The organism is Streptomyces sp. N35 (assembly GCF_016464295.1).
In the GTDB taxonomy this organism is placed as follows: domain Bacteria; phylum Actinomycetota; class Actinomycetes; order Streptomycetales; family Streptomycetaceae; genus Streptomyces.
This window is the reverse complement of sequence record NZ_JAEIMH010000030.1, coordinates 18272-69764: the sequence shown is the minus strand read 5'-3', so window position 1 is coordinate 69764 and position 51493 is coordinate 18272. Positions and strand designations below refer to the sequence as shown.

Genomic DNA, 51493 nt, shown 5'->3' with positions numbered 1-51493 from the left:
GGAGCGTCTGTCCTCCCCGCCGGAGGCGCCCCCGCGCGGGCCGGCCTGCCCCGCCCCGCCCGGCGCCGGCTTCGCGTTCAATGTCTTCCTGCGCGACGGCGACAAGGTCTACCGCACCTGGCACACGGACGGCCGCGGCTGCGAACAGCTCAGCCACACCTTCCCGTTGATCGACCTGCTGCCGTACGGCCGCCAGGAGGAGTGGCAGGACGTCCCGGACGGCTGGCCGCAGTCCCCCACGTACAGCAAGTGGATGGAGTCGCAGAAGTACGCGGAGCTGTACGGCTCCGAGGAGGCCTAGACCTCGGTACGCGCAAACGCCACGAACGCCGTCCAACTGGCCGGGGTCACGGTGAGGTGGGCGGCTTCGGGGTGGTGGTGCTTGGAGTCGCGGATGTGGATGGCTTGGGGGCACGGGGCGATCTCGACGCAGGCGCCCCCTTCGCCGTCGCTGTACGACGACTTGCGCCAGGCGTAGGCGACTTCGAGGCACGCGCCGCCTTCACCGCTACTGTGGCTCGACTTGAACCAGGCGAGTTCCTCGGTGGTGTTCATCTCTCTCCCAGCATCTTCTCGATCAGGGCCAAGGACTCCGAGGGGCGGAGAGCCCGGGAGCGGATGATCCCATAGCGGTCGGCGAAGACACCGACTTCTGCGGGATCGGTGACCAGTCGTGCGTGGCCGTAGATCTCTGTGTAGGCCACCTGGTGGCGCCCCTTGGGCGTCAGGAGGATGAACGAACCGTCCAGGCTGGGATGTTCCTCGCGATCAGTGGGCATCACCTGAAGCTCCACGGTCCTTAGCCGCCCGGCCTCCAACAGGTGCCGCAACTGGGCCTCATGGACCGCCTTCCCACCGATCGGCCGCTGAAGCACCACCTCCTCCAGTACGAAGGTGAACGTCGGAGCGGGCCAGCGCTCGAAGACCTGCCTGCGGGACAGCCGGTCGGCCACACGCGTCTCGATGGTCTCCTCGTCGAGCAGCGGCCTGCGCTGGGTGAAGATCGCCCGCGCGTAATCCGGTGTCTGCAGCAGGCCCGGCACTGCCTGATTGCTGTAGTCGTGGAGTTGAGTGGCCTCCGCCTCGGCCTTCGCATAGTCCCGGAACCAGTCCGGATGCCGCGTCCGTGACCGCGCGAGCGCCTCCCGCGCCTCGGGGATCGCCGCCTTCAACACGCCCCGTGCATCGAGGACTTCATCCGCCGCGTGCAAGAACTCCGGCTGGGGAGTCCGTACGCCGCGCTCGATCGACGACACCAGCGACTCGCCCACGTGGGTCGCCGCCGCAAGCTCCCGCTGATGGAGCCCGGCCACCTCCCGGAGCACTTTGATCTGCTTGCCGAGCGCCCGGAACAGATGGGCCGTGCCATCCGCTTCGACAGGCCGCTCCGGCCGCTCTTCACGTTCCGCCATACTCCGCACCGCCCTCGCGCCAGCCGTGGTCACGGTGGACGGCCCGTACAGCTTCCCGTACGCACTCATACAGCTACCCACCGTCGCGCCGTCACTCCTGGTCAGCGTAGACGCGACCGACCACGCTCAGTGACATGAACCTCGAAATCACCGACTCCTCCACCGAGTTGACCTTCACGCAGCGCTTCAGCGCCACCCGCCGCGGCGCCCGCCTAGCCCGCAGACTCACCGTGCAGCAGCTGGCCGACTGGGGTGTCCCGCACGGGTCGGCCGCCTCCGACGCCGCCGCCCTCGTCGTCGCCGAGCTCGCCGCGAACGCCGTCACGCACGGTCGCGTACCGGGCCGGGACTTCGAGCTGCGGCTGGCGCTGACCCTCGGACGCCTCGCGATCGAGGTGGCGGACGCCCGCGCCGACCGCCCGCCCTGCCCCCTGCCCGAGCGCCCGCTCGCCGAGGAGGGCCGGGGCCTGCTGCTTGTCGACGCGCTCAGCGAGGACTGGGGCGTCCGGGAACGTACGGGCCGCATGACCAAGACGGTCTGGGCGGTGATCAAGGTGCAGGACCGGTGAGGGGCCTGTGCGGAGGAGGGGGCGACCACGTGACCGGGGGCGGTGGCGGGCTCGGCCGCGCTTAGCATCAGCAAGCTTTGCTCACCAACACGGGGATGTTTCACCTATGAAGCTCAACCTGCCCAAGAGGGCTCTGTCGCTCGCCGTCATCGGTGCGAGCGTGCTCGGCGTTTCCGTCATAGGCACCGGCTCCGCTTCCGCCGCGAGCTGGGACTGCGAGTCGGAAAAGCACAACATGGACGACGAGGCGTACGACGGCCCCGCGCCCGACAACTTCAACATCACGGTCAAGAACTGCATCAAGGCCGCCGGCTCGTACGTCTACGCGAAGTCCAAGGTGACCTTCGACTTCCTGCCGAACTACGGTCCCCCGATGTCGAACACCTTCGACTCGGCTCAGTTCCGGCTCAACGTCAACCGCCCCCGCTCCGGCACGGACTCGGTCTACCTCAAGAAGGACTACAACCTCCTTGACGACTTCGACCGGATGAACGCCTCCGGCAACGGCAGCACCTGGACCCGCACCTTCAAGGTGTACGTGGGCAGCAAGAAGGCGTACACCGACGGCACGCTGCGGTTCAACTGGCAGAACGACGGCAAGGGCGTCAAGAGCTACGGCTACCCGAAGAGCCCGACGGTCTGATCCACTGGATCCTTGTGACACGACACCCCGCCCCCGCCCCGTTCACCCCGCTGGACTTCCAGCTGGTCCTGCTGCGCCGGATGGCCGACCACAACCCCGTACGCGTGGAGGAAGCACGCCGCGAACTCGGCGTATCCCAAGGGGAGATGAGGGAGGCGAACCGTCGCTGGCAGGCGATGGTGCGCTCGCCGCGGGGGCGGGGGGCCGTGGCGCGCTACCGGTCCGTGCTCGGGGCGCCCGCGGCGACGCTGCGGCGCCAGGTCGGTGACCTGGCCTGCGAGGCGCTGCTCTGGCCGGTGCCGCTCTGGCCTGACCTGCGCTTCGAGGTGCTGCTCGCGCCGGGCGGCGCCGCGGTGGTCAACGAGTGGCTGATCCGCGCGCCGGGCGAGCCGGGGCCGCGACTGCGGACGGTGGAGGACCTCACCGCCTGGTCGGCCACGGTCGACGAGGTGGGGGGTGCGTTCCCGCCCGCAACGCTGCGCGAAGGCGCGGCGCCCACGCGCTGGCGCCTCGCCTTCGAGGCCCCGGACGCGCAGGGCGCGCGGCGTGCGTATATCGGGGACTTCACGTGGGGGCTGCTGCAAGGGGTCGTCGCGGCCGAGTAGCACGGCTGTGTAGCGCGACCGCGTAACACGGCCGCGTAGCGCGACCGCGCAGGGACTGCCACGTAGGGACTGCCGTGTGGGGACTGCCGTGTGGGGACTGCCGCGTAAAGGGTTTCCCGGTCGGCCCGCCGATGGGAGATAGTCCTGCCCATGGTGAGACCGGAGGTCGGGGACGCGCCACGGCGGTGTGCGGAATGCGGGGGCTACGCGTACGGCGGGGCGCCGGAGTGCACCGCCTGCCGTGCGCTCGTGGACGCGCTCGTCGAGGAGGAGTGGACCGCGTTCGTACGGCACTGGGGCGCCGGACCCGCCGAGGAGCACGCCCTGGCCGAGCTGGTCGTGAGCGAACCGGACCGGCACGACTGGCGCGTGGTCGACGCCGCGCTCGACCGCCTCACGTGCGGTGACTGCGGCGGGCGCCTGGGGCGCGGGCCCGCGGGATGCGCGGGCTGCGAACTCGCCCACGGTTTCCGGTACGCCGCGATCGAGACGGACCGCCCGGGCGTACCGCAGGGCAACGAGCACGCCGTCCGCGTCAACGTGTCGGTGGTGCGCCGCCCGCAGCTGACATCCGCGGCGGAACTCCTCGTACGACGCAAGTCCCTGCCCCTGCTCCTGGCGGGCTTTCTGCCGACCACGCAGGAGGCGCAGCGGATGAGCGCGACGGTGAAGCGGGCGGCGGCGGAGGCGCGGGAGGAGCTGGTCGACCAGGCCGTCGAGGAGACGGTGAGCCGACTGCGACAGGAGCAGGCAACCCGCCTGCGACAGGAAGCGGCGGCCAGGCTGCGGGAGGACACGGCGTGAGTACGCAGACGTGGGTGCGGGCCGGACGGGCCGCGCGCGCCCTGGACCACGTGACGGGCCTCGCGCGCGGCGGCCCGCTCGATGCGACCCTGCGCGTCACCCTGAACTTCCACCCCGACCGGCTGACCGGCGACGGCACCCCGATCCTCGACGCGATGGCCGAACAGGGCCTCTACAGCTCACAGTTCGTGACCGGCACGAGCAACGGCGGTCTCACCGCGTACGAGGGCGGCGACCGCTGGCGCTGGGAGAGCCGGATCTTCGGCGGGGCGTACGACGGTGCGCCGGGCGCGGAGCGTCCGGTGTACGGCGGGCTCAACTTCCGCCGCCGGACCACCGGTGCGGCGCCCCGTTTCGGCTCGGCGCACCTGCGCCTGACGGCGGGCGCGCTGACTCGCACGACCTTCTGCTACCCGGACAGCTTCCTGGAGCCGGCCGACTTCGGCGTCGCCGCCGCCTGCGACCTGATCCCCCTCGCGCTCGCCGACGACCAGGACGCCCTCGACGACTACATCGAGACCCAGGTCCACGGCCCGGTGCGCTTCGCCGCCGATGCCGAGGCGCTGGTCCTCGACCCCTGCTTCAGGGGTACGGAGGTCGAGGCGTCGGCACGCAAGCTGGGCTGCCCCGTGGAGTTCCACGGCGGATTCCGTATCTCCGTGGGCGAGTTGGCCCGGCACGGCGACTACCGGGGGCAGGAGTTCGTGACCCTCGGCCTGTCACTGGCACGCGACGGGTTCCTGGACCCGGCGCTGCTGGGCGAGGCGTCCCGGTCGGGCGACTATGACCAGCAGGCGCTGAAGCGGGTGTGGCATCTGCTTGCGCGGTTCGGGGCGCCGGCTTCGTAGACCTCTGGTGCATGCCTGATGCGCGCCCCAGTGCGCGCCTAGTGCGCGTCGTCCTGGCCGGGATGCGGCGGCCGGTGATGATCGGTCAGGACCGTGAGCAGGCTGGCGAGCTGGGCCTGCTGCTCGGGGGTGAGCGGCGCGAGCAGCTCCCGCTGCGCGTCGGCGATGAGGGTGTCGAGGCGTTCCAGGCGACGGCGGCCGGCGGCGGTGAGCGTGATGACGTTGCGGCGGCGGTCGACAGGGTCGGGTTCGCGGCGGATGCAGGAGGCCTCGGCCAGTTCATTGAGCACGGCGACCATGTCGCTGCGGTAGATGCCGGTACGGCCGCTGAGTTCGGCCTGGCTCGCGGCTCCCGCCTCCGCCAGCGCGACCAGGACCGCGAAGTGCCACTTGCGCGCACCCTCGGCCGCGAGCCGCTCACCGACGAGCCGGTCGGCCACGAGCGCGGCCCCCGCGAGCAGCCGGCTGGGGATGGTGCGCAGCCGGGCCGGGGTGGGCTCCGGGGTCGGGCTCATGGGGGTCCTCCGTATCTCCGTCTATTGCGTTAGTTACACTAACAGTCTACCTTCGTTAGTGCGACGAACGTTTCGGAGCGCAGCGTATCGCGCTGCCCGCCACAGATCACCGACCGGGGTGCAGACCATGATCGAACCGTTCCGTATCGACATCCCTCAGGCCGACCTCGACGACCTCGACGACCGTCTCGCCCGCACCCGTTGGCCCAACGAGGTCACCGACGCCGGGTCCGACTACGGCTTCCCGCTGGCCCGCCTCAAGGAGCTCGCCGAGTACTGGCGTACGGGATACGACTGGCGCGCCCACGAGGCCGACCTCAACAAGCTCGAACACTTCACCACCGAGATCGACGGCCAGCGCATCCACTTCGTCCACGTCCGCTCCCCGAAGCCGGACGCGCTCGCGCTGATCCTCACGCACGGCTGGCCCGGCTCGTTCCTGGAGTTCCTCGACGTGATCGAGCCGCTGTCGCGCGACTTCCACCTGGTGATCCCGTCCATCCCGGGATACGGCTTCTCGGGTCCGACCCACGCACGCGGCTGGGACGCCGCCCACGTGGCGCGGGCCTGGGCCGAGCTGATGCGCCGTCTCGGATACGAGCGCTACGGCGCGCAGGGCGGCGACTTCGGCGCGGGCATCTCCCTGGCGCTGGGAGCGCACGCACCCGAGCAGGTCGTCGGGGTCCACGTCAACTATCTGCCGACCAGGCCGGATCCGGACGCCGGCCTGGTGCTGTCCGCCTCGGACGAGGCCCGCCTGGACAAGGTCCGCCACCTGATGGCGAACCGCCCGCCGTACCAGGCCCTGCAGGCCACCACCCCGCAGACCATCGGGTACGCGCTGACCGACTCACCCGTCGGCCAACTCGCCTGGATCGCCGAGCGGTTCGCGCAGTGGACCGACCCGCGCACACCCGTGAGCGACGACCGGATGCTCACCGACATCTCGCTGTACTGGCTCACCGCCACCGCCGCCTCCTCGGCCCGGCTGCACCGCGAGACAGCGCGCGGGCACGCGGCCTGTGAGGTGCCGGTGGGCGTGGCGGTGCTCCCGTACGACATCACGCAGTCGGTTCGGCCGCTGGCCGAGCGGATCTACGACATCAGGCACTGGTCCGAGTTCGAACGCGGCGGGCACTTCGCGGCGATGGAGGTGCCTGAGCTCCTTGCCGGGGATGTGCGGGAGTTCTTCCTGAGCAGCGGGCTTCCCTCCAGGTAACCACCCACTTCGATGTGCGTACTTGATGGTGCCGCAGGCCCGGGTGAGGCTGAGGACCGGGCAGCCGGACCTCCGGGGCCGAAGGGGAATCGCAGCGTAAAGGGGACATCGTGGGGCGCACGGACGTGACCGTCATCGGTCTCGGCGAGATGGGCAGGGCACTGGCGTCGGCGCTGATCGCCGCCGGCCATCGGACGACCGTATGGAACCGCAGCGCTGACAAGGCCGACGAGCTCGTGGCACAGGGCGCGGTACGGGCCGCGAGTGTCGAAGAGGCCCTGTCGGCCAGCCCGTTGACCCTCGTCTGCCTGATCGACTACGAGGTCACGCGCACCCTGCTCGGCCCCGCGGCCCAGGCCCTGCGCGGCCGCACCCTGGTCCAGCTCAGCAACGGCACACCGGACCAGGCCCGGTCCCTCGGCACCTGGGCTACCGCACAGGGTGCCGACTACCTGGACGGCGGCATCATGGCGGTCCCCACCACCGTCGCCACCCCCGAGGCCTTCCTCCTCTACAGCGGCCCGCAGGACCACTTCACCGCACACCGCGAGGTGTTCGAGGTCCTGGGCGCGGCGAAGTACGTGGGCGCGGACACGGGCCTGGCCTCGCTGTACGACCTGGCGCTGCTGAGCGGCATGGACCACATGTTCGCGGGCTTCTTCCACTCCGTCGCCATGGCCACCTCGCACAAGGACGTGACCGCCGCCGGTTTCACCGAGCTCCTGGTGCCCTGGCTGACGAACATGGCCCGGCTGCTCCCCGTACTCGCCACCGATGTCGACTCCGACGGCGAGCACGGGAAACAGCCGGTCTACGCACAGGGCCTGGACGTGGTCCTGGCCGCCGCCCGCAACCTGGCACAGGCCTCACGGGACGCCGGCGTGCACCCCGACCACTTCGAGCGCTCCGCGGCGGACCTCGAACGCCAACTGGCCGAAGGCCGGACGGAGTTCACAGCATCCGCCGCGGTGCGCGCGCTGAGTGTCGGCTCGTAGGGAACTCTCAGCTCACGAAGTTCCGTACACCTTGGGACACCGCGTCATCGCCGAGGAAGTCGTTGTGCTTCAGACAGCCCGCGGCGATGTTGGCCGCGCCGGTGAGCGGGACGCTGCTGTCCGGGTTGATGACCTCGTCGCAGTTGGACCAGAACGTGGCGTACGACACCGCGCCCGGAGTCTCGTCCCCCTCGGCCAGACCGTCCTGGACGTACGACCCGGGCGTCATGTCGCGGCAGGCCTGGGACCAGAGCGCGCACGCCCAGGCCGTACTGGTGCCGTGGTTGGGGCCGGCGAGCGAGACCCAGTCGTCGACCTCGCCGAGGCCTCCGCCGTGCTTGATGTACCAGCGCGTGACGAGGCTCCCGAAGGAGTGGGCGACGATGTCGACCCGGTCGGCGCCGGTCTGCGTACGGACGTCGTCCACGTACTCGGCGAACCGGCCGGACAGCGTCTCGTTCACGGACTGGTCCGTGTCGTAGCCCCAGGAGAAGAGCTCGGCGTCCGTGTAACCGGACGACTTGAAGTCCTCGCGCAGAGAGCCCCAGACGCCGGGGTCGGCGTTGTAGCCGTGGACGAAGATCACGGGGGTGCGGGCGGCATGGACGGAGGGGCCGGTCTGTCCGGTGCCGGCCTGGGCGACACCCGACAGACCGAGCAGAGCCGCGACGGTCAGGAACAGTGAGGCCTTGCGGATACGAGAGCGCAGCACGAAGTCCCCCTTGGTCAAGGGTTGTTACGCGTGAGTAGCGGTCCCGAGCATGGTGAGGCCTGCGGGGCGGGAAGAACAGACCCGTGCAGGTGGGGTTCCGGTCGGCGAAGGGGTTCCGGCCGGTCAGCGGGGGGCTTGCGACCGGCCAGAGGGCTTGCGACCGGTCAGCGGGGCTTGCGGCTGGTCAGCGGGGCTTGCGGCCGAAGATGTACACGGAGGTGCCGTAGCCGACATGCGACCAGAGCGCCTTCGCGTCGGCCGGCCGCATGTTGACGCAGCCGTGCGAGCCCGGCGGGTCGTAGATCGAGCCGTAGTGACCGTGGAACGCCTGGCCGCCGGAGAAGAACTGGGCATGCGGCATGGGGGCGTTGGCGTACAGCGTGGAGCGGTGCCTCTTGTTCCGGGCGTAGATACGGAACCACCCGGTCCGGGTGCGATAGCGCGGCGCCCCGGTCCGCACGGGCACGGCCTTGAACGTCACCTTCCCCTTCTTCTGCACCCACAGCAGCTGCCGGGTGAGATCGACGCACACGCCCCGACGGGGGGTGGCGGGGCAGCGGCGCCTTGGGTTGGGGCGCGCCCGCGCTTCGAGCACACTGGCGGTGCCCCAGGTGACCCGGCCCGCATAGCCGAGTGCGTGGCGGATGCCGTGCCGCTTCTGGAAGGCCTGGATCGCGCGGCAGTCGGCGGGCGACTGCTTGCCGTCGACCGGCTTCAGCCTGAGGTGACGTTCCATCGCCTTCTGATATTGGCCCGCCTGCCCCGTACAGAACGGCGGCCTCTTGGCCCGCTCGAACGGAGGGAACTGCTCGATCTCGGGCACCTTCAGGGCCGGCGCCGAGCGGGTCGCCCTGCCCGACGCGAGCGCACCCCACGTCATCGTGCCGACGAGCAGTTCACCGACAACCAGGCCGAGGACCAAGAGGGCTCGCAAGCTTCTCGCGCCTCTTCGTCGACCGTCCATCGAACTCCTTTCACGGCGAGAGCCGTTCCCGAGGGGTCTCGGGAACGGCTCTCTGCAGCAGGTCTGCTCAGGCTTGCTCAGGTTGGCTGGTGTTCGCTCAGGCGACGTCGGCGCAGATGACGAAGACGGCCCACTGGTCGCCCACGGCAGCTCCGCCGGCCTGCACGTAGCCGCGCCAGGCGGTGTCGCCGTACGGCATGGACGCCCTGATGCCGAAGTCCGAGTAATCGGTGCTGGCGACGTCGATGCCGCCGCCGAGCACCTTCTTGCCGGCCGGGCAGGCCACGTTCTTGTCGTTACCGCCGGCCGTCAGGGCGGTGTAGGTGCCGCTGACCTTCTCCCAGCCGCTCACGCCGTCCTTGCCCGCGGCGCCGTCCTTACCCGCAGGACCTTCGGGGCCTTCGGCGCCTTCGGCACCTTCGGGGCCCTCAGGACCGGCAGGGCCCGCCGGGCCGGCCGGACCGCCCGGCGTACCCGGGTCGCCCTTCTCGCCCTTGAAGAGCTTCGAGTACTTGGCCTTCTCCTTCTTCAGGAGCGCGTCGAGGTACTTCTCGAGGTTCTTGTCGAGGCACTCCTCGCAGTCCATGCCCGGGCCGGGGCCCTGCGGCAGGGACTCGACAGCCGGGACGTCGCGCGGCGCGGTGTCCTGCGGAGCGGCGGCGTGGGCGGGAGCCGTGAGGGAAGCGAGGGCTCCGGCGACGCCGATGACGAGGGCAGTAGTTCGAATCTGCATGCCATGAAGATGCTGGTATACCACTGGCCGACAACGGCACCACGACACACAAGAGCCCAACTTCACCTTGTCGGATCAACGGGCGGCGGTCAGCCCTTGAGCGCGCCCTCCGCGACGCCGTCGCCCTCCGGGTCCCAGTCCAGGAGCCGCACCTTCGCCACCGTCCGTACATGGCGCCGCATCGCCGCTGCCGCCGCCCTGCCGTTGCGGGCGTCGATCATCTCGAAAATGGCCATGTGCTGCGCGAACGACTTCGAGGGGCGGCCCCGTTGCCGCAGCGACTCGTGGCGGGACTCCGTGATCTGCTCGGCGATCGAGTGCATGAACTCCGCGAGGATCGCGCTGTGGGCCGCCGCCGTCACCGCGGCGTGGAAGCGTCGGTCGCCCTCCACGCCGTGCTCGCCCCGCTCGATCTCCGCCGCCATGAACCCGAGGGCTTCGCGCAGCGCGGCGAGGTCCTCGTCCGTACGGCGCTCCGCGGCAAGCTCGGCGAGCTTGGTCTCCAGGGCCTCACGCGCTTCGAGTACGTCGGGAAGCCGGCGCCTGCGCTCGACGAGCCGCTCGACGGGCTCGGCGACGTCCAGGCTGTCGCCGACCAAATAGGTGCCGCCGCCGTGGCGCACCTCGACCAGGCCTTGGACTTCGAGGACGACGATGCCCTGCTTGATCGAGGCGCGGGAGACGCCGAGTCTCTGCGCGAGTTCACGCTCGGGTGGGAGGCGGTCGCCGGACTTGAGGCCGGACTCGGCCGCGTAGGTGCGCAGGCGGTCGATGACCTGCTCGTAAAGGCGCGTACGCCCCATGGGCCGCAGTGCTTCGGACATGGCCCACCCCCTCCCTGGATGTCCGCAGCGTAGCAGCGGAGTTGGCTGAGTGGCTGAGCCAATTTGAGTGAAACCTCTTGACGACGGGGCGCGCTCCCTTGACGCTGTGGGGCACCGAACTGGCCGAGTGGCTCAGCCACTTGGCCACCTTGCCACTGGGCCACTGGGCCACTGAGCCACTGAGCCACTGGGTCACTTGGCCGGCTGACCGATGTGGTGCCGGCCGTCGCCGGGTAGCCGGGTAGCTGGGTAGCTGGGCGGTCAAGTGGCTGAGCCACTCGGCCAGTCAGCCACTCGTCCACAGCCCCACCCGACCCCAGCCCGGTCCAGTGGCTGAGCCACCCGCCCACCCCCTAGGTCAAGTGGCTCAGCCACTCGACCACTTCGCTCCCGGGGAGCCCCCGATGTCCGCGGAACTGATCTCGATCCTTGTACTGGTGGTGGTCTTCGTGATCGCCACCACCCGCTCGATCAACATGGGCGCGCTCGCCTTCGCCGCCGCATTCGGCGTAGGCGAACTCGTCGCCGACCTCGACGCGGACGGCATCTTCGCCGGCTTCCCGGGCGACCTCTTCGTCGTCCTGGTCGGCGTCACCTACCTCTTCGCCATCGCCCGCGCCAACGGCACCACCGACTGGCTGGTGCACGCCTCCATCCGGCTGGTCGGCGGCCGGATCGCGCTCATACCCTGGGTGATGTTCGTGATCACCGGCGCGCTCACCGCCATCGGCGCCGTCAGCCCGGCCGCGGTCGCGATCGTCGCGCCGATCGCCCTGAGCTTCGCCGCGCGCTACAGCATCAGCCCGCTCCTCATGGGCGCGATGGTCGTCCACGGCGCGCAGGGCGGCGGCTTCTCGCCGATCAGCATCTACGGCTCGATCGTCAACGGAATCGTCGAGCGCGAGAACCTGCCGGGCAATGAACTCGCCCTGTTCCTGGCGTCCTTGGTCGCCAACCTCATCATCGCGGGCGTGGTCTTCGTCCTGTTCGGCGGCCTGAAGCTGGCCCGCCGCCGCGCCGACACCGTCGCCCTCGCCGGCGCCGGCACCAGCAGCACCGGCGACAGCAGCACCGACGACAGCAGCCACAAGAGCCCGACCCCAGAGTCCGAGCCTCAGTCCGAGCCCAAGCCCAAGTCCGCACCCAAGCCCAAGTCCGCGCCCGCGTCCGCGCCCGCCGACGACACCCGCCTCACCCCACCCCGTATCGCCACCCTCATCGCCCTGGTCGCCCTGGTCGTGGCCGTCCTCGTCTTCGACCTCGACGCCGGACTCACCGCCGTGTCCCTGGCCGTGGTGCTCAGCGCCGTCTGGCCGGACACCAGCCGCAAGGCCGTCGGCGAGATCGCCTGGCCGACCGTGCTCCTGATCTGCGGTGTCCTCACCTACGTCGGAGTCCTCGAGGAGATGGGCACCATCAAGTGGGCGGGCGAGGGCGTCGGCGACATCGGCGTACCGCTGCTGGCCGCCGTACTGCTCTGCTACATCGGCGCCGTCATCTCCGCCTTCGCCTCCTCCGTCGGCATCATGGGCGCCCTCATCCCGCTGGCCGTCCCGTTCCTCGCACAGGGCGAGATCGGCGCGGTCGGCATGATCGCCGCTCTCGCCGTGTCCGCGACCGTCGTGGACGTCAGCCCGTTCTCGACGAACGGAGCGCTGGTACTCGCCGCGGCCCCCGATGTCGATCGCGAGCGGTTCTTCCGGCAGTTGATGATCTACGGCGGCATCGTGGTCGCCGTGGTTCCCGCCGTCGTCTGGCTGGTCCTGGTGGTGCCCGGCTTCGGGTGAGGCAGGCTGACCTCGAGACGAGCGGCCCCTCGACGATTGGAGTACGTCACGTGAGTTCCCACCCGATGCTGTTCCCGGCCCTCGCCGAGGGCGGGTCGCGGCCGGCCCTGCGGTTCGGCGAGCGCTCGCTGTCGTACGGCGAACTGGCCGCGGTCGCCGGGCGCCTGGCCGCCTCCCTGAAGGGGGCGCGCCTGGTCCCCGTGTGGGCGACGCCCAGCATGGAGACCGCGGTGGGGGTGGTGGCGGCGCTGCTCGCGGGGGTGCCCGCGGTACCGCTCAACCCGAAGATCGGCGAGCGGGAGCTGGCCCACATCGTGCGTGACTGCGAGCCGACGGTGGTGCTGGCGGCACAAGACGACGAACTGCCGTCACCTCTACGGCTGTTGCCGCGTTTCGATGCGACCGTGGCGCTCCCCGGAGCCTGGGAGCTCCCGACCGAACCCGCCCCCGACCACCCGGCCCTGATCGTCTACACCTCCGGCACCACCGGCCCGCCCAAGGGCGCCGTCCTGCCGCGCCGCGCGCTCGCCGCCACGCTCGATGCCCTGGAGGACGCCTGGCAGTGGACCTCCGAGGACGTGCTGGTGCACGGGCTTCCCCTGTTCCATGTCCACGGATTGATCCTCGGCGTCCTCGGCCCGCTGCGGCGCGGCGGTTCGGTGCGCCATCTGGGCCGTTTCAGTACGGACGGGGTCACCAAGGAGCTGAGTGCCGGGGCCACGATGCTCTTCGGCGTACCGACGATGTATCACCGGATCGCCGAGCAGCTGCCCCGGGATCCCGCGCTGGCGAAGGCGTTGGCGGGTGCGCGGCTGCTCGTGTCGGGGTCGGCGGCGCTGCAGGCCCGTGACCACGAGCGGATCCGTACAGCGACGGGGCGGGCGGTGATCGAGCGGTACGGAATGACGGAAACCCTGATGAACACCAGCGTCCGCGCGGACGGCGAACCCCGTGCGGCGACCGTCGGCGTCCCGCTGCGGGGTGTCGAGCTGCGCCTGGTCGACGAGAGCGGACAGGAGCTCCCGGGCGGTCCCGACCAGGTGGGCGAGATCCAGGTGCGCGGCCCGAACCTGTTCCTGGAGTACCTCAACAGGCCGGATGCCACCGCGGAGGCGTTCACCGAGGACGGCTATTTCCGTACGGGTGACATGGCGGTGCGTGACCCGGACGGTTACGTACGCATCGTGGGCCGCAAGGCCACCGACCTGATCAAGAGCGGCGGCTACAAGATCGGTGCGGGCGAGATCGAGAACGTCCTGATGGAGCACCCGGCGGTCGGGGACGCGGCGGTGACCGGTGAGCCGGACGCGGACCTCGGCGAGCGGATCGTGGCGTGGATCGTCCCCGTCGATCCCGAACAGCCGCCGAGCATCGAGGAGTTGGCCGACCACGTGGCCTCGCAGCTCGCCCCGCACAAGCGCCCGCGCATCGTCCACTACCTCACCGAGCTGCCGCGCAACGACATGGGCAAGATCATGAAGAAGGCCCTCCATGCCTGAATCCGCGACGCCTGAGCCCGCCATGCCCGAACCCGCCATGCCTGAGCCCGCCATGCCCGAACCCGCGACGCCCAAGCCCGCCACGCCCTCCATGCCCGCCAAGCCCTCCATGTCCGACACCTCAACCCCCCGCCTCACCGCCCGCCAAGCCATCGCCCTGCTGACCGAAGACTTCACCGAAGACTTCACCGAGGACTTCACCGCAGACCCAGCCGAAGACCTCACCACCCAAGACCCCACCACCCAAGGCCCCACCTACGACCCCGCCGAATCCCCCTCCCCCAGCCCGCATCCCAAACCCGACGGCCCCCTCGACTGGCAGGGTTACGGCGCTTCGCTGGCCCGGGCCGTCGAGCGCACCGGCGAGCAGGAGTCGGTGGTGTGCGGGCGGGCGGTGATCGGCGGGACGCGGGCGGTGGTGGTCTCGTTCGAGTTCGGCTTCCTCGGCGGCTCGCTCGGCACGCGTACCGGCGATCTGATCGAAGCGGCCCATGTGTACGCCCGCGCCCGCCGCCTCCCCGTGGTCTCGCTGATCGCGACGGGCGGCAGCCGGATGCAGGAGGGGATGCTCGCGCTCACCCAACTCCAGCGCGTGGCACGGCAGTCGGCGCTGACGTCGGATGCGGGCGTGCCGCAGCTGGCCGTGCTGCGCGACCCGACCACGGGCGGCGGCTGGGCGACCCTGGGGGCCGGCGCCGACATGATCGTGGCGCTGCCCGGCGCCCAGGTGGGGTTCGCCGGGTCGCGGGTACGGCCGGCCGACGCGGATCCGGCGGCGTACACGGCCGAGGCGCAGTTCGCGTCCGGGCATGTGGACGCGGTGGTACGGGGTGAGGACCTGCGCGCGGAGGTGTCGCTGCGGCTGCGGCTGCTGACCTCGCCCGGATCGGGACTGCCCGCGCCCGTGCCGCCGGCGCAGGGTGACATAAGGCTCCCGGAGTCCGGCTGGGACGCGGTCGAGGCGGCCCGCGCCCCCGGACGCCCGCGCGCGGAGGCCTACTTGGACGCGTACTTCACCGAGCGTACGGCCGTCTCGGGTGACCGCTGCGGCGGCCGCGACCCGGGCATGCTGTGCGGTTTCGGGCTGCACGAGGGGCGCACGATCGCGTACGCGGCGCAGTGCGGCACCGCGACCCGGCCGTCCGGTTACCGCACCGCGGCCCGTCTCATCCGGCTCGCCGGCCGGCTCGGTCTGCCGGTGCTGACTCTGGTCGACACCCCGGGGGCCGCGAACGACGCGGCGGCGGAGGCGGCCGGCGCGGGCCCTGCCATCGCCGAGCTGTTCACCGCGGTCGCCACGGCCCGCGTCCCGGTCACGACGCTGCTGATCGGCGAGGGCGGCTCGGGCGGTGCGCTGGCGCTCGCGGCGCCCGGCAACACCTGGGCCACACCGTCCAGTTACTTCTCCGTGATCGCGCCCGAGCCGGCCGCCGCGATCCTGAAGCGTCCGGCCGGCCTCGTGCGGCAGACGGCGGACGAACTGCGGCTCAGGCCACAGGACTTGGTGGATCTGGGTGTCGTACGAGGAGTGGTGGGCGGATGACGTCGGCGGCATCCCAGGATCAACTCGCCCGAACAAGGGAACAGTTGCTCCCCAGAACAGGTGATCGTCACGTATGCGTTTGCTTTTGTCCTATGTGACCAACGATGCTGACGGTACGCAAGCAACGGGCTGCAGACCGTAATTGCGCACTCCCCGGCTCGTGTCCCACGCAGCCGTGGATTCGTCCCGACTCAGCACAGTCACAAGGAGAACGTCCCACCATGAACGTCATCACCGACATCCTCGCCGGCCTCGCCCACTTCGTCGGCTGGCTCGTCTGACCCCGGGGTCCGACCCGAGGAGTCACGCACGGCGCCGTCTCCCCCGTCCCAGGGGAGGCGGCGCCTTCGTGTGCAACGGACAACAAGTGACGTCCAGTTGAGCCACAATGGGACCGGCCGATCACGAGTGCGGGGGCGCGGCATGGGCGAGTACCTGGAGTTCAGCACCGAGGACGGGACGATCGTCCCCGTGGATTTCGCCGCCGACGACGACGGTCAGCGTCTCGTCAGCGGCTCGGACGGCGCCGTACGGGCCACCCGTACCTTCGAAAGCTCGCTCGCCGGTGTCCGGTCGGCGGCCGAGGCGGCGCTCAGGACGTTCCAGGGCGGGTCGCTCAAGCCGGACTCGGTGGAGATCGAGTTCGGTGTGAAGCTCACGGCCGAGGCGGGTGCGCTGATCGCCAAGAGCGCGGTCGAGGGCCACCTCGTGGTCAAGCTGGCCTGGGCGCCCGGGCAGCAGGGCCAGGTGAGGGTCGGCGGGCCCCGGGTGGCGGAGGAGCCGGGGGCGGGCGGGGGGCCCCGGGGGGGCGCCCGCCGACGCCGTCGAGGGTGCGGCCACCGTCACCCCACCGCAACCGCCGGCGCCGCCCGCTCCCCCGACGCCCCCCACACCTCCCGCACCACAGCCATGAACGCGTCCTGGCAGGCCCGGATCCGCTGCGGCCGCGAGTTCGGTGCCGGGTTCCTGGTGACCGACCGGCATGTGCTGACCTGTGCGCACGTGGTGAGCGCCCACGCCACGGACGACGTCACCGTCACGTTCCCGCACCTGTCCCCCGACCTCTCGCCAAGCTCCTCGAGCACAAGCTCTTCGAGCACAAGCTCCTCGAGCAGCGGATACCCCATGCCCGCCGAGGTGGTCGCCCACGGCGGCTGGACCGGCGGAGTCAGCCCGGGTGATCTCGCCGTACTCGAACTGGCCGAGCCGGTAGGGCTGCGGCCCGCCGAGTTCGCCTCGCCCGCCGAGGCCTACGGTGATCCGCCGCCGCGGCTGCTCGCGTACGGCTTCCTCAAGCCGGACTCGGACGGCGTGCTCGCCGAGTACCGGGCCACCGGCGATCAGCGGATCACCCAGGAGTGGAACCAGCTGGAGGCTTGGGGCCCGGCCGGACAGACCCTCGACCACGGCTTCAGCGGCGCCGCACTGACCCTCGCGCACAGCGGCAAGGTGGTCGGCATGGTCTCCACCACGGGCGGCAAGGAGGTCCGCAACGGCCGGATGCTCCCCGCGCAGGTCATGGCCCACTACTGGCCGCGGCTCGGAGACCTCATTCCGACCGGGGAGTTCGCGGCGCGGGACAAGGAGCGGCTGCGCACCCTGATCGACGCGGTGGGCACGCAGAAGACCTGGCACACCGCGGGCTGCGCTCCGGACCGGCTGTACCGCGACGCGGTGGGTCCGCTTGCGTCGCCTCCGCTGCGGCGTCTGAAGTCCCTGTGGGACGTGGCCTGGTACCTGCTGAGCGAGTGCCAGGACACGGCGGCGATCGGCCGGTTCGCGACCCGGCTCGCCGACTACTGCGAGGACGCGGGCACGCGTACGGCGTTACGGGAACTGGGGCGCGCGGGCCGTCCCGCCGCCGCTCCCGCCGCGGGCGCCGGGCGGCCGGCCTGGTCGCCGGTCCTGGTGGAGATCGCGCCGAGCGGCTCGGGCGAGGACCGGTTCCTCGTGGAGGTCTCCGCGTACAACGGAGCCCATCGGCACATCATCGGCCAGCGCACCCTCACCACCCAGGAGGTGCGGCCCTACGTACTGGAGCGGATCGACGACGCGTACCGCGAAGTGGATCTGGACGGCAGGGAGTTGATCGCCTTCGTACTGCCGCGCAAGTGGCTGAACACGGATGTGGTGCACTGGCAGCGCAGCAAGGACGACCACAGTCCGCTGGGCTCGTTCGCGCCGGTCGTGGTGGTGGAACTGGAGCGGCGGCGCAGCGGAATGCTGCAGCACAAGCTGCGCCGCAAGTGGCAGGAGCTGGATCTGCGCGCCGACGCCCGGCTGCACCGCATCGGCTGCGGCGCACCGCCGGGCGACCCGGTGAGCCTGACCATCGGGCTGCGCCGCGGCGCGGATCTGCTGGGGCTCGGGGCGCCGCCCGGGCGGGTGCGCGAGGCGTTCAAGGCGGGGCTCAACGCGCCCGTGCCCGCCGTGATCTGGCCGCGCGGCGGCTGCGCGGGCGGGCCGCACGACGTGTGCGCGGGCAAGGAGTTCCTCGACCGGCTCGCGGAGCGGCTCGCCGGGCTGCCACCGGGCGAACTTCCCGATGTGGTCTACGAGTTGCGGCTCGAAGCCCTGGGCTCCGGCGCCGGTGCGCACTGGGCCCACGACCTCTCGCTCCTGTGGGAGGACCCGCGCGCGCTGCCCGAGACCGCACCCTTCCTGGACTCACCCGTCGGCTGAGCGGCCGCACCGCGAAAGGAACGGAGAACCATGTCCCTGTGGCCCGTCTTCACCGGCTCGAGCAAGCCGCACGACGGCATCGACCAGTTGCCCGCGCCACCGCCGTGGCGCGCGTTCGACGGCGGGCCCGCGCTCGCGACCCCCGCGGAGCACGAGGACGAGTCGGCGACGTCTCCCGACCGCCGGCACCGCGCACGTACGTATATCGCCACCGACGAGGCGGTCCAACTGGTCAACGCGGCCCTGTACTTGAGGCGACCGCTCCTCGTGACCGGTCCGCCCGGCAGCGGCAAGTCCTCGCTCGCGTACGCGGTGGCGCACGAACTCAGGCTGGGGCCGGTGCTGCGCTGGAACATCACCAGCCGGACGGTGCTGCACGACGGTCTTTACGCGTACGACCCGCTGTCACGGCTGTCCGGGGGGGGGCGGGGGGCGCCCGCGACGGCTCGGGGCGAGGGGGCGGGGGGTGGGCCGGCCGAGGTCGGAGCGGGTGGCGGGCCTGCCAGGGGCGGAGCGGGCGGCGAGGCGACCAAGGCCGGAGCGGGCGGCGGGCCGGCCAAGGCCGGAGCCGGCGATCTTGAGGACCATCTGCGCCTGGGCCCGCTCGGCACGGCGCTGCTGCCCTACCAGCGTCCGCGCGTGCTGCTCATCGACGAGATCGACAAGAGCGACCTGGATCTGCCCAACGACCTCCTGAACATCCTCGAGGAGGGCCAGTACGAGATCCCCGAACTGGTCCGTGCCACCCGCCACACCCCCTCGGCCTCCGTCCTCGTCGACGGCACGGACGAGCGGGTCACGGTGCGGCGCGGGAGGGTGCGCTGCCGGGCCTTCCCGTTCACGGTCCTGACGAGCAACGGTGAGCGCGAGTTCCCGCCGGCGTTCCTGCGCCGCTGCGTCCGTCTCGAACTGCACCAGCCGCGCGAGGCCCACCTGGAGAAGATCGTCCGCGCCCACCTGGGCGAACCGACCCCGTATGCCCAGGAGTTGATCGCCGGGTTCCTCGACCGCGGCTCGGCGGGTGAACTCGCCACGGACCAGCTGCTCAACGCGATCTACCTGACGGGGGCGGCCGGACTCGACGGTGCGTCGCGCGATGCGCTGGCCCAGCAGCTGATGCCGTATCTGAGCCGGGGGCATCAGGACGATGCGGGGTTCTGAGGGAGAGTTCGGCGGGGCGAGGGTGCCGGAAGGTCAGGGCGGCGTCCCGGAGCAGGGCGAGTCGGCGGGCCGGGAGGACGAATCCCCGGCCCAGGAAGGCGAGTCCGGCCCGGCCCGAGAAGGCGAGTCCGGCCCGGCCCGGGAAGGTGAGTCCGGCCCGGCCCGTAAGCCCGCCTCGGACGACGAGTCCGCCCTCCCACCCGCACCCGTACCCGAAGACGCCTCCGTCGCCCGCCTCGCCCGCGTGCTGGCCGAAGCGGGTGGCCACGAGGATGCCGATGCCGGACCGACCTCGGTCGAACTGGCCGAACTACTGTGGCTGGCACGGCAGATGAGTGCGCCGGAGCCGGCCCCGTCCACCCCGCCCCGCCCGCGGCCACGCACCCCGGACAAGGCAGCCCCCGGCCACGTGCTCCCGCCACCCGCGGACCACTCCCCGAAGCCCGAGCCACCGCCGCCCGCACCCCGCGTCCCCGTCCACCTCCCGGACCCCGCCCCCAGCCCCGAGCATCCACGCGAGACCCCGGCGGCCGACGACGGCACGTACACCACCCTGCTCGCCCCTGCGCCCCCGATGCTGCCCCGCCCGCTCACCCTCCAGCGCGCCCTGCGCCCCTTGAAGCGCCGCGTCCCCGCGCCCGCCGGTGTCGAGCTGGACGAGACGGCGACCGCCGAGCGCATCGCGCGCCTGGCCGCACCACCTCAGTGGTGGCTGCCGGTTCTGCGGCCCGCACAGGAGCGCTGGCTGCGGCTGCGGATCGTGTACGACGACGGCCCGACGATGCCGATCTGGCGGCCCTTGCTGCGCGAACTGTGCACGGTGTTCGGCCAGTCCGGCATCTTCCGCACCCTCGACGTCCACCGCCTGTCGGCTTCCGGAGCCGTGCGCGGCGCCGAAGGCACCCCGGCGGACGGCCGCACGGTCACCCTCGTCGTCAGCGACTGCATGGGCCCCCAGTGGCGTGACGGATCCGCGGGCCGACGCTGGTACGCCACCTTGAACCGCTGGGCATCGCGCCATCCGGTCGCGATCGTCCAGCCCCTGCCGGAACGCCTGTGGCGCACCACGGCGCTCCCCGCCACGCCCACCACCCTCTCCGCACCGTGGCCCGCCGCCCCCAACTCGGCGTACTCCACGGCCGATCCGGACGAAGAGTGCCTGATCGTCCCGGTCCTGGAGCCGTCCGCGTCTTGGCTCGCCAACTGGGCCGCGCTGGTGGCGGGCAGCGGCCCGGTCCCGGGAGCGGCGGCCGCCCTCGCGCCCGCCCCGCCACCCGCACCGCTCGACGAGGCGGGCCGCACCGACGTCCAGCGGCTCGGCCCCGAGGAGCTCCTCCTCCGCTTCCGCTCGATCGCCTCCCCCGAGGCGTTCCGTCTCGCCGGCCACCTGGCGGTGGGCCGCCCCCACCTCCCGTATATGCGCCTGGTCCAGGCCGCATTGGAGCCCCGCCCGCAGCCGGGACACCTGGCCGAGGTGATCCTGAGCGGGCTGCTGCGCGCGGTCCCGGGCGAGGCGGGCTCGTATGTCTTCCGCGAGGGCGTACGTGATCTGCTCCTCGGCACGCTGCCGCGCACCTCGCGGCTGCGGACCCGGGATCTGCTGGCGCGGCTCGGAGCGCCGATCGACGACCGGGCGGGGATCGTGGCCGGGGAGTTCCGGGTGGCGGTGCCGGGTGGGACGGAGCGCGGACCAGGCGGTGCGGAGGTCGCCACGGTGCGGGCGGAGAGCGTGGACCGGATGGGTGGGCCCGCCCAGGAGGCCGCACAGCCCGCGGGGCCTGCCCAGGAGGCCGCACAGCCCGCGGGGCCTGCCCAGGCGCCCGCACAGCCCGTGCACGAGGGCTTGTTCGGAGAGCGCTACGAGCTGGTGCGGCCGCTCGGCCACGGGGCGCGGCGCGTGTGGCTGGCGCGGGACGTCGAGACGCGTCAGCCGGTGGCGCTCCAGCGTTTCCGCGGCATACGCCAGGACAGCGTGCGGGGCCGCGCGTTCGAGCAGCGGGCGCGCAGCCTTGCCACGGTGCGCCACCCTCATGTGGTCACGGTCCTCGACCACGGATTCGACGGGGACTCGGCGTACATCGCCATGGAGTACCTGGAGGGGATCAGCCTGGATGACCTGCTGCGCGGAGCAGGGACACAGGTGAGCATTCCGTTCTGGCTGACCGCCTTGGTCGCGCGGCAGACCGCGCACGGGCTGGCCGCCGCCCACCGGCAGTCCCTGTCCCATGGCCCGCTCAAGGTCCAGGACATCCTGATCGGCCACGACGGAGCCGTGCGGATCGCCGGCTTCATGGACAGCGACACCTCGCACTCCCCGGCGGCGGACGGGGCCGAACTGGACGCCATGCTGCGCCACTTCTTCGCCCCTGACCTGTCCGAACCAGGACGCCTTCGGGACTGGCGGCGTCTGGCCGGGCTCCCCCTCACCGGCGCGCGGGACACCTCGCGCACCGGCGGGACCCTGGATCTGCTCACCTCCCGTGACTTCGATCCGATCGAAGCCGCCGCCGTCGACCAGCTCCCCCGCTTCCACCTGCTCGGTCCTCAGCTCTGCGCGGGCGGTGAGCGACTGTCGGCGCAGGCCAGGGCGATGCTCGCCATGCTGCTGCTGCTCCAGGGCCGGAGCATCCCCTTGTCCGAGATCGCCGCGGGTATCGGCGAACCGGCTGTCGCCGGGCCTGTCGAACGAGCCGCCGCGGAACTGCGCCAGGTGCTCGGCCCGGGCCTGCTCGCCCGGACCCCTGACGGCTTCGCCGTGCACGCCACCGCTCTGCAGATCGATGCGGCGCGGGTCGACATCCACGTACGCAACGCCGGTATGTACCGGCAGACCGGCGCCATCGACGAGGCGCGTCAGCACCTTCGGGAAGCACTCGGCCTCTGGCGGGGCGAGCCCCTCGACGGCATCCCCGGACCGGCGGCCAAGCGCGCCCGCTCCCGCCTCAACGCCCTCCGCCTGTCGCTCCATCGGGGCGTCGCCGACTACGAACTGGAGCTCGGCGAGTACGACCAGGCCGCAGCCCACCTGACGGACCTCGTGAACCGCTACCCCGACGACGAGGAGTTCCGCCGCCTCCACATGGTCGCGCTGCGGCATCTCGGCCGCATCAGGGAGGCGATCGAGTCGTACGAGCGCTACCGCGAGCGCTTCGACGAGACGAACCCCGCCCCGGAGCTCGCCGCGCTCCACGACGAGCTGTACCGCGACCTGCTCGGCGCCCAAAAGCGCGGCCGGTCCGCCGTCGTCTTCGAGTTCCTCGCCGACTCCCCCGATGCCAACGACCGGGCCCAGGACCTCATCGGCCGCTTCGTCAGCGAGCTGCTCGCCCGCGACCTGCTCGACCCCGACGGCCACGAACTGCTCGCCCGTACGAACGGCTATCTGGTCCTCACCGATCCGGGCGTCTCCGTCCTGCCGCTGCTCCCGGCCGTACTGAGCGAACTCCACACGGTCCGCGGCCACTTGCCGCCCCGGGTGAGCCTGCGCGTGATGTTCTGGCACAACGCGGAACCGATCGGCCACAAGGCCCCCGCCTCCCTGCGCCACGAGATCGGCCCCGACCCGGGGGACGCCCTGGTGATCCTCTCGCCGCCCCTGTACGAGGAGGCGATGAGCGGCACCATCCCGCTCCTGCCGCGCAGCTTCAGCCCGCTCGCGCCACAGGGCGAGGTGGTCGCGTACGTCCACCGGCTGTCGGCCGGTCCTGCCCCGGCCGGCACGGAGGAGAGGCTGACCGTCGAGCGGCACCTCACGAGCGCGGAGGCCCGTTACCGCGATCTGGTCCGCGGCCCGGAGGCCGGTCGACGCGATCTGGTCCGCGGCCCGTTCCCGATCCTCGACCACGACGTGGCACCGCAGGTGAACGCCGCGACCACTGCCGTGGTGTACGAAGTACCGGAGGAGGACGAGTTCGGCGTCGAGGACGACCGGTACACGGACGTCACGACGCGCTACTACGAGGTCGACCTCACCCTGGCGCGCGAGTGGCGCGAACTGCCGCTCCCCAGCGCGGAGTCCATGCCGTTCACGGCCTCGGTGGAGCTCTCCTGGCACGTGACGGACCCACGGGCTTTCGTCGAGGCCGACGTGACCTCCGTGGCGACCCCTTCGTTCGACCACCTGTCCCGCCTGCTGGCCCGCATCACCCGGCGCTACACCCTTGGCCGCCTGGGCGCAGCCCAACAGGCCGTACAGGATGCGCACTTCGACCCGTGGCCGGTCCCCGGGCTGACAGTCGCCGCTTCCGTCCGCCTGTCGGCCACTTTGCCCGGGGCGCCACCACCGCAGAGCGTCCAGCCCATCCCGCAGTCGGGCCCGGCCGCCCAGCCCATCCCACCGTCGGGCCCGGCCGCCCAGCCTCCGGTCGACCCGTCCGCCTACGAAGCGGCAGCCCGGCCCGCACCGTCCCAGGCGCCGGTGCCTCCGACCGAGGTGCCCGCCGATCCGCCGGAGGAGGAACGGCAGGGACTCCTCAGGCGATTGCTGCGCCGAATGTCCGCACTGCCCGGGGAGCCCCCGGAAGCCACCCAGGCCGCGGAGGCGGAGGCGGCGGAGCCCACTGAGACAGCGCAGGCGCAGGCGCCGACGGAACCCACGGAGGCCGGCTCGGCGAACGTCGCACAGCAAGCAGCACAACAGGCCATGTGGTCGGCAGAGGAAGCCGCACGGGCGCACCGGCTGTTCGCCGACCAGAAGCGTCGGGAAGATGCCGCCCGCGAAGAGGGCCGACGATCCCCCACCCGGCCGCCCTCAAGGTCCCCCGTCACGGAAGCCCTGTCCACCGCCCGCACCGTTCTCCTCGGATTCGACGGGCCCGTCGTCCGGTTGTACGCCCAGCACACCGCCACCTCCGTCAGCCGTGAACTCGCCCGCAATATCGCCGATTTGCGCCATCCCGACGAAGCCCTGCGCGGCGACCGCCTTCTCAAGGGCACCCCCATCAACCCGTCCGAGGGCTACGCCCACCCGTACGACCTGCTCCGGGCCATCGCCCACCACCGCCTGGCCGCTCCGACGGCCGAACGGCTCACCCAGATCGAGCTGCGGATGGTGACGTCCAGCTTCCCGACCGCGTACGCCGATCCGCTGATCCGCACCCTGCACGCCCAGGGCCGGACGGTCGGCATCGTGACGGATGCGGACCCGGTCGTCGTCTCCACCTATCTGGACTCCCGCGGCCTGGGCGGCCGGCTGCGCGGGGGGATCCACGGCCGCGCCACCGATCTCACCCGCCTGATGCCCCACCCCGACTGCCTGCGCCGCGCCCTCGCCGCCGCCGACTGCGCACCGAACGACGCCCTCCTGATCACGTCGACGGTCGCGGAACTCGAAGCGGCCGAAACCCTGGGCATCACCACCATCGGCTATGCCGATGGCGCCCGCGCCCGGGTCCACCTGGAAGCAGCCGGCTGCTACACCACCATCACCGACCTGCACCCCCTCCTCGACGCCGCGCGGGAGACACCCCCACCCCGGAGGTGATCCGGCCGCGGAAGCAGCACTCCTGCGCCACCGGCGCCCTCGCGTCGTACCGCACGAAATGCCGCCACCGCACCGCGAGCAAGTCGCCGAGGCGTGGGCCGCCCGCGACCACCACGATGAAGACACCCTGAAGGCGGCCGACACGATCGCCTGGCACTTGCAGTGCGGTCATCGCCCGGCCGGTCCAGGAGACGGTGTTGCCGATCCACAGGCGCCGGTAGTCGGCGGAGGTGCGCAGCGGGATGATGTCGGCGAGGATACGCACCCGGCGACGCGCGGCCCGAGCGGGTGTTCCTCCGCTGCGCTGTCGACGGGACGGCTCTTGCCGTCGGAGGGGGCCCTGGTCACAGGGGATGGCAACCCCCGCCGCCTCGAGCACCCCCTACACCAGGTCCACCCGTCCGGCCTCTCCCCGCCCGGCCCACCACAACGCGCGGCCCGTCCCCGCCCCCCGCACGATGCGAAAGGGACCGCCGGCCGGCGGCCCTTCACGGTCTGTGCCTCGGGAGGAATTCGCCATGACCGTCAGCCTGGAGCAGCTGCGTCGCTGCCATATCGCCGTCGACCTCGGCGCCGCGCGGACGCGGGTCTTCGTCAAGGGGGCGGGGCTCGTCGTGGACGAGCCGAGCGTGTGCGCCGTCAACACCCGTACGGGAGCGCTGATCGCGGTCGGCGAGTTCGCCGAGCGGATGACGGGCCGCACCCCCGCGTACATCCGTGTGGTCCGTCCGGTCTCCGGCGGCACCGTCGTGGACATCGAGATGTGCCGGCGGATGCTGGGCCACCTCCTGGACGACAAGCTCCGCCGCACCCTGCGCCGCAAGCCCCGGCTGCGCGCCGCGGCCTGTGTCCCGCACGACGCCGATCCGCTCGCGCAGCGCGCGGCCACCGAGACGCTGATCGGGCTCGGTGCGCGCCGGGTCGAGCTGGTGGACACGCTGATCGCCGCGGCGGTCGGCTGCGGGCTTCCGGTGGAGCGCCCCGAAGCCACGATGATCATCGTCTGCGGTGCGGCGACCACCCAGGTCGCGGTCCTCTCGATGGGTGCGATCGTGACGGCCGACCGGATCGCGGTGGGCGGTGACGCGATCGACCACGCGGTGGTCCAGCATCTGCGCCAGCAGCACGAGTTGATGCTGCCGAGCCAGTCCGTACGCCCGCTGCAGCTGGCCCTCAGCGGCAACGGCCTGACCCCGCACGGCCCCGAGTCCACCGAGATCCACGGCCGTGACGTGGCCACGGGCCTGGCCCGCTCGGTGCAGGTGCAGACGGCTGCCGTACGCGACGCCATCCACACCCCGCTGACCGCCGTGCTCGACGGCATCGGCCGGGTCCTTCGCGACTGCCCGCCGGATCTGGTGGCCGACCTCGCGGACCGCGGGATCATGATGGTCGGCGGCAGCGCCCGCCTGCCGGGCCTGGACCAGATGCTGCGCGATGCGACCGGGATGCCGGTGCACATCGCCGAACGCCCCGACGTCTGCGCGATCCTCGGCCTCGGCGCGATGCTCGAGGGCCGTATCGAGCCGATGCAGCTCAACCCGCTCGCGGACTGACTCCCCGCAGCCCGGACAGTCCCCGCCCACCCGGGGGCCGAAGCCCTTTTCAGGCTATCGGCCCCCACTGACAACACCCCCACTTACAACGACCCCCTCTGCCAACAACCCCCTCTGCCAACGACCCCCGAGTCACCCTGGAGGCGCCCACCGTGTCGCAGTCCGTGCAGCTCATCGGCGCCCTGCTCGTGCTGGCGTCCTGCCTGCCCGCACGCATGGCCCGAATCGAGCCGGGAGCGACCGTGCGGCTCTGGCTGCGGTTCGTGGGGGCTTCGCTGGCCCGGGGGGCCGCGTGCCCCGAGCAGCGGGGGGGTTTTCTGCTGCCCGCCGGTGCCTGTGCGCTCTACGCGCTCGTCGGTCTGGTGGACTGGGCCCGCGGCCGCCCTTCGGCCGGCCGCGAACCCGCCTGACCTGCGGCGGGCGAGCGACCAGGAGGGTACGGGGATGAGCGACGACAGTGTCGGTACGGGGAGCGGCGAGGACACCGCCGAAGGGCCGGCCGATAACGAGCCGGCCGACGACGGGACCGGCACGGCCGTCCACGAAGGCGAAGGCCAGGGCGAAGGCGAGGGCGAGGGCGAAGGCGAGCGCTCCCTGAGCGCCCCGGTCGAACCCCTTCTGGAAGCGGTCCTGAGCGTAGGCGCCGACCTCGAACTGCGCTCCACGCTGCAGCACATCGTGGACGCGGCCACCCGTATCACCGACGCCGGGTACGGCGCCCTGGGCGTGGTCGACCCCGAACAGGCCCGCCTGACCGAGCTGTTCACCACCGGGATGGACGACGGGACCCGCGAGCGGATCGGCCGGCTCCCCTGCGGTGAACGCGGTGTGCTCGGCGCCTTGATCAAGGAGCCGCGGCCGCTGCGTCTCGACGATCTCACCCAGGATCCGCAGTCCTGCGGCATGCCGCCCGGCCATCCGCCGATGCACAGCTTCCTGGGCGTCCCGATCCTGGTCCAGGGCGAGGTGTTCGGGAATCTCTATCTCGCCGAGAAGCGCGGCGGCCCCTTCACGCTCGGCGACGAGCAGGCGCTGCGGATCCTCGCCGCGCAGGCCGGTATCGCGATCGGCAACGCCCGCCTGTACGAGAACGCCCGGCAGCGTGAGCGCTGGATCGCGGGCTCGGCCACCGTGACGACCGCGCTGCTCGGCGGTGATGCTCCGGACGACGCCCTGATGGTGGTGGCCGAGGAGGCACGCAAGCTCGCGGACGCCGTGGCCGGAGTGATCCTGCAGCCCACGCCGGACGGCGGCATGGAGATCGTCACGGCGTCCACGCACGAGGACCCGGGCGACCTGGTCGGCACGGTGATCCACCCGGGCAGCACGGTGCTCGCCCAACTCCTCGGCGGCGAGCCGGTGTTCGTCGAGGATTCGGCCACCGACCCGCGGATGACCACCGAGGTCCGCAGGCTGTTCGGCCCGAGCATGCTGCTCCCGCTGCAGAGCGACGGCCTCCTCATCGGCACGCTCGCCCTCCCCCGCGCCCGCGGGGCCCGCCGCTACTCGGCCCTGGAGCGGCTGCTCGCGGCCCAGTTCGCCCACCAGGCCGCGCTCGCCCTGGTGCTCGCCGAGGCGCGCGTCAGCCGTGAACGTCTTGCCGTCTTCGAGGACCGCGACCGTATCGCCCGCGATCTGCACGATCTGGTCATCCAGCGGCTCTTCGCGACCGGGATGATGCTGGAATCCGCCCAGCGCAGGTCCCGCGTCGACGATGTGCAGGGCACCATCGGCAAGGCGGTGGACGAGCTGGAGTCCACCATCCAGGAAGTACGCACCGCGATCTTCGCCCTCCAGCAGCCGCCCGCGGACGCCCCGACCACGTTCCGCGGCAAGGTGCTCCGCGAGGCGGCCGGCGCCGCGGCCGCGACGGGCGTCACGCCCTCGACGCACTTCAACGGCCCGGTCGACGCCGCTCTCGGCGAGCCCACGGGCACGCAGCTCCTGACGGCGCTGCGCCGCGCCCTGGCCGCGGCGTCCCGGCGCACCGCGATCTCCCGTATCGAGATCACGGTCGACTGCGCGACCGAACTCCCGGACGGACGCGCGGCCGTACGCCTGACGGTGTCCGACGACGGTCGCGCCGAGGACGGCACGTCCCCCACGACGGTGACCTGGCAGGCACCGCTGTAGCCGCGGGCTTCGGCGCCCGGGCCCACCCGCTTCCTGGCCCTATGCCGTCGGCTGGCCCGACTTGCCCTGCACCACCAGGCCCAACTGGTGCGCGATCAGGGCGGCTTGGGTCCGGTTCTCCACCTTCAGTTCGGTCAGCAGCCGGGAGACATAGGCCTTTACGGTGCCCTCCGCCATGAACAGCTCGCTGCTGATCCGGGCGTTGCTCGCGCCGCTGCCCAGGAGCGCGAGCACGTCCCGTTCCCTGCCGTTCAGGGTGCTGACGCGCTGTCGGGCCTGCCAGATCTCCGGATCGGCCTTGTCGACGGTCCGCCGGATCAGCATGCGCATGATCTCGGGGGCCACCACCGGGTCGCCCTCGGCGACCGCGAGCACCGAGCGGATCAGGTCGCCGGTGCGGGCGCTCTTGAGGATGAACCCGTCGGCGCCGGCCTGGAACGCGGCGACACAGCTCTCCTCGTCACCGATCGCGGTGAGCATCAGGATCCTGGGCCGGGGCGAGAGGTCCTGCAGCCGCCGGACCGCGGTGATGCCGGACACCTTGGGCATGTTGACGTCCATGAGGACGACGTCGGGGCGCACCCGGGCGCAGACCGAGACCGCCTCCGCGCCGTCCGCGGCCTGGCCGACGACCACGATGTCGTCGGTCGCCTCGAGCAGGGCCTTGACTCCCTCTCTGACCTGCGGTTCGTCATCCACCAGCACTACGTCGACCGGCATTGCGCACTCCCTGTGCCTCATCGGTATCTCCATGCTCACCGGGTGCCTGATCGGCCGCACCTCGGCTCCGGTCCGTGACCGCCGTCAGCGGCAGCTCGGCCCGTAGTTCGTACTCGCCCTCGGCGGTGAGCCCGCAGGTCAGCTCGCCGCCCTGATGCGAGGCCAGCTCCATGAGTCCGGCCAGACCGTGCCCGCCCCGCGGCAGGGGCGGGGTCCCCGCGAGCCCGGTACGGGCGCAGGCGTTGCGGACGCTGACGCGCATCCGCGCCTCGTCCCGCTCCAGCGTCACGGTCACCGGGGCGCCCGGCGCGTGTTTGACGGCGTTGGTCAGGCCCTCGAGGACGACCCGGTAGCAGAGCTCGTCCACCGCGCACGGCACGGCCGGGGCCGGCACGCATCCGTGTTCCACCAGCCGCACGTCGACGCCGTGTCTGCGCGTCCGCTCGACGAGCTGCGCGACATGGTGACCGGGCTGCGTCTGGTCGACGGGCTCGCCCGGCTCCTTGAGCGCCTGCACGATCTCGTGCAGCCGGCCGATGGCCTCCCGGGCCAGTTCGGCGAGGCCTTCGGCCGCGGTCCGGGTGGCCTGGTCGGGTGCTTTGGCCGCGAGCAGATTCGCCTGCAGCGCCATCAGCGTCACTTCGTGCCCGATGTGGTCATGGGCGTCGCGGGCCACTCTGCGGCGTTCCTTCGCCGCCTTCCGCTCGGCCTCACGCAGCGTCTCGCGCCGTACGTCCTCGTACCGCATCTGGGCGCGCAGGGAGGCAAGGAGTTCGCTGACCCGGTAGTTGCGTACGACGATGCCCGCCGCCGCCGGAGCGACCACCTCGAGGGTGGAGGCCCGGATCGTCAGGAGCACCATCTCCCAGTCGTCGAACGGTGCGTAGCGGATGTCGACGTAGGCGAAGAAGGCCTCACGTACCAGGAAGGCCACGGCCACCCAGCAGAGCGTGGTGCGCAGGGTGCGGTAGCGCCCCACCGCGTAGAGGGCGAAGGCCACGAGGATGTCGGCGTGCGCCAGGAACAGGACCGCGAAGCCCGCGAGCAGCGGAACCTCGGGCCGGCGGCGGCGCACCAACAGGAACAGCGAGCCGGCCGCCGACACCAGGAGGGGCCAGCTCCACAGCGGAGTCCAGTCCACCCAGGGCCGGATCAGCGTGTTGGGCAGGCTGATGAGGAAGGCGAGCGCCACGGCCGCCCAGTCCCCGCCACGGCCCCCGAATCGTCGCCTCTGCATGCCCCGACCATGCCCTGACCTGCGGTTTCCAGGACTGGGACACGCGGGTGCGGCGCCCTGGGACCCACTGGATGCGTCACGTACTTCCCGCAGCTCGCGGCATACGGGCGATACGGCGCTCAGCGCAGCCGCACCGCGAGAATGGCCACGTCATCGGGGCCGACTCCGTCGTCAAGACAGTCGCGCATCAGCCGGGCGCACAGCTCGCCCACTTCGGTGGGGGCCGCGAGCGCGGACTGCCGCAGCCGCTCGAGACCGACGCCGAGTTCCTCGCCGCGGCGCTCCACCAGGCCGTCCGTGTAGAGGATCAGCAGGCTGCCCGGGGCCAGATCGACCGCCTCCTGCTCCGCCGACCAGTCGTCCACGACCCCGAGCGGCACCCCTTGTCCGGCGCGCAGGAAGCGTGCCCCTTCGCCGTCCACGAGCAGCGGCGGGCAGTGGCCGGCCGAGGCGAGGACCGCGCGGCGCGCGGCCGGATCGATATGGGCGTAGAGGACGGTCGCCATGTCGGTGAGGCTCATGTCGACGGTCAGGGCGTTGAGGTCCGTCAGGACCGCGGCCGGGTCCTGCCCCTCGACCAGCGCGTAGCTGCGCAACGCGGTCCGCATCTGCCCCATGGCGGCGGCGGCGCCGAGCCCCTTGCCCATCACGTCGCCGAGTGCGAGCCCCGCGGTGCCGTCGTCGAACGCCACCACGTCGTACCAGTCGCCGCCGGCCTGCATGCCCTGGGCGCCGGGCAGACTGCAGGCCGCGATCTGCAGCCCGGGCACGTCCGGGAGGCGGGGGGCCAGCATGCTCTGCTGGAGCGTGCTCGCGATGGTGTGTTCGCGCTCGTAGAGATGGTTGTTCTCGGCGATCTGACCGGCGAATCTGCAGTACGTCTCGGTGAGTTGGCGCTGGCGCGAGGTCGGCCTGCCCGCCTGCGCGAACGCCCAGGCGACCGCGGCCACGGGTTTGCCGCCGGCGCCGGGCAGCGCCAGCGCGTACAGCGCGCGGAACCCGGTGCTGAGGGCGAGGTCACGCAGTTCCTGGCCGATCGAGGGGTGGCTCAGGACGTCCTCGATGATGGTGCTGCCGCCCTCGGACAGGATGTCCGCGACCAGGAGGTGCTGGGGTCCGATCTCCTGCAGCGCCTGATGCATTTCGGGCTTGCCTGGCGGTACCCCGTGGACCGCACGGGTCCGCATCTGCCCCTGCTCGTCAAGGACGCGGGCCACTCCGAATTCGGCGTGCAGAAGCTGGGCGCCTTCCGCGAGTACACGCGCCAGGGTGTCCTCGAGGGAGGCGCCCTCGGTCAGTTCCTCGGTCAGCCGGTGCACCCAGGTCAGATCGTCCAGCTGCTGGCCGAGCCGGCGGTTGGCCTCGTCCAGTTCCAGGGCGGCGTGCCGGCGGCTGGAGATGTCATGGACGTACGCGACCGCGACCGGGCCCCGGCGAGGACAGTCCAGCGGAGTGGTGGTGATGTCCATCCAGCGCACCGGCTCGCCAGGCACCCGGTACTGCAGCTCGGCGCTGGCCGGGCGGCGGGTGCGCAGCGTGATCCCGAGCGGCGAATCCTCGAACGCGAGGGGCTCGCCGTTGCGGTCGAAGATCGCCGTCGAGGCGGCGTAGAGCTCGCCGGGCCCGGTCGCCACCCGGGCGCCGAATATGTCGCCGAGCCTGGCGTTCGCGTACAGGGCGGTCCCGCCCCGCAGGGCGGAGGCGATGAGGATGCCGTGCGGGGCGCCCTCCATGATCTGAAGGATGGGGGTGTCGTCCAGCTCCCGCTCGTGCGGCCGCTCCGGCAGCTCGTGCAGTTCGTGCAGTTCGTGCTCGTGCAGCTCGTGAGCAATGCGCGTGGTGGCAGCCGGCACAACATCTCCTTCATACCTAAAAGGTCACTTTCCGGACATTTAGACCATAAAGCATGAGGCACCGACGAAATCTGGACGAAAGTCTCGGCCCCCCCCAGCGGCAGCCACCCCCCACCGCCGGGGCGGCCCCCCGGCACGAAAAAGGCCCCCACGGGAGGTGGGGGCCTGACGTCGCTCCTGCTTAAAACTGGTCCAGCGCGGCGATGTGCGGCGCAGTTCGTTCGCGTTCTACACGTTCGAGGACGACTGGGCGATAAGCGACGACGGGTTCTCGCTGCGCACCCTGCTGTCCGGGCGCCTGGTCGACGTCGCCCCGGTGAACACCCCCGCCAGGCCATCGCTATCGACGTGACGGCGCTGACGACCTGCTCGCCGACGCTGTGCGCGCGATGGTCAGCACAACACACCAGGCACAGGGCGGGCAGGGCGACACCCACCCGCTCGTGTCGGTACGGCAGCGGCGCGCCGAGCTCATGCAGCACCGCACCTTCTGAGGCAGGGCGCACCCCACCCCCGCCACCCCGTTTCCCTGGCCCCCCGGCCTGTCGCCGAGGGTGTCTTCGCCATGCCCAGGAGGGCACATGTCCGAGATCATCAAGCGGCTGCAGGAACGCCGCCTGAACGTGTGGGAGCGGGCCAAGGCGCTGCTCGACACCGCCGGGGCCGACAAGCGGGAGCTGTCCGCCGAGGAGGAACAGACCTACCAGCGGCTCAACTCCGACCTCGATCGCATCGACGCGCGTCAAGGAGTTCACCGAGGGCGAGGCCGCGAAGGTCCGCGCGTGGCTGACCGGACAGGCCGGGCGCTCCTACGACGTGCGGCCGGACAGTCCGATGCCGCTCAGTGCGCGCACCCTGTCCAAGCTGACCGCGGCCCCCGGCGCGAACACCGTGCCGATCTCGTTCTACCGGCAGCTCGTCCAGCACATGACCGAGAACTCGGGGGTGCTGGCGGCGGGCCCGGGCCCTGGCCGCAGCCTCGCGCGGTATCGACCGCGACACCGGGCGCCGCTTCTATCTGGACACGAGCCGGTGGCGCGGACGTTCCGCACGGCGGGACAGACCGAGTGCGGCACGGACGGGGAACGGCTGCTCGTCCCCGACATCGGCCACACCATCGGAATGGTCGTGGAGGTCGGCACGACCGGCTCCTTGACGGCCGTCACCGACAACGAGACCGGCCCGGACAACGCGCTGCTCGACGGGTGCCCGGTGACCTCGTTCCTGCGCCTGTCCGGTGGTTGGGGCGGCGGCACTACGCGGGTGCGCGTCACGGCGCGGTGGGGCTGGCCCACCGTGCCCGACGAGGTCGTGCGGGCCACGCTGATCCAGGCCGCGCGCCTGTCCCGGCGTAAGGACTTCCCGGAAGGTGTGACCGGCTCCGCCGAGTGGGGCGTGGTGCGCCTGTCACGCATCGACCCCAATGTGTACGCGCTCGTGAAGCACTTCGTACTGCCTGCCTCCGGCTGAACGCTCAGCACTCATCCTGAGCACGCTGCTCGAATGCGTCCCTGCTCATGGGGCCGTCGCCGGTCAGGACCTTGCCGGGACTCAACCGTGCGAGCTCTCTGGCGTCGAAGGTCACGGTGCCGTTGTACACATAGCTGTCACCTGGGTCACCGATGGTCAGCAGGTAGTCGTATCCCGGTCGCAGGATCTGGGGGCCTCGGGTCTCAGCCTTCCAGCCCTCAAGCGGGGAGAAGAGCGGGACATCTGCGGCCGTATGGACTCCGCGGGCACGCCACCCGACCCAGTTCTCTTCCTGCTCCCTGTCCCGCGTTTCACCGTCCGCCGTTGCCTGTTCGGGTGTCTCCGGGGGCAACCCTCTGAGCCATGGGCCGCGCACTCGCCCCTCGTCGTCGCAGGGGCGGATGAGTGCCTGCGCGCTACCGCGCTCGTCGACGTACACCGCGACGAGCGTGCGCTCTTCTGGTCCGCATCCTGACGCAGAGAGCACCACTCCAGCGCTGATCAGCAGGGCCACACAGGCACGTCGCAACTGCGGTCTCTTGGTCACGCGAACTACGACTCACGTAGCCACATGAAGGTTGCGGGACGGGGCGCCCATGCAGATTTCCCTCATCCGGGACGCCATCGCGGACGCGGCCCGGGCAGTCGTACTGCCGGCGGGCACTGCGAAGTTGACGAGCACCGGCTACACGCCGGACGCCATCACCCCGCCGTGCTTCTTCGTCGCCGAGGTCGAGGTCACTTACGACAAGGCGTTCGGCCGCGGCCTCTCGGCGGCGAACTGACGTTGAGGGTCATCGGGGACCGGAGCAGCTGATGGGCAAGTTCGTCCGCCCCGAAACCCAAGGCGATCGTGTCCGCGCTCGCCGCAGCCGCCGGCTCCCTGTCGGTCGCGGTCACCGACGACACCATCTCGGCCGCCGAGGGCTGGTCCGCGCCCGTCACCGTGCCGGCCGCGCTCGGCTTCACCTGGGCGGTGCCCAACAAGTCCAGCAAGGACGGCAAATGACAACCCCAGAGCCTGGCGTCTACATCAGCAACAGCCAGATGTACCAGGAGGTGAGAGACCTGGCTCAGACGGTCGGCCGGATCGAATCGAAGGTGGACAGCTTCCTCGACGAGGCCAAGGACATCCGGCAGGACGTACAGGACCACGAGAGCAGGATCCGCACCCTCGAACGCGCCCGCTGGCCCATGCCCACCATCGGTGTCCTCGCCGGAGTCGCCGGCACCGCCACCGGTGCCGTGGCGCTCTTCGCTCGGTGACTCATGACGGCCCTCACTGCCTTCGGGTGGTGAAGGCCGTTTCGTCATGCCGACTGCCTGCATGCCGCCCAAGAGCAAGTCCGTCAAGGGCGCCCGGAGCCGCCCGAACCGGATGCGCCGGATGGACGCCATGGTGGGGGCCAGGGAATGTCGTGCCTAATCTGCGCCCCCTGGACACCAAGGTCGCGCCTGGCTGCCAGCAGGAATTGGTGGTGTGCCTCTCTGAACTCGAGATACGCCTCGTCCCATGTGGCGATCCCGGTCGTTGGAACGCCGCATGCTAGCCACTCGATGTGCCAGAGCGCGTGGTTGAGTTTGACGGCTGCGGTGTTTGCGTCGACGTCGCCGAGTAGCCATAGGGACTCGGAGAGCGCTGAGCGGCGCGTCTCCGCCGCCGCGACTGCCTCCAGCACGGCCTCGGTCGGTTCCAGGGACTGCGACCCTGTGGCGATGCCTCGCGCGTTAGCCATCCGACGGTACTGGTTGCTGAGTTCTTTGACCGCGTGGGCGTACTCCGCGTAGGCGCTCAGACGCCGCTCATCCCACCGAACCGACTGCTGACGTCTCCAGCGATTACGCTCGGTCAAGGCCGATACGACCACTGAGACTGCCGCGCCGATCGCCACGCCCACAAGAGGCAGCACCTGACTCGTGATGCTCATCCCAACCCCCGCTGGAGTCCCAAGTCCATGCCACATCACTGCCCTTGAGCAGAGCGATGCTATGCGGTGTCAATGCAGAGCCTCGATCGCTTTCAGGACGAGTGCTCGCGCTCCAGCCCCATATTCAGCCATGCTGCGCAGCTGCTCGAACGCCTTCAAGTACTGGGCGAGCTCGGACGGTTGCGTGATGCGTACACGGGCGGACACCAACTCGACGGACACGAGGGTGTCGTCGTAGATGTGGAACGTCTCGCGAGGCCACTGGGCCCGTTCGCTCGTCGCGGTGGGGATGATCCCGAGCGACACCTGAGGCAGGGCGCCGGCGGTGAGGAGGTAGCCGAGCTGGGCGGCCATCGCGTCGGCGTCGCCGATCCGGTAGTTGAGCGCGGCCTCCTCGACGAGGAGCACGAACTTGTGGCCTGGCTCGTGGATGATCCGGGAGCGGTCGACGCGGGCGCGCGCGGCCTCCGCGCTGTCGTCGACGGGTAGGTCGGCGAACTGGGCGCTGATGCCGAGGACGGCGGCCGCGTAGCCCTCGGTCTGGAGCAGCCCGGGGATGAGGGTGGCGGAGTAGACGCGGAACAGCTGCGTGGACTGGTGGAGCTGCAGGTAGCTGGTCTGCAGGTGCTTGAGGCCGGCGCGGACCTTGCGGCGCCATTCGACGTACTGGGATTCGGCATCCCGGGACTGGGCGATGAGGTCCGCGGCCTGGTCCTCGGCTTCGCACGCGCGGCACCACGCCCTTATGTCGTCAGGTGTGGGCGGGGTTCGGGCGTTCTCGATACGCGAGGTCTTCGGGTGGCTCCAGCCGCAGCGTAGGGCCAGCTCAGTCCCAGTGAGGCCCGCGTCGGCGCGTAGTTCGTGGAGTCGTTGGGCGACTCGTTCGCGCGCGGCCTGGGCCGACGACGATGGAGAGACGGGCATGAGCTGACCTGTACGCCTTCCGCGCTAGCTGATCTTGTACTCGTTGTGCGGGATCGCTCGTTCCCACACCGTCTCGAAGGCGTCGGCGCACAGCTTCGCCGCGGCCGGATCCTCGCTGATCTCGCCGCCGCCTGATGCTCCGTCCCCGGTGAAGTGGTTCCAGCGGATGAGGCGTTGGTCGATAAGCCAGAAGTCGTTCCCGGGCAGGGCGATGTCCGAGGCGCTGCGACGCGGCAGCCACCGGACCTGTTCGCCGGCGACCACGTTCACGACGGTGCTCGCATGCTCGTACCGGATGTAGTCGCTGACCGGTTCGGACACGATGCGGGCGCGGCGCACGGCCACGCCGCGGGCGACAGTACGGCGGATCAGCTCCACCCACGGCGTCCAGTAGGCCGAGTTGGGGTCGGTGTCGGTTTCCCCGGTGCGCTTCCAGTGCGCGAAGTCCTCGGCTTCGTTGTCGACGCCATAGGCGTCCCGCATCTCCAGATGGACGGCCGAGTGCCGTGCTCCGTCGAGGAGTTCAGCGAAGCTCGGTACGTTCTGCGGCATCGCAGGCCCTCCTGAGGATCGGCACCATGCGGGCCGGGATACGGACTACGGCTTCGTGGTCTGGGATGCCCTTGGCGTGTCCCGGGGCTTCGAACGCGGAGCATTCCGCTTTGAGTTCCGGGCCGGGCTTCCATCCCTGGATGACCAGTTCGTTCTTCTGCTCGTCGACCCACACGGTGGGGCTTTCGCCTTGGCCGGTGTTGGGGTCGATCCCGATGAACCGTAGTGCCATGGTCGCCTCCGACGCTCCTAGTGTGCACGGATGTACACCACCGTCGATCGTTCGAGGTGGTGGGTCAAGGGAGCGAACTCGCCACGTCGCTGAAGCGGCGATTGTCGTGAACATCGGTGCACATCGCTGGAAGTGGCGCACACCACATTCCTAGCGTTGTGACCAGCGGCAGCCCCAGCACTCCGCCCATGCACATGCCGCGCACGGCCGGGCGGGCCACTCTTCGGAGGCGCGCGATGACGACCAGAACCCGACCACAGCCCCTGCCGAAACTCGGCGGCCTCAGTCAGCAGCAGGTCCGCGGCCAGGCGTGCGTGTGGTGTGGCGTGGCCCTGGACAACGGGACGGCCCTCGACCTCGGCCAGCGCCCGAGGCGGGTTCTCGACCTTGTCCTGTCCTGGTTTCCGCGGGCCTGCCCGTCGTGCGGCACCACCGGGAGGACACGGTGATCTGTTGCCGCTGCCAGAAGCACATCAAGCCCGGTCAGCCCTATGTCGTCCACGCCCACGACCGCGCATCCGGGGCGCCGTTGGTCAACTACAGCCACGCGCGTCCCTGCCCCCGTACCTGAGCCTGAGCACCACGAGCCCATCGAGAAGGGGAACCACATGACCATCATGGCCGAAGCGCAGACGCGGACCGCCACTCGGGATCCGCGCACCCTGCTCAACGCCGTGCGCCCGCACGTGAAGGAGTGCACGTACAACGTCCTGGACGCGCCGGGCAATGACGGCGACCTGTGGGACCGCGAGGTCGCGCTGCTCATGCGGGACAACATGCTGACCCGCTCGTGGGCAGAGGAGATCCTCGGCAACGCCGTGATGTACCTGATGACCGCGATGGAGCGGCCCGACCTGCACATCGGCGTAGGGAAGATCGTCGACCTGGGCGTCCACCAGATCATCCTCGACTCACCCGTGTACTTCGCGTTCTGCGAGGCCTACAACAGCAAGCGCGGCGGCGGCTACAAGCATCACGCACCGCTCGTACAGCGCCGCACAGACGGGCTCGTGCTGCGCACCGTGGACGTCATCCGCGGCCAGGGGTTCGAGCCCAGCGAAGACCTCTGGGCCGTCGACGGAGCCGACTGCTCCCCGTGCGACAACAAGGCCCCCGACAGCCACTGACCGCCACTACGCTGCTGCCCCCGCGCCGCTCGACGAGCGCGGGGGCAGCCCCCTGCCCCGCCGAAGGACTGCACTGTGCCCGTACCTCACGACATCGCCGCCGAGACCGAACTGTGGGACACCTACGCCGCGACCGCGTTCGACCCCGATGCCGAACCCGTCTTCCACTGGACGCAGTACGCCGGCCACGGCCCCGGCCCCGAGCTGCTCGGCAATCCAGGGAGTGTTCTGGAGCTCGGATGCGGTACGGGCCGCGCGCTCGCCTGCCTGGCCGGCTCCGGCGTGAAGGCCCGCGGTATCGACCTGTCCCCAGTGATGGTGGACAAGGTCACCGAGCGGTGGGGGCACACCGGGGCGGAATTCGTGTGCGGCGAGGTCCTCGACGTCCTGGCCGAGGACACCAGGACCTATGACTCCGCCTACTCGATCTTCGGGTGCGCCTGGTTCACCGACCCGTCCCGGCTCTTCCCGCTCGTCCGTGAGCGCCTCACTCCGGGCGGCCGGTTCGTCTTCTCGCAGCCGCCGGCCATCCCGGGCGCCTACGGGCCTCAGGGCATGTACAAGGGCGGCTTCGCCGGGAAGGCGATGTTTACCTACCGGTACAGCTACAAGCCCGCGGTGTGGGAGCGGCACCTGCTCAGGGCCGGCTTCACCACGGCCGAGGCCTGCGTGCTGGACGCCCCGAAGCCTGGCCACATCGGCACGCTGCTCGTCACAGCACGGGCCTGAGGCCGGTTCCACGGCCCCGAGCGTGATCGACTGCACTTCGGTTGAGCACCGGCTGAGCTAACGATCTTCAGGGCACGAGAAAAGCCCCCACAACGATGGGGGCTTCCGTGTGTGTCCTGCTTAAAACGTTCCTGCAAGGGCAACACATGGTGGGGCGGGTGGGACTCGAACCCACGGCCGACGGATTATGAGTCCGCTGCTCTAACCGGCTGAGCTACCGCCCCTTAGCGGCGTGTCGCGTACACATGTACGCGCCGTCTGCCGCAGCATAGCCGGTCATACGATCTCCCGCGCCGGATGGCCTGCTCTGCCCTGAGCTGCGGACGACGGTCCACATCTGCACAGGACTTGCATCCGGACCGGTCGGTTCCCGCGGGCATGAAAAAGGACCCTCAAGGGGTCCCTTTCCGGCTGCTCTCCCGACTGGACTCGAACCAGTAACCTGCCGGTTAACAGCCGGCTGCTCTGCCAATTGAGCTACAGGAGATCGAGCTCCCCCGACTGGACTCGAACCAGTAACCTGCCGGTTAACAGCCGGCTGCTCTGCCAATTGAGCTACAGGGGAATGCCTCGTCTGCAACAAGCTCACCTACCTGGGTGTTCCCGGGGCGGCGTGTGCTCGCTGCGACACATACATTAGCGCAAGCAGGGGGGTGCTCCGCCAATCGGTTCCGGGTAGGGGCGCTAAGACCGGACGCTACGAAAGGGTGGCAGCCATGCGTTACAAGCTCACGTTCGTCGCCGGACTGGCCCTCGGGTACGTGATCGGCACCCGTGCGGGCCGCGAGCGCTACGAGCAGTTGAAGAAGTCGGCCCGCCAGATCGCGCAGAACCCCGCCGTCCGCAACACCGTCGAGTCGGCCGCCCAGAGCGGCCGCGAGGTGGCCGGCAAGGCCTTCGCGTCGGTGAGCGAGAAGGTCGGCGACAAGATGCCGGACTCGGTCGCGGACCGGGTGCGCTCGCTGCGCGAGAAGTCCCGCGGCGGGGCCGAGGACGACTGGGGTACGAGCAACACCTGAGGTCCACGACGGAGCCCGGGGCGCCGGCCGGCACATCGGCGCCCCGGGCTCCGTCGCGCCGTGACCTCGACTGCCGCGAACATCACACTCCGGCCCGTCGCCACCCCCGCCGCGTAGGGCAAACTTCACCGCATGGGGATAGTCGCCGGGCTGGACAGCTCTTCCGAGTTCACACGCATCGTGGTCTGCGACACCGACACCGGTGCCGTGATCAGGCAGGGCTATGCCCCGCATCCGCTGGAGGGCAAGCCCTCCGATGTCGATCCGCAGGCCTGGCTGCTCAGCCTCGGTGAGGCCGCGGCCGGAGGGCTGCTCGAAGGGGTGCAGGCCATCGGGGTCTCCGCCCAGCAGAACGCGCTGGTGGCGCTGGACTCGCACGGCAACACCGTGCGTCCCGCACTGGTCGGCGGGGACAAGCGGGCGCAGGTCGCCGCGGCGGATCTGATCGACGGTCTCGGCGGGCGGGAGGCCTGGGCCGAAGCCGTGGGCTGTGTGCCGGCGGCTCAGCACCCCGTGACGAAGCTGCGCTGGCTCGCGCGCAGCGAGTCCGAGGCCGCGCAGCGTGTGGCGTCCGTGATGCAGGCGCACGACTGGCTGGTGTGGCAGCTGCTCGGGCGGCCCGCCCGCAGGACCGCCGACCGCGGTGGTGCTTCCGGTACGGGTTACTGGTCGGCCGCGACCTCCTCGTACCGCCCGGATCTCGTCGAGCTGGCGCTCGGCCACCAGACCGCGCTGCCCGAGGTGCTCGGCCCGGCCGAGGCCGCGGGGACGACGCCCGAGGGGCTGCTGATCTCGGCCGGGACCGGCGAGACCATGGCGGCCGCGTTCGGGCTCGGGATCGGGGTCGGTGACGCCGTCGTGTCGCTCGGGGCCTCCGGGTCCGTGATGGCCGTGCACCACGAGGCCCTTGTCGACCCGACCGGGATGATCACCTCGCTCGCCGATGCGACCGGCATGCACCTTCCGGTGGTGCACACGCTCAATGCCGTACGGGCGCTGCGCGGCACCGCCGATCTGCTCTCCACCGATCTGGAGGGCCTGTCCGAGCTGGCGCTGAAGTCGACGCCCGGCGCGCACGGTCTCGTACTGCTGCCGTACCTGGAGGGCGAGAAGACGCCGCAGCTGCCGCACACCGCGGGCACGCTGCACGGGCTGCGGCGTGAGTCGATGAAGCCGGAGCATCTGGCGCGGGCCGCGTTCGAGGGCATGCTGTGCTCGCTCGCGGACGCGCTCGGTGTGCTGCGGGCGCGCGGCGTCGAGGTCCGGCGGGTGTTCCTGCTCGGCGCTGCCGCCGAGCTGCCCGCCGTACAGGCCGCCGCCCCGATGCTGCTCGGTGCGCAGGTCGTCGTGCCGCAGCCCGCGGACTATGCGGCGATCGGCGCGGCCCGGCAGGCGGCCTGGGCGCTCGGGGTGCACGAGGGCAAGCTGCATCCGTCCGCTCCCCCGGCCTGGCAGGGTGCGGCGACGCAGGTCTTCGAGCCCGGTGAGGAGCTCGCCGTGGGGCAGGCCGTGCGCCAGCAGTACACGACGGTGCGGGAGCAGACCCATCCGGAGGCTTTCGGGTCCTTGAAGGTCTGAGCGGGTCCGAGGCCTGGGCTCGGGGGCGGGCGGGGTTTCTTGACCCACGCTTGAGTAATTGGGTTGAGCTCCGGCCGGTGGAGTGTCGCAGGATGGCGGTGACTGAAACGTTGCCTCCGGCTACTGCGATAGGTATCGCGTGCTCATACGACTCCTGCGGGAACATCTCGCTCCGTACAAAAAGCCCATAGCGCTCCTGGTGCTGCTGCAGTTCCTGCAGACCTGCGCCACGCTCTACCTGCCCACCCTCAACGCGGACATCATCGACAACGGTGTCGTGGCCGGGGACACGGGCTACATCCTGACCTTCGGTGCCGTGATGATCGGGATCACCGTGGTGCAGGTGGTGTGCAACATCGGCGCCGTGTTCTACGGCGCACGGACCGCCGCGGCCCTCGGCCGTGACGTACGGGCCGCGATCTTCGACCGGGTGCAGTCGTTCTCGGCCCGCGAAGTGGGGTACTTCGGGGCGCCGTCCCTGATCACCCGCACCACGAACGATGTCCAGCAGGTGCAGATGCTGGTCCTGATGGCGTTCACGCTGATGGCCTCGGCGCCGATCATGTGCGTCGGCGGCATCGTGATGGCGCTCTCCCTCGACGTACCGCTCTCCGCGATCCTGGTCGCGGTCGTGCCGGTGCTCGGGATCGCCGTCTCGCTGATCGTGCGCCGCCTGCGGCCGCTGTTCCGCACCATGCAGGTCAAGCTCGACACCGTGAACCGGGTGCTGCGCGAGCAGATCACCGGCAACCGGGTGATCAGGGCCTTCGTGAAGGACAGCTATGAGAAGGACCGGTTCAGGAAGTCCAACGAGGAGCTGACCGAGGTCTCGCTCGGGACCGGCCGGCTGCTCGCGCTGATGTTCCCGATCGTCATGACGACGGTGAACATCTCGTCGATCGCCGTGGTGTGGTTCGGTGCGCACCGGATCGACAGCGGCGGGATGCAGATCGGGGCGCTGACGGCGTTCCTCGCGTATCTGATGCAGATCGTGATGAGCGTGATGATGGCCACGTTCATGTTCATGATGGTGCCGCGCGCCGAGGTCTGCGCCGAGCGGATCTCGGAGGTGCTGGACACCGAGTCGAGTGTGGTGCCGCCGAAGGATCCGGTGCGGGAGCTCAGGCGCCACGGCCATCTGGAGATCCGGGACGCGGGCTTCCGCTACCCGGGCGCCGAGGAGCCGGTGCTCAAGGCGGTCTCCCTGGTCGCCCGGCCCGGTGAGGTGACGGCGGTGATCGGGTCGACGGGCTCCGGCAAGTCCACGCTGCTCGGGCTCGTACCGCGGCTGTACGACGCCACCGAGGGCGAGGTCCTGGTGGACGGGGTCGATGTGGGCACGCTGGAGCCGCGGTTGCTGGCGAAGACCGTCGGTCTCGTGCCGCAGAAGCCGTATCTGTTCTCCGGGACCGTGGCGACGAATCTGCGGTACGGCAATCCGGACGCGAGTGACGAGGAGCTGTGGCACGCGCTCGAGGTCGCGCAGGCGGCGGACTTCGTACGGAAGCTGGAGAACGGGCTCAACGCGCCCATCGCGCAAGGCGGGACGAACGTCTCGGGTGGTCAGCGGCAGCGGCTCGCGATCGCGCGGACGCTGGTGCAGCGGCCGGAGATCTACCTCTTCGACGACTCGTTCTCGGCGCTCGACTACGCGACGGACGCGGCCCTGAGGTCGGCGCTCGCGCGCGAGACCTCCGAGGCGACCGTGGTGATCGTGGCCCAGCGGGTCTCCACCATCCGCGACGCCGACCGGATCCTGGTGCTCGACGAGGGCCGTGTCGTCGGGGTGGGACGGCATGACGAACTGATGCGGGACAACGGGACGTACCGAGAGATCGTGCTCTCCCAGCTCACGGAAGCGGAGGCTGCCTGATGGCGGGGCCGGCAGGACGCATGATGGCCGGAGGCGGGCCCGACCAGCGCTCCATGGACTTCAAGAACTCGGGCAAGCGGCTGCTCGCGCAGTTCAAGCCGGAGCGCTGGACGATGTACGCGATGATCGTCGCGGTCATGCTGAGCGTGGGCCTGTCCGTGGTGGGCCCGAAGATCCTCGGCCACGCCACCGACCTGATCTTCGCGGGCATCGTCGGACGCGATATGCCCGAGGGCGCCACCAAGGACGAAGTGCTCGCGCAGATGCGGGCGAGCGGTGACGGCGGCCAGGCGGACATGCTGTCCGGGATGGACTTCACGCCGGGCAAGGGCATCGACTTCGACGCCGTCGGCGAGACGCTGCTGTTCGCGCTGATCGTGTTCCTGATCGCCGGCGCCTTGATGGCGGTGGCGACGCGGCTTGTGAACCGGGCCGTGAACATGACGGTCTACCGGATGCGCGAGGACCTGCAGGCGAAGCTGTCGCGGCTTCCGCTGTCGTACTTCGACAAGCGGCAGCGCGGTGAGGTCCTGAGCCGGGCGACCAACGACATCGACAACATCGGGCAGACGCTGCAGCAGACCATGGGGCAGCTGGTGAACTCGCTGCTCACCATCGTCGGTGTCCTGGTGATGATGTTCTGGATCTCGCCGCTGCTCGCGCTCGTGGCGCTGATCACCGTGCCGTTGTCGTTCGTCGTGGCGAAGACGATCGGCAAGCGCTCGCAGCCGCACTTCGTGCAGCAGTGGAAGTCGACCGGCAAGGTCAACGCGCACGTCGAGGAGATGTACACCGGGCACAACCTGGTGAAGGTGTTCGGCCGCCAGGACGAGTCGGCGCAGCAGTTCGCGGAGCAGAACGACGCGCTCTACGAGGCCTCGTTCAAGGCGCAGTTCAACAGCGGGGCGATGCAGCCGCTGATGTTCTTCATCTCGAACCTCAACTACGTGCTCGTGGCGGTGGTGGGCGGTCTGCGGGTCGCGTCCGGTTCGCTGTCGATCGGTGACGTGCAGGCGTTCATCCAGTACTCACGGCAGTTCTCGATGCCGCTGACGCAGGTCGCGTCGATGGCGAATCTGGTGCAGTCCGGGGTCGCCTCGGCCGAGCGGATCTTCGAACTCCTCGACGCGGACGAGCAGTCGGCCGATCCTCAGCCCGGCGAGCGTCCTGCGCGTCTGGAGGGCCGGGTCTCCCTGGAGCAGGTCTCCTTCCGCTACGAGGAGGACAAGCCGCTCATCGAGGACCTGTCCCTGTGCGTGGAACCCGGGCACACGGTCGCGATCGTCGGGCCGACCGGCGCCGGCAAGACCACGCTCGTGAATCTGCTGATGCGGTTCTACGAGGTGACGGGTGGACGGATCACGCTCGACGGGGTCGACATCGCCAAGATGTCGCGGGACGAACTCCGTTCCGGGATCGGCATGGTGCTCCAGGACACCTGGCTGTTCGGCGGCACGATCGCGGAGAACATCGCGTACGGGGCGCCGAAGGACGTCACGCGCGAGGAGATCGAGGACGCGGCCCGTGCGGCGCACGCGGACCGGTTCGTCCGGACGCTGCCCGAGGGCTACGACACGGTGATCGACGACGAGGGCACGGGGGTCAGCGCCGGTGAGAAACAGCTGATCACCATCGCACGGGCGTTCCTGTCCGACCCGGTGATCCTGGTCCTCGACGAGGCGACCAGTTCGGTCGACACCCGTACCGAGGTCCTGATCCAGAAGGCGATGGCCCGCCTCGCGCACGGCCGTACGTCCTTCGTGATCGCGCACCGGCTCTCCACGATCCGGGACGCGGACACGATCCTGGTGATGGAGAACGGCTCGATCGTCGAACAGGGCACACATGACGCGCTGTTGGCGGCCGACGGCGCGTATGCGCGGCTGTACAAGGCACAGTTCGCGGAGGCGGTCGCCGAGGTCGAGTAAGTCCTGGTCGGCGGGTCCGGGTCGGCCGAGTCCTGCGGAAGGCTGGACCGCGCTGTCGTCGGCGCCGCACTCTTGGAGTATGCGCAAGGGTGGGGCCCCCGCGGCCAGCCCGGCCTTCTTCGTGGTGGCGCCGGGCAGCGTGGCCGGACTCGTGCCGTGGCTGCCCACCGGATGGAGTGCGGGCGGGCCCTGGTGGGGGCCGGTCCGGGTGGCCGGCTGGGCGCTTCTCGGCGTATCGGCGGCGCTGCTGCTGCACGCCTTCGCGCGCTTCGCCCTGCACGGGCTCGGCACCCCCGCACCGGTCGCGCCCACCGCACATCTGGTGGTGACGGGCGCGTACCGCCATGTGCGCAATCCGATGTACGTGGCCGTGACCGCCGTGATCCTGGCGCAGGGCCTGGTGCTCGCCCGGCCGGTGCTGCTCGGCTACGCGATCGCCGCCTGGGCGGTCATGGCCGCGTTCGTGATCGGCTACGAAGAGCCCAAGCTGCGCGAGCAGTTCGGCCAGGAGTACGAGGACTACCGGGTCGCTGTGCGCGGGTGGGTGCCGCGGCTCGTGCCCTATCGTGCCGGTCACGCCGATCGATCCTGGTAGTCCCCGGTCAGGGGGCGTCGCGGTCGGCCGGGACGCCCCGGTTCAGTCCAGATAGCCCCTGAGCTGGTCCGCGAAGGCGTGGTCGCGGAGCTTGTTGAGGGTTTTCGACTCGATCTGGCGGATCCGTTCGCGGGTCACGCCGAAGATCCGGCCGATCTCCTCCAGGGTGCGCGGGCGGCCGTCCGCGAGGCCGTAGCGCAGCTGCACGACCTTGCGTTCGCGCTCGCCGAGCGTGGAGAGCACGGCCTCCAAGTGCTCGCGGAGCAGCAGGAACGCGGCCGATTCGACGGGCGAGGTCGCGTCGCCGTCCTCGATCAGATCACCGAGTGCGACATCGTCCTCCTCGCCGACGGGCGCGTGCAGCGAGACCGGTTCCTGCGCGAGGCGCAGCACTTCGCTGACGCGTTCGGCGGGCAGGTCGAGGTGGTGGGCGACTTCTTCGGGTGTCGGCTCGTAGCCGCGCTCCTGGAGCATGCGCCGCTGCACGCGGACGACGCGGTTGATGAGCTCGACGACATGCACCGGCACGCGGATGGTGCGGGCCTGGTCGGCGAGCGCACGGGACATGGCCTGGCGGATCCACCAGGTCGCGTACGTCGAGAACTTGTAGCCGCGCGCGTAGTCGAACTTCTCGACCGCCCTGATCAGGCCCAGGTTTCCTTCCTGGACGAGATCGAGCATGGTCAGTCCGCGGCCCACGTACCGCTTGGCGACCGAGACCACCAGGCGCAGGTTGGCCTCGATGAGACGGCGCTTGGCCATCCGGCCCATCACGACCAGCTTGTCCAGGTCGAGGGCGAGTTGGGAGTCCAGGTCGGGTGTGGTGAGGAGCTTCTCCTCGGCGAAGAGACCGGCCTCGACGCGCCGCGCGAGATCGACCTCCTCGACCGCGGTGAGCAGGGGGATGCGGCCGATCTCGCGTAAGTACTGGCGGAACAGATCGGACGAGGGGCCGCCGGTCTCCGCACGTGCGGGCCGCCGCTCGGGCGGCTCCGGCAGTTCGGTCTCTTCGGCGGCTTCGGGGTGGTGGGCGGAGCGGCTCTGCGCGGGGACGGCGGCGATGAGTTCGGTCGGGTCCGGGGTGGGCTGGATGCCGTTCTGCGTACCGGACTTGCTCAATGTCTGGGTCTGGGTCTGCACCGGGGCGACCTCCAGGGTGATCGCTGCCGCTTCGGGGGCTAGAGGCAGCGGTACGTCGGGGACTGCACCGACGGCCACGCCGCCGTGTGTCCCGTGATCTGTGAGCGGATCCGCGGGGGTTTCGGGCCCACGCCCGGTGGTCCTGCCGCGCTCCGAGGACTCAGGCACCGCACCCAGTGTGGAGTACGACACACTGCCGCCACGAGGGGCGTGCGGTGACTTTTTGAGTCCGGTCCGTGACCGGTCGGTTACCCGCAGAACAAACTCGTATACCGGTTCGGTTCATTCCGATCGGGTTCGAACAGTGGCCTCGGCAACGGGAGTTGAGCCTGCCGGGCCGGTCAGAGGGCGGCGGCGCCCCGGTCCTGCAGCGCCCGGTTGTAGCGCTGGAGCACCATCAACTCCTCCTGTACGGAGGCGAGTTTCGACGGGTCGGCGTGCTGGCCGAGACGGGCCAGGGAGCCCTGGACATCACGGATACGGCGGTCGACGGCGCGGCGGCGCACCCAGACCAGCTGTTCGCCCGCGTAGTTCTCGTCGACGGTGCGGCGCAGGATCGCCTCGACCGCGAGCTCGGTGACCATCGCACGGACTGCGTCGTCGGGGGCCGCCTCACGGACCCGTACGAGATAGGCCTGGGAGTCCTGCATGCCGTACTCGGCGCCGCCCGCCTCCATGATCGCCTGGCGTACGGCGGCGTAGGGCGGGGCGGTGAACTCGTCCACCCCGTACGCGTCGAAGGCCGGGGAGACCAACTCGGGGCGCTGGAGGGCGAGTTTGAGGAGCTCGCGTTCGGTGGCGTAGGCCGGGTTGCGCAGGTTCAGGGGCGCGCCGGACGCGGGCCGGTTGGGCGTCTCCTCGTACGACTGCTGCGGGCGCCGGTCGTTCTGGGGGCGGCCGCCCTTGTCGCGGGACCAGCGGGCGAGCTGGGCGACGCGCTTGACGACGAACTGGGTGTCCAGGATGCCGAGCATGCCGGCCAGCTGGACGGCGACCTCGTGCTGCGCGCCGGTGTTCTTGATCCGGGCGACGACGGGGGCCGCTTCGTCGAGGGCGGCGGCGCGGCCGGCCGGGGTCTCCAGGTCATAGCGGGAGACGATCTGGCGCAGCGCGAACTCGAAGAGCGGGGTGCGGGGCTGCACCAGGTCCGCCACCGCGTCGTCGCCCTTGGCCAGGCGCAGCTCGCAGGGGTCCATGCCGTCGGGGGCGATGGCGATGAACGTTTCCGCGGCGAACTTCTGGTCGTCCTCGAAGGCGCGCAGGGCCGCCTTCTGGCCGGCCGCGTCGCCGTCGAAGGTGAAGATCACGCGGGCGCTCCCGTTGTCCATCAGCAGACGCCTGAGGATCTTGATGTGGTCGGAGCCGAAGGCCGTACCGCAGGTGGCGATGGCGGTCGGGACGCCCGCGAGATGGCAGGCCATGACGTCGGTGTAGCCCTCGACCACGACCGCCCGCGAAGACTTCGCGATCTCCTTCTTGGCCAGGTCGATCCCGTACAGGACCTGCGACTTCTTGTAGATCGCGGTCTCGGGGGTGTTGAGGTACTTCGGACCGTTGTCGTCCTCGCGCAGCCGGCGCGCGCCGAAGCCGACGACCTCGCCGCCGATATCGCGGATCGGCCACATCAGACGGCCGCGGAAGCGGTCGATGGGGCCGCGGCGGCCCTCCTGGGAGATGCCGGAGGTGATGAGCTCCTTGTCGGAGAAGCCCTTGCCGCGCAGATAGCGGGTGAGGTGGTCCCAGCCCGCCGGGCTGTACCCGACCGAGAAGTGCTGGGCGGCGGCCTGGTCGAAGCCGCGCTCGGCGAGGAAGACCCGGCCGATCTCGGCCTCGGGACTGGTGGCCAGCTGCTCCTCGTAGAACTGCGCGGCGATCTTGTGCGCCTCGACCAGGCGGATCCGCTCTCCGCGCTGATGGGACGGGTTGTACCCGCCCTCCTCGTACCGCAGGGTGATGCCCGCCTGGCCGGCGAGACGCTCGACCGCCTCCGAGAAGGTGAGGTGGTCGATCTTCATCACGAACGTGATGGTGTCGCCGCCCTCCTGGCAGCCGAAGCAGTGGAAGAACCCCTTGCTCGGGCTGACCTGGAAGGACGGCGACTTCTCGTCATGGAAGGGGCAGAGACCCTTCAGGTTTCCGCCGCCCGCATTGCGCAGCTGCAGGTACTCGGACACCACGGCGTCGATCGGGACCGCGTCCCGTACCGCCTTCACGTCCTCGTCATTGATCCTGCCTGCCACGCATGAAGTCTACGGGTCGCCAGTGACAGTCCCGGCTCACTCCTCCAGGAGGGATTCGAGTGGGGTCGTCGGGTCGGCGAGGCGTTCCTGGTCCACTTGGATCCCTGTGCGGATGAGCTGCTGGATGGGATCCGTTACATCCCATACGTTCACGTTCATCCCGGCGAGGACCTTGCCGTCGGAGAGCCAGAAGGCGATGAACTCCCGCTTCATCGCGTCCCCGCGGATCAGGACTTGGTCGTACGAGCCCGGGGGCGCCCAGCCCGAGTACTCCAGGCCCATGTCGTACTGGTCGGAGAAGAAATAGGGGACCCGGTCGTACGTCACCGTGCGGCCGAGCATCGCGCGGGCGGCGGCGGGTCCGCCGTTGAGGGCGTTGGCCCAGTGCTCGACGCGCAGGCGGGTGTTCAGGAGGGGGTGCTGGGCGGCGGCCACGTCGCCGGCCGCGAAGATGTCGGGGTCCGAGGTCCGCAGCGAGGCGTCGACCGCGATGCCGCCGCCGTGCGCGCGGTCGGCCAGGGCCAGGCCCGCGGCCTCGGCGAGCGCGGTGCGCGGGGCCGCGCCGATCGCGGCGAGCACGGCGTGCGCGGGGTGCTCGTCGCCGTCGTCGGTGCGGGCCGCGAGGACCAGGCCGTCCTGGCCGACGATCTCGGTGAGTTTGGCGCCGAAGTGGAAACGCACTCCGTGCTCGCTGTGCAGCTGCGCGAAGACACCGCCGAGTTCGGGCCCGAGGACGCCGTGCAGCGGGGTCGGTTCGGGTTCCACGACGGTGACCTCGGCGCCGAACCCGCGGGCGGCGGCGGCCACTTCGAGGCCGATCCAGCCCGCGCCGGCGATCACCAGATGCCCGTTGTCGCGGCCGAGCTGTCCGAGGACGCCCTTGAGCCGCTCGGCGTGGGCGAGCCGGCGCAGGTGGTGCACTCCGGTGAGGTCGGTGCCGGGGATGTCCAGGCGGCGGGGTTCGGCGCCGGTGGCGAGCAGCAGCTTGTCGTAGCCGACGACGGTGCCGTCGCCCAGGCGCACCTCGTGGCGCTCGCGGTCGATCGCGACGACGGCCTGGCCGAGGTGGAGCTCGACGTCGGCCTGCGCGTACCAGGCGGGCTCGTGCACGAAGACGCTCTCGCGCTCCTCCTTGCCGAGCAGGAAACCCTTCGACAGGGGCGGGCGTTCGTACGGCCGGTCGCGTTCGTCGCAGAGCAGTATCACGCGCCCTGTGAACCCTTCGGCGCGGAGGGTCTCGGCCGCCTTCGCTCCGGCGAGACCGCCTCCGACGATGACGAACGTCTGATCCGCGTCGACCACTTGGTGCCTCCTCGCTGTGGTGTGTTCACCCAGGTCCTGTCTTCGGACCCCCGTCGTCGCGCGGCAGGCGGGAGTCCGAAGACAGGACCTAGGGGAGCGTCCCGCACAGAGCGTGATGCGGGAAGAGGGAGTGGACCGATCAGGCCATTAATCGTCACGCGCCGTCATGGGGAGCGCTCCCCCGCGGTCCTCTTCCCCCATCGTGCGACTTCACCCCCAGTGGTCGTACGCGATCTTGGACATCAGCGCGAAGACAGCCGGAAGGAGTGCCGCACGGACCACCACGTCCGGCCGGCCCCCCGCCCGCTGGGGCCCCCGGGCGGCGCGGCTCCCCACCGTGGGCCGCGGGGGCGGGCCCGC

General features: G+C 70.8%; 48 protein-coding genes, 3 tRNA genes and 1 pseudogene. 30 read left to right on the top strand and 22 right to left on the bottom strand.

Annotation, left to right across the window (positions count from 1 at the left end; translation table 11 throughout):
• Nucleotides 1-301 (top strand): DUF899 family protein (locus JAO81_RS18480; protein WP_199548960.1); only part of this gene is annotated, 301 nt, incomplete at its 5' end.
• Here JAO81_RS18480 and JAO81_RS18475 read toward each other — a convergent pair.
• Both JAO81_RS18475 and JAO81_RS18470 read right to left on the bottom strand, forming a co-directional pair.
• Nucleotides 298-555: a DUF397 domain-containing protein gene (locus JAO81_RS18475; RefSeq protein ID WP_199548959.1), complete on the bottom strand. Its 258-nt coding sequence runs from the start codon at nt 553-555 to the stop codon at nt 298-300. The genes JAO81_RS18480 and JAO81_RS18475 overlap by 4 nt on opposite strands.
• On the bottom strand, nt 552-1412 hold the full coding sequence (locus tag JAO81_RS18470; protein WP_199548958.1) for a helix-turn-helix transcriptional regulator: 861 nt from the start codon (nt 1410-1412) through the stop codon (nt 552-554). The genes JAO81_RS18475 and JAO81_RS18470 overlap by 4 nt, the downstream gene beginning before the upstream one ends.
• 134 nt (nt 1413-1546) lie before the next feature.
• On the opposite strand from JAO81_RS18470, the gene JAO81_RS18465 reads away from it, so the two are divergent.
• From JAO81_RS18465 to JAO81_RS18445, 5 genes are all read left to right on the top strand, one after another.
• Nucleotides 1547-1981, top strand: coding sequence for an ATP-binding protein (locus tag JAO81_RS18465; RefSeq protein WP_199548957.1), 435 nt, complete (start codon nt 1547-1549; stop codon nt 1979-1981).
• A gap of 106 nt (nt 1982-2087) precedes the next feature.
• Nucleotides 2088-2624, top strand: coding sequence for a hypothetical protein (locus JAO81_RS18460; protein ID WP_199548956.1), 537 nt, complete (start codon nt 2088-2090; stop codon nt 2622-2624).
• A gap of 14 nt (nt 2625-2638) precedes the next feature.
• Nucleotides 2639-3229 (top strand): hypothetical protein, encoded by a 591-nt coding sequence (locus tag JAO81_RS18455; protein ID WP_307813462.1) that lies wholly within the window; start codon nt 2639-2641, stop codon nt 3227-3229.
• 150 nt (nt 3230-3379) lie between these two features.
• Nucleotides 3380-4033 (top strand): hypothetical protein, encoded by a 654-nt coding sequence (locus JAO81_RS18450; RefSeq protein WP_199548955.1) that lies wholly within the window; start codon nt 3380-3382, stop codon nt 4031-4033.
• A complete protein-coding gene (locus JAO81_RS18445; RefSeq protein WP_307813459.1) occupies nt 4030-4881 on the top strand; it encodes a DUF3626 domain-containing protein in 852 nt (283 codons plus the stop codon). Before JAO81_RS18450 ends, JAO81_RS18445 begins: the two co-directional genes overlap by 4 nt.
• Nucleotides 4882-4919: 38 nt before the next feature.
• Here JAO81_RS18445 and JAO81_RS18440 read toward each other — a convergent pair whose 3' ends face one another.
• Nucleotides 4920-5396, bottom strand: a complete 477-nt coding sequence (locus JAO81_RS18440; RefSeq protein WP_199548954.1) for a MarR family winged helix-turn-helix transcriptional regulator — start codon at nt 5394-5396, stop codon at nt 4920-4922.
• A 127-nt stretch (nt 5397-5523) separates the two neighbouring features.
• Here JAO81_RS18440 and JAO81_RS18435 point away from each other — a divergent pair, with 127 nt between their 5' ends.
• The 3 genes and pseudogenes from JAO81_RS18435 (at nt 5524) to JAO81_RS43980 (ending at nt 7610) form a co-directional block, all read left to right on the top strand.
• A complete protein-coding gene (locus tag JAO81_RS18435; RefSeq protein ID WP_199548953.1) occupies nt 5524-6615 on the top strand; it encodes an epoxide hydrolase family protein in 1092 nt (363 codons plus the stop codon).
• A 104-nt stretch (nt 6616-6719) separates the two neighbouring features.
• A pseudogene (locus tag JAO81_RS43985) lies at nt 6720-7181 on the top strand (NAD(P)-dependent oxidoreductase); the annotation flags it as partial.
• The gene (locus tag JAO81_RS43980) at nt 7167-7610 is read left to right on the top strand and encodes a hypothetical protein (protein ID WP_374194312.1); all 444 of its coding nucleotides are present in this window, start codon (nt 7167-7169) and stop codon (nt 7608-7610) included. The pseudogene JAO81_RS43985 and the gene JAO81_RS43980, both read left to right, overlap by 15 nt.
• 7 nt (nt 7611-7617) lie before the next feature.
• Here the strand turns inward: JAO81_RS43980 and JAO81_RS18425 are convergent, their stop codons facing one another.
• From JAO81_RS18425 to JAO81_RS18410, 4 genes are all read right to left on the bottom strand, one after another.
• Nucleotides 7618-8322 carry a triacylglycerol lipase gene (locus JAO81_RS18425; protein WP_307813458.1) on the bottom strand — a complete coding sequence of 235 codons (705 nt, stop codon included), beginning with the start codon at nt 8320-8322 and terminating at the stop codon, nt 7618-7620.
• Between the two features lie 184 nt (nt 8323-8506).
• Nucleotides 8507-9256, bottom strand: coding sequence for a L,D-transpeptidase family protein (locus tag JAO81_RS18420; RefSeq protein ID WP_233415552.1), 750 nt, complete (start codon nt 9254-9256; stop codon nt 8507-8509).
• Between the two features lie 127 nt (nt 9257-9383).
• A complete protein-coding gene (locus JAO81_RS18415) occupies nt 9384-10019 on the bottom strand; it encodes a hypothetical protein (protein ID WP_199548951.1) in 636 nt (211 codons plus the stop codon).
• Between the two features lie 89 nt (nt 10020-10108).
• Nucleotides 10109-10843 carry a FadR/GntR family transcriptional regulator gene (locus JAO81_RS18410; RefSeq protein ID WP_199548950.1) on the bottom strand — a complete coding sequence of 245 codons (735 nt, stop codon included), beginning with the start codon at nt 10841-10843 and terminating at the stop codon, nt 10109-10111.
• A gap of 404 nt (nt 10844-11247) precedes the next feature.
• Between JAO81_RS18410 and JAO81_RS18405 the strand changes: the two genes are divergently transcribed.
• From JAO81_RS18405 to JAO81_RS18375, 6 genes are all read left to right on the top strand, one after another.
• Nucleotides 11248-12630, top strand: coding sequence for an SLC13 family permease (locus JAO81_RS18405; RefSeq protein WP_199548949.1), 1383 nt, complete (start codon nt 11248-11250; stop codon nt 12628-12630).
• Between the two features lie 65 nt (nt 12631-12695).
• Nucleotides 12696-14129: an acyl-CoA synthetase gene (locus JAO81_RS18400; protein WP_199548986.1), complete on the top strand. Its 1434-nt coding sequence runs from the start codon at nt 12696-12698 to the stop codon at nt 14127-14129.
• A 109-nt stretch (nt 14130-14238) separates the two neighbouring features.
• On the top strand, nt 14239-15672 hold the full coding sequence (locus tag JAO81_RS18395) for a carboxyl transferase domain-containing protein (RefSeq protein ID WP_199548987.1): 1434 nt from the start codon (nt 14239-14241) through the stop codon (nt 15670-15672).
• Nucleotides 15673-16095: 423 nt separating this feature from the next.
• The gene (locus tag JAO81_RS18385; RefSeq protein WP_267913041.1) at nt 16096-18354 is read left to right on the top strand and encodes a CU044_2847 family protein; all 2259 of its coding nucleotides are present in this window, start codon (nt 16096-16098) and stop codon (nt 18352-18354) included.
• Between the two features lie 30 nt (nt 18355-18384).
• Entirely contained in the window at nt 18385-19515 is a 1131-nt protein-coding gene (locus tag JAO81_RS18380) for a MoxR family ATPase (RefSeq protein WP_199548948.1), read from the top strand.
• Between the two features lie 22 nt (nt 19516-19537).
• On the top strand, nt 19538-24997 hold the full coding sequence (locus tag JAO81_RS18375; RefSeq protein ID WP_199548947.1) for an SAV_2336 N-terminal domain-related protein: 5460 nt from the start codon (nt 19538-19540) through the stop codon (nt 24995-24997).
• Here the strand turns inward: JAO81_RS18375 and JAO81_RS43975 are convergent.
• Nucleotides 24939-25262 (bottom strand): hypothetical protein, encoded by a 324-nt coding sequence (locus JAO81_RS43975; RefSeq protein ID WP_374194313.1) that lies wholly within the window; start codon nt 25260-25262, stop codon nt 24939-24941. The two genes, JAO81_RS18375 and JAO81_RS43975, sit on opposite strands and share 59 nt — an antisense overlap.
• 253 nt (nt 25263-25515) lie before the next feature.
• Between JAO81_RS43975 and JAO81_RS18365 the strand changes: the two genes are divergently transcribed.
• The 3 genes from JAO81_RS18365 (at nt 25516) to JAO81_RS18355 (ending at nt 28686) form a co-directional block, all read left to right on the top strand.
• Nucleotides 25516-26553: a rod shape-determining protein gene (locus JAO81_RS18365; RefSeq protein WP_199548946.1), complete on the top strand. Its 1038-nt coding sequence runs from the start codon at nt 25516-25518 to the stop codon at nt 26551-26553.
• Nucleotides 26554-26705: 152 nt separating this feature from the next.
• Entirely contained in the window at nt 26706-26963 is a 258-nt protein-coding gene (locus tag JAO81_RS18360) for a hypothetical protein (RefSeq protein ID WP_199548945.1), read from the top strand.
• A 34-nt stretch (nt 26964-26997) separates the two neighbouring features.
• Complete coding sequence (locus JAO81_RS18355; protein WP_199548944.1) at nt 26998-28686, top strand: GAF domain-containing protein; 1689 nt, start codon at nt 26998-27000, stop codon at nt 28684-28686.
• A gap of 39 nt (nt 28687-28725) precedes the next feature.
• On the opposite strand, the gene JAO81_RS18350 is transcribed toward JAO81_RS18355, so the two are convergent.
• The 3 genes from JAO81_RS18350 to JAO81_RS43695 all read right to left on the bottom strand — a co-directional run bounded on the left by JAO81_RS18350 (nt 28726) and on the right by JAO81_RS43695 (nt 32496).
• Complete coding sequence (locus tag JAO81_RS18350; RefSeq protein WP_199548943.1) at nt 28726-29406, bottom strand: response regulator transcription factor; 681 nt, start codon at nt 29404-29406, stop codon at nt 28726-28728.
• Complete coding sequence (locus tag JAO81_RS18345) at nt 29378-30643, bottom strand: sensor histidine kinase (protein ID WP_199548942.1); 1266 nt, start codon at nt 30641-30643, stop codon at nt 29378-29380. Before JAO81_RS18345 ends, JAO81_RS18350 begins: the two co-directional genes overlap by 29 nt.
• A 119-nt stretch (nt 30644-30762) precedes the next feature.
• Nucleotides 30763-32496 (bottom strand): PP2C family protein-serine/threonine phosphatase, encoded by a 1734-nt coding sequence (locus JAO81_RS43695; protein WP_199548941.1) that lies wholly within the window; start codon nt 32494-32496, stop codon nt 30763-30765.
• Between the two features lie 187 nt (nt 32497-32683).
• Between JAO81_RS43695 and JAO81_RS18335 the strand changes: the two genes are divergently transcribed.
• Complete coding sequence (locus JAO81_RS18335) at nt 32684-32848, top strand: HK97 family phage prohead protease (RefSeq protein WP_233415561.1); 165 nt, start codon at nt 32684-32686, stop codon at nt 32846-32848.
• 482 nt (nt 32849-33330) lie between these two features.
• Nucleotides 33331-33966 carry a hypothetical protein gene (locus tag JAO81_RS18330; RefSeq protein WP_199548939.1) on the top strand — a complete coding sequence of 212 codons (636 nt, stop codon included), beginning with the start codon at nt 33331-33333 and terminating at the stop codon, nt 33964-33966.
• Between the two features lie 4 nt (nt 33967-33970).
• Here the strand turns inward: JAO81_RS18330 and JAO81_RS18325 are convergent, their stop codons facing one another.
• The gene (locus JAO81_RS18325) at nt 33971-34405 is read right to left on the bottom strand and encodes a hypothetical protein (RefSeq protein ID WP_199548938.1); all 435 of its coding nucleotides are present in this window, start codon (nt 34403-34405) and stop codon (nt 33971-33973) included.
• Between the two features lie 157 nt (nt 34406-34562).
• Between JAO81_RS18325 and JAO81_RS18320 the strand changes: the two genes are divergently transcribed.
• The 3 genes from JAO81_RS18320 (at nt 34563) to JAO81_RS18310 (ending at nt 35232) form a co-directional block, all read left to right on the top strand.
• The gene (locus JAO81_RS18320) at nt 34563-34751 is read left to right on the top strand and encodes a hypothetical protein (protein WP_199548937.1); all 189 of its coding nucleotides are present in this window, start codon (nt 34563-34565) and stop codon (nt 34749-34751) included.
• Nucleotides 34752-34819: 68 nt separating this feature from the next.
• Nucleotides 34820-34975, top strand: a complete 156-nt coding sequence (locus JAO81_RS18315) for a hypothetical protein (protein ID WP_199548936.1) — start codon at nt 34820-34822, stop codon at nt 34973-34975.
• On the top strand, nt 34972-35232 hold the full coding sequence (locus JAO81_RS18310) for a hypothetical protein (RefSeq protein WP_199548935.1): 261 nt from the start codon (nt 34972-34974) through the stop codon (nt 35230-35232). The genes JAO81_RS18315 and JAO81_RS18310 overlap by 4 nt, the downstream gene beginning before the upstream one ends.
• A gap of 83 nt (nt 35233-35315) precedes the next feature.
• Here JAO81_RS18310 and JAO81_RS18305 read toward each other — a convergent pair whose 3' ends face one another.
• The 4 genes from JAO81_RS18305 to JAO81_RS18290 form a co-directional block, all read right to left on the bottom strand.
• On the bottom strand, nt 35316-35894 hold the full coding sequence (locus JAO81_RS18305; protein WP_199548934.1) for a hypothetical protein: 579 nt from the start codon (nt 35892-35894) through the stop codon (nt 35316-35318).
• Between the two features lie 69 nt (nt 35895-35963).
• Nucleotides 35964-36818 carry a helix-turn-helix transcriptional regulator gene (locus JAO81_RS18300; RefSeq protein ID WP_199548933.1) on the bottom strand — a complete coding sequence of 285 codons (855 nt, stop codon included), beginning with the start codon at nt 36816-36818 and terminating at the stop codon, nt 35964-35966.
• Between the two features lie 24 nt (nt 36819-36842).
• Nucleotides 36843-37370, bottom strand: coding sequence for a DUF6879 family protein (locus tag JAO81_RS18295; RefSeq protein WP_199548932.1), 528 nt, complete (start codon nt 37368-37370; stop codon nt 36843-36845).
• On the bottom strand, nt 37342-37602 hold the full coding sequence (locus tag JAO81_RS18290; RefSeq protein WP_199548931.1) for a hypothetical protein: 261 nt from the start codon (nt 37600-37602) through the stop codon (nt 37342-37344). Before JAO81_RS18290 ends, JAO81_RS18295 begins: the two co-directional genes overlap by 29 nt.
• Before the next feature lie 608 nt (nt 37603-38210).
• Between JAO81_RS18290 and JAO81_RS18285 the strand changes: the two genes are divergently transcribed.
• Both JAO81_RS18285 and JAO81_RS18280 read left to right on the top strand, forming a co-directional pair.
• Complete coding sequence (locus tag JAO81_RS18285; RefSeq protein ID WP_199548930.1) at nt 38211-38729, top strand: hypothetical protein; 519 nt, start codon at nt 38211-38213, stop codon at nt 38727-38729.
• Between the two features lie 75 nt (nt 38730-38804).
• On the top strand, nt 38805-39458 hold the full coding sequence (locus tag JAO81_RS18280) for a bifunctional 2-polyprenyl-6-hydroxyphenol methylase/3-demethylubiquinol 3-O-methyltransferase UbiG (protein WP_199548929.1): 654 nt from the start codon (nt 38805-38807) through the stop codon (nt 39456-39458).
• 147 nt (nt 39459-39605) lie between these two features.
• Here JAO81_RS18280 and JAO81_RS18275 read toward each other — a convergent pair.
• The 3 genes from JAO81_RS18275 to JAO81_RS18265 all read right to left on the bottom strand — a co-directional run bounded on the left by JAO81_RS18275 (nt 39606) and on the right by JAO81_RS18265 (nt 40023).
• Nucleotides 39606-39682: transfer RNA gene (locus JAO81_RS18275), tRNA-Ile, on the bottom strand.
• Nucleotides 39683-39872: 190 nt separating this feature from the next.
• Nucleotides 39873-39945 (bottom strand) — tRNA-Asn (locus JAO81_RS18270).
• A gap of 5 nt (nt 39946-39950) precedes the next feature.
• Nucleotides 39951-40023: transfer RNA gene (locus JAO81_RS18265), tRNA-Asn, on the bottom strand.
• A gap of 151 nt (nt 40024-40174) precedes the next feature.
• On the opposite strand from JAO81_RS18265, the gene JAO81_RS18260 reads away from it, so the two are divergent.
• From JAO81_RS18260 to JAO81_RS18240, 5 genes are all read left to right on the top strand, one after another.
• Entirely contained in the window at nt 40175-40477 is a 303-nt protein-coding gene (locus JAO81_RS18260) for a YtxH domain-containing protein (RefSeq protein ID WP_199548928.1), read from the top strand.
• A 132-nt stretch (nt 40478-40609) separates the two neighbouring features.
• Nucleotides 40610-42055 (top strand): FGGY family carbohydrate kinase, encoded by a 1446-nt coding sequence (locus JAO81_RS18255; RefSeq protein WP_199548927.1) that lies wholly within the window; start codon nt 40610-40612, stop codon nt 42053-42055.
• A 139-nt stretch (nt 42056-42194) separates the two neighbouring features.
• On the top strand, nt 42195-43928 hold the full coding sequence (locus JAO81_RS18250; protein WP_199548926.1) for an ABC transporter ATP-binding protein: 1734 nt from the start codon (nt 42195-42197) through the stop codon (nt 43926-43928).
• A complete protein-coding gene (locus JAO81_RS18245) occupies nt 43928-45856 on the top strand; it encodes an ABC transporter ATP-binding protein (RefSeq protein ID WP_199548925.1) in 1929 nt (642 codons plus the stop codon). The genes JAO81_RS18250 and JAO81_RS18245 overlap by 1 nt, the downstream gene beginning before the upstream one ends.
• A 79-nt stretch (nt 45857-45935) precedes the next feature.
• On the top strand, nt 45936-46451 hold the full coding sequence (locus JAO81_RS18240) for an isoprenylcysteine carboxylmethyltransferase family protein (protein ID WP_199548924.1): 516 nt from the start codon (nt 45936-45938) through the stop codon (nt 46449-46451).
• 42 nt (nt 46452-46493) lie between these two features.
• Here the strand turns inward: JAO81_RS18240 and JAO81_RS18235 are convergent, their stop codons facing one another.
• From JAO81_RS18235 to JAO81_RS18225, 3 genes are all read right to left on the bottom strand, one after another.
• A complete protein-coding gene (locus tag JAO81_RS18235; RefSeq protein ID WP_199548923.1) occupies nt 46494-47759 on the bottom strand; it encodes an RNA polymerase sigma factor in 1266 nt (421 codons plus the stop codon).
• Between the two features lie 173 nt (nt 47760-47932).
• Nucleotides 47933-49831, bottom strand: a complete 1899-nt coding sequence (gene dnaG, locus JAO81_RS18230) for a DNA primase (RefSeq protein ID WP_199548922.1) — start codon at nt 49829-49831, stop codon at nt 47933-47935.
• Nucleotides 49832-49867: 36 nt separating this feature from the next.
• Nucleotides 49868-51133, bottom strand: a complete 1266-nt coding sequence (locus tag JAO81_RS18225; protein ID WP_199548921.1) for an NAD(P)/FAD-dependent oxidoreductase — start codon at nt 51131-51133, stop codon at nt 49868-49870.
• Between the last annotated feature and the right edge of the window lie 360 nt (nt 51134-51493).

Coding starts and splice junctions, on each gene's coding strand:
- JAO81_RS18475 (WP_199548959.1), bottom strand. CDS start 555: ATGAACACCACCGAGGAACTCGCCTGGTTCAAGTCGAGCCACAGTAGC.
- JAO81_RS18470 (WP_199548958.1), bottom strand. CDS start 1,412: ATGGCGGAACGTGAAGAGCGGCCGGAGCGGCCTGTCGAAGCGGATGGC.
- JAO81_RS18465 (WP_199548957.1), top strand. CDS start 1,547: ATGAACCTCGAAATCACCGACTCCTCCACCGAGTTGACCTTCACGCAG.
- JAO81_RS18460 (WP_199548956.1), top strand. CDS start 2,088: ATGAAGCTCAACCTGCCCAAGAGGGCTCTGTCGCTCGCCGTCATCGGT.
- JAO81_RS18450 (WP_199548955.1), top strand. CDS start 3,380: ATGGTGAGACCGGAGGTCGGGGACGCGCCACGGCGGTGTGCGGAATGC.
- JAO81_RS18440 (WP_199548954.1), bottom strand. CDS start 5,396: ATGAGCCCGACCCCGGAGCCCACCCCGGCCCGGCTGCGCACCATCCCC.
- JAO81_RS18435 (WP_199548953.1), top strand. CDS start 5,524: ATGATCGAACCGTTCCGTATCGACATCCCTCAGGCCGACCTCGACGAC.
- JAO81_RS18415 (WP_199548951.1), bottom strand. CDS start 10,019: ATGCAGATTCGAACTACTGCCCTCGTCATCGGCGTCGCCGGAGCCCTC.
- JAO81_RS18410 (WP_199548950.1), bottom strand. CDS start 10,843: ATGTCCGAAGCACTGCGGCCCATGGGGCGTACGCGCCTTTACGAGCAG.
- JAO81_RS18405 (WP_199548949.1), top strand. CDS start 11,248: ATGTCCGCGGAACTGATCTCGATCCTTGTACTGGTGGTGGTCTTCGTG.
- JAO81_RS18400 (WP_199548986.1), top strand. CDS start 12,696: ATGCTGTTCCCGGCCCTCGCCGAGGGCGGGTCGCGGCCGGCCCTGCGG.
- JAO81_RS18395 (WP_199548987.1), top strand. CDS start 14,239: ATGTCCGACACCTCAACCCCCCGCCTCACCGCCCGCCAAGCCATCGCC.
- JAO81_RS18385 (WP_267913041.1), top strand. CDS start 16,096: ATGGGCGAGTACCTGGAGTTCAGCACCGAGGACGGGACGATCGTCCCC.
- JAO81_RS18380 (WP_199548948.1), top strand. CDS start 18,385: ATGTCCCTGTGGCCCGTCTTCACCGGCTCGAGCAAGCCGCACGACGGC.
- JAO81_RS18365 (WP_199548946.1), top strand. CDS start 25,516: ATGACCGTCAGCCTGGAGCAGCTGCGTCGCTGCCATATCGCCGTCGAC.
- JAO81_RS18355 (WP_199548944.1), top strand. CDS start 26,998: ATGAGCGACGACAGTGTCGGTACGGGGAGCGGCGAGGACACCGCCGAA.
- JAO81_RS18350 (WP_199548943.1), bottom strand. CDS start 29,406: ATGCCGGTCGACGTAGTGCTGGTGGATGACGAACCGCAGGTCAGAGAG.
- JAO81_RS18345 (WP_199548942.1), bottom strand. CDS start 30,643: ATGCAGAGGCGACGATTCGGGGGCCGTGGCGGGGACTGGGCGGCCGTG.
- JAO81_RS18330 (WP_199548939.1), top strand. CDS start 33,331: ATGCCGCTCAGTGCGCGCACCCTGTCCAAGCTGACCGCGGCCCCCGGC.
- JAO81_RS18320 (WP_199548937.1), top strand. CDS start 34,563: ATGCAGATTTCCCTCATCCGGGACGCCATCGCGGACGCGGCCCGGGCA.
- JAO81_RS18310 (WP_199548935.1), top strand. CDS start 34,972: ATGACAACCCCAGAGCCTGGCGTCTACATCAGCAACAGCCAGATGTAC.
- JAO81_RS18305 (WP_199548934.1), bottom strand. CDS start 35,894: ATGAGCATCACGAGTCAGGTGCTGCCTCTTGTGGGCGTGGCGATCGGC.
- JAO81_RS18300 (WP_199548933.1), bottom strand. CDS start 36,818: ATGCCCGTCTCTCCATCGTCGTCGGCCCAGGCCGCGCGCGAACGAGTC.
- JAO81_RS18295 (WP_199548932.1), bottom strand. CDS start 37,370: ATGCCGCAGAACGTACCGAGCTTCGCTGAACTCCTCGACGGAGCACGG.
- JAO81_RS18290 (WP_199548931.1), bottom strand. CDS start 37,602: ATGGCACTACGGTTCATCGGGATCGACCCCAACACCGGCCAAGGCGAA.
- JAO81_RS18285 (WP_199548930.1), top strand. CDS start 38,211: ATGACCATCATGGCCGAAGCGCAGACGCGGACCGCCACTCGGGATCCG.
- JAO81_RS18260 (WP_199548928.1), top strand. CDS start 40,175: ATGCGTTACAAGCTCACGTTCGTCGCCGGACTGGCCCTCGGGTACGTG.
- JAO81_RS18255 (WP_199548927.1), top strand. CDS start 40,610: ATGGGGATAGTCGCCGGGCTGGACAGCTCTTCCGAGTTCACACGCATC.
- JAO81_RS18245 (WP_199548925.1), top strand. CDS start 43,928: ATGGCGGGGCCGGCAGGACGCATGATGGCCGGAGGCGGGCCCGACCAG.
- JAO81_RS18240 (WP_199548924.1), top strand. CDS start 45,936: ATGCGCAAGGGTGGGGCCCCCGCGGCCAGCCCGGCCTTCTTCGTGGTG.